Source organism: Arsenicicoccus dermatophilus, assembly GCF_022568795.1.
GTDB lineage: Bacteria > Actinomycetota > Actinomycetes > Actinomycetales > Dermatophilaceae > Arsenicicoccus > Arsenicicoccus dermatophilus.
In genome coordinates this window covers 1,130,810-1,188,480 of sequence record NZ_JAKZHU010000001.1, presented here as the reverse complement: position 1 = coordinate 1,188,480, position 57,671 = coordinate 1,130,810, and the positions used below count along the sequence as shown (strand labels likewise).

At 73.5% G+C, this 57,671-nt stretch carries 44 protein-coding genes, 1 tRNA gene and 1 pseudogene (2 of these 46 running past the window's edge); 31 read left to right on the top strand and 15 right to left on the bottom strand.

The window, feature by feature from the left end:
* Positions 1-3,272, top strand: partial view of an ATP-binding cassette domain-containing protein gene (locus tag MM438_RS05590; protein ID WP_241451532.1) — the 3' portion only. 337 nt of this gene lie to the left of the window's left edge; the window shows 3,272 of its 3,609 coding nt (coding positions 338-3,609); the start codon falls outside the window, past its left edge; it ends in the stop codon at positions 3,270-3,272.
* A gap of 19 nt (positions 3,273-3,291) precedes the next feature.
* On the opposite strand, the gene MM438_RS05585 is transcribed toward MM438_RS05590, so the two are convergent.
* The 5 genes from MM438_RS05585 to MM438_RS05565 are packed head-to-tail and all read right to left on the bottom strand — an operon-like array spanning position 3,292 to position 8,426.
* Entirely contained in the window at positions 3,292-3,720 is a 429-nt protein-coding gene (locus MM438_RS05585; RefSeq protein ID WP_241451531.1) for a DUF3037 domain-containing protein, read from the bottom strand.
* Entirely contained in the window at positions 3,717-4,568 is an 852-nt protein-coding gene (locus tag MM438_RS05580; protein ID WP_241451530.1) for a HipA family kinase, read from the bottom strand. The genes MM438_RS05585 and MM438_RS05580 overlap by 4 nt, the downstream gene beginning before the upstream one ends.
* A gap of 35 nt (positions 4,569-4,603) precedes the next feature.
* Positions 4,604-5,830 carry an acetate/propionate family kinase gene (locus MM438_RS05575; protein ID WP_241451529.1) on the bottom strand — a complete coding sequence of 409 codons (1,227 nt, stop codon included), beginning with the start codon at positions 5,828-5,830 and terminating at the stop codon, positions 4,604-4,606.
* 28 nt (positions 5,831-5,858) lie between these two features.
* Positions 5,859-7,958 (bottom strand): phosphate acetyltransferase, encoded by a 2,100-nt coding sequence (gene pta, locus MM438_RS05570; RefSeq protein WP_241451528.1) that lies wholly within the window; start codon positions 7,956-7,958, stop codon positions 5,859-5,861.
* A gap of 60 nt (positions 7,959-8,018) precedes the next feature.
* Positions 8,019-8,426 carry a pyridoxamine 5'-phosphate oxidase family protein gene (locus MM438_RS05565; protein WP_241451527.1) on the bottom strand — a complete coding sequence of 136 codons (408 nt, stop codon included), beginning with the start codon at positions 8,424-8,426 and terminating at the stop codon, positions 8,019-8,021.
* Positions 8,427-8,529: 103 nt separating this feature from the next.
* Here MM438_RS05565 and MM438_RS05560 point away from each other — a divergent pair, with 103 nt between their 5' ends.
* The 4 genes and pseudogenes from MM438_RS05560 to MM438_RS05545 all read left to right on the top strand — a co-directional run bounded on the left by MM438_RS05560 (position 8,530) and on the right by MM438_RS05545 (position 12,706).
* Entirely contained in the window at positions 8,530-8,853 is a 324-nt protein-coding gene (locus MM438_RS05560) for a hypothetical protein (RefSeq protein WP_241451526.1), read from the top strand.
* Positions 8,854-9,239: 386 nt separating this feature from the next.
* Positions 9,240-10,814 (top strand): DEAD/DEAH box helicase, encoded by a 1,575-nt coding sequence (locus MM438_RS05555; RefSeq protein ID WP_420914030.1) that lies wholly within the window; start codon positions 9,240-9,242, stop codon positions 10,812-10,814.
* A 280-nt stretch (positions 10,815-11,094) separates the two neighbouring features.
* Positions 11,095-11,179, top strand: a tRNA-Leu gene (locus MM438_RS05550).
* A 190-nt stretch (positions 11,180-11,369) separates the two neighbouring features.
* A pseudogene (locus tag MM438_RS05545) lies at positions 11,370-12,706 on the top strand (M20/M25/M40 family metallo-hydrolase).
* Between the two features lie 27 nt (positions 12,707-12,733).
* Here MM438_RS05545 and MM438_RS05540 read toward each other — a convergent pair.
* The gene (locus MM438_RS05540; RefSeq protein ID WP_241451524.1) at positions 12,734-12,919 is read right to left on the bottom strand and encodes a DUF5703 family protein; all 186 of its coding nucleotides are present in this window, start codon (positions 12,917-12,919) and stop codon (positions 12,734-12,736) included.
* 94 nt (positions 12,920-13,013) lie between these two features.
* Here MM438_RS05540 and MM438_RS05535 point away from each other — a divergent pair, with 94 nt between their 5' ends.
* Positions 13,014-13,352, top strand: a complete 339-nt coding sequence (locus tag MM438_RS05535; protein ID WP_241451523.1) for a hypothetical protein — start codon at positions 13,014-13,016, stop codon at positions 13,350-13,352.
* A 150-nt stretch (positions 13,353-13,502) separates the two neighbouring features.
* A complete protein-coding gene (locus tag MM438_RS05530) occupies positions 13,503-14,360 on the top strand; it encodes an undecaprenyl-diphosphate phosphatase (protein WP_241451522.1) in 858 nt (285 codons plus the stop codon).
* A 102-nt stretch (positions 14,361-14,462) separates the two neighbouring features.
* Here MM438_RS05530 and MM438_RS05525 read toward each other — a convergent pair whose 3' ends face one another.
* Positions 14,463-15,467 carry a magnesium and cobalt transport protein CorA gene (locus MM438_RS05525; RefSeq protein WP_241451521.1) on the bottom strand — a complete coding sequence of 335 codons (1,005 nt, stop codon included), beginning with the start codon at positions 15,465-15,467 and terminating at the stop codon, positions 14,463-14,465.
* A gap of 57 nt (positions 15,468-15,524) precedes the next feature.
* Between MM438_RS05525 and MM438_RS05520 the strand changes: the two genes are divergently transcribed.
* The 4 genes from MM438_RS05520 to mshC all read left to right on the top strand — a co-directional run bounded on the left by MM438_RS05520 (position 15,525) and on the right by mshC (position 19,170).
* On the top strand, positions 15,525-16,283 hold the full coding sequence (locus tag MM438_RS05520; protein ID WP_241451520.1) for an MSMEG_4193 family putative phosphomutase: 759 nt from the start codon (positions 15,525-15,527) through the stop codon (positions 16,281-16,283).
* Positions 16,284-16,293: 10 nt separating this feature from the next.
* Complete coding sequence (locus tag MM438_RS05515; protein WP_338155506.1) at positions 16,294-16,884, top strand: DUF3090 domain-containing protein; 591 nt, start codon at positions 16,294-16,296, stop codon at positions 16,882-16,884.
* 1 nt (position 16,885) lies between these two features.
* On the top strand, positions 16,886-17,839 hold the full coding sequence (locus tag MM438_RS05510; RefSeq protein ID WP_241451518.1) for an SCO1664 family protein: 954 nt from the start codon (positions 16,886-16,888) through the stop codon (positions 17,837-17,839).
* 74 nt (positions 17,840-17,913) lie between these two features.
* On the top strand, positions 17,914-19,170 hold the full coding sequence (mshC, locus tag MM438_RS05505; RefSeq protein WP_241451517.1) for a cysteine--1-D-myo-inosityl 2-amino-2-deoxy-alpha-D-glucopyranoside ligase: 1,257 nt from the start codon (positions 17,914-17,916) through the stop codon (positions 19,168-19,170).
* A 40-nt stretch (positions 19,171-19,210) separates the two neighbouring features.
* Here mshC and MM438_RS05500 read toward each other — a convergent pair whose 3' ends face one another.
* Entirely contained in the window at positions 19,211-20,056 is an 846-nt protein-coding gene (locus MM438_RS05500; RefSeq protein ID WP_241451516.1) for a PAC2 family protein, read from the bottom strand.
* 83 nt (positions 20,057-20,139) lie between these two features.
* On the opposite strand from MM438_RS05500, the gene metH reads away from it, so the two are divergent.
* The 3 genes from metH (at position 20,140) to MM438_RS16235 (ending at position 24,638) form a co-directional block, all read left to right on the top strand.
* The gene (metH, locus tag MM438_RS05495; RefSeq protein ID WP_241451515.1) at positions 20,140-23,718 is read left to right on the top strand and encodes a methionine synthase; all 3,579 of its coding nucleotides are present in this window, start codon (positions 20,140-20,142) and stop codon (positions 23,716-23,718) included.
* 1 nt (position 23,719) lies between these two features.
* Positions 23,720-24,400 carry an HAD family hydrolase gene (locus MM438_RS05490; RefSeq protein WP_241451514.1) on the top strand — a complete coding sequence of 227 codons (681 nt, stop codon included), beginning with the start codon at positions 23,720-23,722 and terminating at the stop codon, positions 24,398-24,400.
* Positions 24,401-24,512: 112 nt separating this feature from the next.
* Entirely contained in the window at positions 24,513-24,638 is a 126-nt protein-coding gene (locus MM438_RS16235; RefSeq protein ID WP_277627926.1) for a hypothetical protein, read from the top strand.
* 379 nt (positions 24,639-25,017) lie between these two features.
* On the opposite strand, the gene MM438_RS05485 is transcribed toward MM438_RS16235, so the two are convergent.
* A complete protein-coding gene (locus MM438_RS05485; protein WP_241451513.1) occupies positions 25,018-25,890 on the bottom strand; it encodes a RecB family exonuclease in 873 nt (290 codons plus the stop codon).
* A 58-nt stretch (positions 25,891-25,948) separates the two neighbouring features.
* On the opposite strand from MM438_RS05485, the gene MM438_RS05480 reads away from it, so the two are divergent.
* The 4 genes from MM438_RS05480 (at position 25,949) to arc (ending at position 32,142) form a co-directional block, all read left to right on the top strand.
* The gene (locus MM438_RS05480; protein WP_241451512.1) at positions 25,949-27,085 is read left to right on the top strand and encodes a M50 family metallopeptidase; all 1,137 of its coding nucleotides are present in this window, start codon (positions 25,949-25,951) and stop codon (positions 27,083-27,085) included.
* A 322-nt stretch (positions 27,086-27,407) separates the two neighbouring features.
* The gene (locus MM438_RS05475; RefSeq protein ID WP_241451511.1) at positions 27,408-29,288 is read left to right on the top strand and encodes a trypsin-like peptidase domain-containing protein; all 1,881 of its coding nucleotides are present in this window, start codon (positions 27,408-27,410) and stop codon (positions 29,286-29,288) included.
* A 93-nt stretch (positions 29,289-29,381) separates the two neighbouring features.
* Positions 29,382-30,521, top strand: a complete 1,140-nt coding sequence (locus tag MM438_RS05470; protein ID WP_241451510.1) for a tRNA (adenine-N1)-methyltransferase — start codon at positions 29,382-29,384, stop codon at positions 30,519-30,521.
* Positions 30,511-32,142 carry a proteasome ATPase gene (gene arc, locus MM438_RS05465; RefSeq protein ID WP_241451509.1) on the top strand — a complete coding sequence of 544 codons (1,632 nt, stop codon included), beginning with the start codon at positions 30,511-30,513 and terminating at the stop codon, positions 32,140-32,142. The genes MM438_RS05470 and arc overlap by 11 nt, the downstream gene beginning before the upstream one ends.
* Before the next feature lie 358 nt (positions 32,143-32,500).
* Here arc and MM438_RS05460 read toward each other — a convergent pair whose 3' ends face one another.
* Positions 32,501-32,878: a DUF3054 domain-containing protein gene (locus MM438_RS05460; RefSeq protein WP_241451508.1), complete on the bottom strand. Its 378-nt coding sequence runs from the start codon at positions 32,876-32,878 to the stop codon at positions 32,501-32,503.
* A 65-nt stretch (positions 32,879-32,943) separates the two neighbouring features.
* Positions 32,944-34,290: a M20/M25/M40 family metallo-hydrolase gene (locus MM438_RS05455; protein WP_241451507.1), complete on the bottom strand. Its 1,347-nt coding sequence runs from the start codon at positions 34,288-34,290 to the stop codon at positions 32,944-32,946.
* A 122-nt stretch (positions 34,291-34,412) separates the two neighbouring features.
* On the opposite strand from MM438_RS05455, the gene MM438_RS05450 reads away from it, so the two are divergent.
* Positions 34,413-34,946 (top strand): TetR/AcrR family transcriptional regulator, encoded by a 534-nt coding sequence (locus tag MM438_RS05450; RefSeq protein WP_241451506.1) that lies wholly within the window; start codon positions 34,413-34,415, stop codon positions 34,944-34,946.
* 11 nt (positions 34,947-34,957) lie between these two features.
* Here the strand turns inward: MM438_RS05450 and MM438_RS05445 are convergent, their stop codons facing one another.
* Entirely contained in the window at positions 34,958-36,499 is a 1,542-nt protein-coding gene (locus MM438_RS05445) for an alpha/beta hydrolase (RefSeq protein WP_241451505.1), read from the bottom strand.
* Between the two features lie 150 nt (positions 36,500-36,649).
* Here MM438_RS05445 and dop point away from each other — a divergent pair, with 150 nt between their 5' ends.
* The 6 genes from dop (at position 36,650) to MM438_RS05415 (ending at position 43,318) form a co-directional block, all read left to right on the top strand.
* The gene (gene dop, locus MM438_RS05440) at positions 36,650-38,179 is read left to right on the top strand and encodes a depupylase/deamidase Dop (protein WP_241451504.1); all 1,530 of its coding nucleotides are present in this window, start codon (positions 36,650-36,652) and stop codon (positions 38,177-38,179) included.
* Positions 38,180-38,257: 78 nt separating this feature from the next.
* A complete protein-coding gene (locus tag MM438_RS05435; protein ID WP_241451503.1) occupies positions 38,258-38,452 on the top strand; it encodes a ubiquitin-like protein Pup in 195 nt (64 codons plus the stop codon).
* Positions 38,453-38,574: 122 nt separating this feature from the next.
* The gene (locus MM438_RS16675; protein WP_241451502.1) at positions 38,575-40,362 is read left to right on the top strand and encodes a diadenylate cyclase; all 1,788 of its coding nucleotides are present in this window, start codon (positions 38,575-38,577) and stop codon (positions 40,360-40,362) included.
* A gap of 16 nt (positions 40,363-40,378) precedes the next feature.
* Positions 40,379-41,779, top strand: a complete 1,401-nt coding sequence (pafA, locus tag MM438_RS05425) for a Pup--protein ligase (RefSeq protein WP_241451501.1) — start codon at positions 40,379-40,381, stop codon at positions 41,777-41,779.
* Positions 41,780-41,823: 44 nt separating this feature from the next.
* The gene (locus MM438_RS05420; RefSeq protein ID WP_241451500.1) at positions 41,824-42,855 is read left to right on the top strand and encodes an FKBP-type peptidyl-prolyl cis-trans isomerase; all 1,032 of its coding nucleotides are present in this window, start codon (positions 41,824-41,826) and stop codon (positions 42,853-42,855) included.
* 76 nt (positions 42,856-42,931) lie between these two features.
* Entirely contained in the window at positions 42,932-43,318 is a 387-nt protein-coding gene (locus tag MM438_RS05415) for an FKBP-type peptidyl-prolyl cis-trans isomerase (protein ID WP_241451499.1), read from the top strand.
* A 79-nt stretch (positions 43,319-43,397) separates the two neighbouring features.
* Here the strand turns inward: MM438_RS05415 and MM438_RS05410 are convergent, their stop codons facing one another.
* Entirely contained in the window at positions 43,398-48,986 is a 5,589-nt protein-coding gene (locus MM438_RS05410) for an ATP-binding protein (protein WP_241451498.1), read from the bottom strand.
* A gap of 55 nt (positions 48,987-49,041) precedes the next feature.
* Positions 49,042-50,169 carry a DUF3866 family protein gene (locus tag MM438_RS05405; RefSeq protein WP_241451497.1) on the bottom strand — a complete coding sequence of 376 codons (1,128 nt, stop codon included), beginning with the start codon at positions 50,167-50,169 and terminating at the stop codon, positions 49,042-49,044.
* Between the two features lie 29 nt (positions 50,170-50,198).
* On the opposite strand from MM438_RS05405, the gene MM438_RS05400 reads away from it, so the two are divergent.
* The 5 genes from MM438_RS05400 to MM438_RS05380 all read left to right on the top strand — a co-directional run bounded on the left by MM438_RS05400 (position 50,199) and on the right by MM438_RS05380 (position 56,485).
* Positions 50,199-51,212 carry a helix-turn-helix transcriptional regulator gene (locus MM438_RS05400; protein ID WP_241451496.1) on the top strand — a complete coding sequence of 338 codons (1,014 nt, stop codon included), beginning with the start codon at positions 50,199-50,201 and terminating at the stop codon, positions 51,210-51,212.
* A complete protein-coding gene (locus MM438_RS05395) occupies positions 51,209-52,198 on the top strand; it encodes a helix-turn-helix transcriptional regulator (protein ID WP_241451495.1) in 990 nt (329 codons plus the stop codon). The genes MM438_RS05400 and MM438_RS05395 overlap by 4 nt, the downstream gene beginning before the upstream one ends.
* Positions 52,199-52,273: 75 nt before the next feature.
* Positions 52,274-52,663 (top strand): Sec-independent protein translocase subunit TatA, encoded by a 390-nt coding sequence (gene tatA, locus MM438_RS05390; protein ID WP_338155505.1) that lies wholly within the window; start codon positions 52,274-52,276, stop codon positions 52,661-52,663.
* 17 nt (positions 52,664-52,680) lie between these two features.
* Positions 52,681-53,568 (top strand): twin-arginine translocase subunit TatC, encoded by an 888-nt coding sequence (gene tatC / locus MM438_RS05385; protein ID WP_241451494.1) that lies wholly within the window; start codon positions 52,681-52,683, stop codon positions 53,566-53,568.
* A gap of 91 nt (positions 53,569-53,659) precedes the next feature.
* Positions 53,660-56,485, top strand: a complete 2,826-nt coding sequence (locus MM438_RS05380) for a DEAD/DEAH box helicase (RefSeq protein WP_241451493.1) — start codon at positions 53,660-53,662, stop codon at positions 56,483-56,485.
* 17 nt (positions 56,486-56,502) lie between these two features.
* Here the strand turns inward: MM438_RS05380 and MM438_RS05375 are convergent, their stop codons facing one another.
* A complete protein-coding gene (locus tag MM438_RS05375) occupies positions 56,503-57,435 on the bottom strand; it encodes a 5'-3' exonuclease (RefSeq protein ID WP_241451492.1) in 933 nt (310 codons plus the stop codon).
* Between the two features lie 34 nt (positions 57,436-57,469).
* On the opposite strand from MM438_RS05375, the gene MM438_RS05370 reads away from it, so the two are divergent.
* Positions 57,470-57,671, top strand: the beginning of a protein-coding gene (locus MM438_RS05370; RefSeq protein WP_241451491.1) for an Lrp/AsnC family transcriptional regulator. It continues 266 nt past the right edge of the window; only the first 202 of its 468 coding nucleotides appear in the window; it begins with the start codon at positions 57,470-57,472; its stop codon lies off the right edge, out of view.

The window sequence follows — 57,671 nt, the reverse complement described above, 5'->3', positions numbered from 1 at the left end:
AGATACTCGACCGGGTCGACGACGACACCCGCGAGGTCGGCTCCCTGGTGCGGCTGCAGGCGTGGACCATGATCCGCGCCCTGGTGTCGCTCCTGCCGATGCTGCTGGTCGCCGGCTTCACCTGGTGGCCGGCGGTGCTCATGTTCCCGGTGTTCGCCGGGGCCGCGGTGCTGTCGGTGCGCGGGCTGCTCGGCGAGATCGCCCGACGCAAGGTCGTCGAGGAGGCCGCCTGGACCGACCACGCCGCCATGCTCGAGGAGGGGATCGCCGGTCAGGACGACCTGCGGACCAGCCTGGGTCAGCCGTTCGCCGTCCGCCGCCTGGCCGGGCTCTCCGCCGAGGTGCACCGCAGGTTCCACGAGGTCCTCGTGCTGGAGCGGGCCGTCACCCTGCGCACCGGGGTCATCCTGCACACGCTGCTGGCCGCGGTGGCCGTGGCCGGCGTCCTGCTGGTGTCCGCCCACCGGCTGTCGATCGCCCAGCTGGTCACCCTGTTCATGATCACCGCGACCTTCGTGGGCTACATCGGGCGGGTCGCCGACCAGCTGCCCGACCTGCAGGCAGGCCTGGGCGCCGTGCTGCGGCTGCGCCAGATGATGGCGGTCGAGCCGGAGCCGGTCGGGGGCGGCAGCCTGCCCGAGGGCCCGGTGTCCCTGGAGTTCCGCCGTGCGAGCTTCGCGTATGCCGAGGGAGCGTTCGCCCTGCGAGACGTGGACCTGACGGTGCCCGCGGGGCAGACCCTGGCGCTGGTGGGCCGCACCGGCTCCGGCAAGTCGACCCTGGCCTCCCTGGTCTCCCGGGCCGCGGAGCCGCGCCCCGGGGAGGTCTTCCTCGGCGGCCTGGACCTGACCGGGCTCGACCTGCAGGGGCTGCGCCGCACCGTCGGGGTGGTCACCCAGCGCACCGAGATCCTCGCCGGATCGCTCGCCGACAACATCACCCTCTTCGCCGACGTCCCGCGGGACCGGGTCGAGGCCGTGATCACCGAGCTGGGGCTGGGCGACTGGGTCGCGGGCCTCGACCAGGGCATGGACACGCTGCTCGGCCCGGGTGGCACGGTGCTGTCGGCGGGGGAGGAGCAGCTGCTGGCCTTCGCGCGGCTGCTGCTGCGCGAGGTGCAGGTCGTGGTGCTCGACGAGGCCACGGCGAGGATGGACCCGCTCACCGAGGCGAGGGTGGTCGCCGCGTCCGAGCGCCTGCTGCAGGGCCGCACCGGCATCCTCATCGCGCATCGCCTGTCCACCATCGCCCGGGCCGACCTCGTGGCGGTGCTCGCCGACGGCCGGGTCGTGCAGGCGGGCGAGCGCGCGGTGCTCGCGGTCGAGCCGGGCCCCTTCCGCTCGCTGCTCGAGGCCGCCCACGAGACCGAGCAGGACGCCGAGGTGGGCGCGCTGCCGGAGGACGCGGCCTCGCCTGCGGGGCCGGCGCTCCGGGACGCGGCCGCTGCGGCGGGCGACGTGACGCCCGCGTGCGAGGTGGCGGCGACCACGACCGCCGGCGGCTCGGCCTCCGACGCCCCGACCTCGGGCGCCACCGCCCTCGGTGCTGTCCGGCGACGCGGTGAGCCCCCGCAGGCTCTCGACCCGGGCGACGGCCCCTCCCTGGCCAAGGGGATCCTCAGCGCGATCACGGTCCGCCCCGCCTGGGGTCTGCTCGCCGTGGGTCTGTTCCTGCTGCACTCGCTCGGCGGGGCGATGGGCGGGCTGACGGGCTTCGCGTGGGGGCGCACGGTGGAGGCTCTGCAGCGCGGGACCACCCCCTGGCCCTGGGTGGCGCTCGTGGTCGTCGTGGTCCTCCTCGGGCCGATGGCCTTGTCCGTGGCGGTGGGGCGCTATCCCCGCTGGTGGGTGGAGGTGCTGCTGCGGATCCGGATGGCCGTGCTCGTGGGGCAGACCGGTCAGCGGCGCCTGGTGCGGACCCCGGCCGGCGAGGTCGTGGCCCGGGCCATGGACTCCGATCGCTATGCGCGATATGCCGACCGCTGGGTGGACTTCGTCAACGGCCTGGTCATCTGCCTGGTCACGGCCGCGGCGGCGGGCACCTGGCTGGCCGGCCTGGTGCTGCTCGTGGTCATGGTGGCCTCGGCGACGGCTTCGGCCGCGGGCCGTTCGGTCGCGGGACGCTCGGCCGCCACGGCCTCGGCGACCCGCGCGAGCTTCGGCCGGGTCCTGGTCTCGGTCCTGGAGTGCGCCCGCACCGTCAAGCTCGCCGGCCGGATGGACGAGGTGCGCCGCCACCTGCAGCGGGTCGACGCGGGCCGCGTGGACGCCGCGGTGCGCGAGCACCGGGTCCAGGCGCTCCTCGAGGGGGTCCCGACGGTCATGGTGCAGGTCGGCGCCGTCGTCGCGTGGGTCGGCGTCCTCACCGGTCGGTGGGGCCTGGCCACGGCCCTGCTGGTCGTGAGCGCGGTCAACGGCTTCGACTGGTTCGGGCGGGTCGCGGGAGCCGTGGTGACCGAGGCGCCGGGCACCCGGGCCTGGCAGGTCGCCACCAGCCGGATGGCGGGCGGCACCGACCTGATGACCCTGCCGGAGGGCGTGGACCTCGTCGCGGGCGAGGCCCCCGAGCCGGAGCCGATGCCGCGGGTGCCCCTGGACGAGCTGCGCCTGCGGGACCTCTCGGCGGTCCACGAGGACGGCACCCTCGGCGTCGAGCACGTGGACCTCGACATACACCGTGGTGAGCTGGTCCTGCTCGTCGGTCAGGTCGGGGCGGGCAAGTCCAGCCTGCTCCGCGCGATGGCCGGCCTCACGCACCACCGCGGCTCGCTGACCTGGAACGGGCGTGAGGTCACCGACCCCGAGCTGTTCCTGCGGCCCGGTCAGGTGGCCTACGTGGGCCAGGTGCCGCGTGTCCTGTCGGGCACCTTCGACGACAACGTCCGGCTGGGCCACGACCGGGCCTTCGACAGCCCGGTCGACGTGGCGCGTCTCGAGCCGGACGTCGACCAGGCGGGCGGGCCCCACTCGCTCGTCGGCCACCGCGGGGTGCGGCTGTCCGGCGGTCAGGTCCAGCGGCTGGCGCTGGCCCGCGCCGTGGCGACGGACGCCGAGCTGCTGCTGGCCGACGACGTCTCCTCGGCCCTGGACGCCCGCACCGAGATCGAGCTGTGGCGGGCGCTGCGGGAACGCTCGATGACCGTGGTCGGGGCGACCTCCAAGCGGTCCGCCCTGGCCCAGGCCGACCGGGTGGTCGTCGTGGCGGACGGGCGCGTGGCCGCGGTCGGGCCGTGGGCGGACCTGGCCGACCGGTGGGGCCACCTCGCCGGCTGACCTACTGCCGGTAGGTTCGTCAGCGGACGAGGCGGTCCAGCAGGCGGGTCAGCTCGGCGGCGGGGTCGCGGGTGACGCCGCCGTGGGGGCGGGAGGTCTGGATCACCGTCGATCGCGGCGCCTCCAGCCACCCGAACCTGCGCCACGGCCGGGCGCCCTCGGCCAGCCCGGCGACCGCCTCGCCGCGGCATACCGCCTGCACCGTCGCGAGCGCCGAGCGCAGGACGTCCAGGTCCAGGTCGGGGGACAGGGCCCGCACCCGGGTCTCGTCCACGTGGGTGGCGGCGTCGAGGTAGCCGAGGTCCTGGCAGTGGAGCACGACCCCCACGTTGACGAACTCCTCACGGTCGACCCGCGGCACGCACCGCAGCACGAGCCACTGGTAGCCGAGCCACTCCGGGCGGACGCCGCGGGGGGTGATGTTGGTGCGGGGCCGGTGCTCGGTCATCGGGTCCACCGGCGGCGGGCCTCCAGCGAGCGGACCAGGTCGGCCGGCCCCTCGGTCTGCGGACCGCCGGGCGGGGCGGGCAGCCAGCTCCCGCGGGCGTCCAGGCGGGCCTGCAGCAGCCGGACGTATGACGCCCGCACCTCGTCCGGCGTGCGCAGCCCGGCCTGGTCGGCCACCACCGGCAACCAGGGGTCCGGCACGAGCCCGGCCGCGGCGGTGAGGATCTCGGGGGTGAGGCGCGCCGCGCACCAGGCGTCCGCCCGGGTCAGGTCACCCGCGGGCAGCCGCAGGATGTGACGGTCGGCGTCGTAGCCGAGCCGGGCGAACCGCTCGACGTCCACCCCGCGGGTCGCCCAGCCGTGGTGGACGTAGAGCGCGGCGCCGTGGTCGATCGCCCAGACCCGGCCGCCCCAGACGAGCAGGTTGGGGTTGCTCCAGGTCCGGTCCACGTCGACGGTCAGGGCGTCCAGCCACAGGATCCGGGCGGCGAGCTCGGGCGGGGGCGGCACGGACCCGTCATACCCGAAGGATCCGGGCAGGAAGTCCACGCCGAGGTTGAGCCCGGGGCTGGCGGTGAGCAGGTCCTGGACCTCCTCGTCCGCCTCGTAGCGCGCGATGGCCTCGGGCAGGTCGACGACGACGAGCCGGGGCGTGGGGATGTCGAGGACCTGGGCGAGGGCCGAGCAGATCACCTCGGCTGCGAGCACCCGCGGGCCCTGGCCGGCGCCGGTGAGCTTGACGACATAGGTGCCCTCGTCGTCGGCCTCCACGAGGCCGGGCAGCGAGCCGCCCTCGCGCAGGGGCAGGACGTAGCGCGTCGCTGTCACCCGCGCGAGGGCGGTCGGCATGCTCGTGGGCGGCTCTCGCCGGCTCGTCCGGGTCGTCAGCTCGTCGGGGCGTCGGCCGCGCGGACGCGCCCGGCGGCCTGGGCCACCTCGTAGGTCTGGCGGGCGATCTCGCCCTCCTCGTCGGTGGGGATGACGAAGACCCGCACCCGCGACTCGGGGGTGGCGATGTCGCGGGCCTCCTTGGAGCGCACGGAGTTCAGCTCGGGGTCGACGACGATGCCGAGGATCCCGAGGTCGTCCGTGGCCATCTGGCGGGTGAGCGCGGAGTTCTCGCCGATGCCGCCGGTGAAGACGACGGCGTCGAGGGTACCGAGGACCGCGGCGTAGGCACCGAGGTACTTCTTCAGGCGGTAGGCCATCACGGCCTGCGCGAGCTGCGCCGCCTCGTCGCCCGCCTCGCAGGCCTCCTCGACGTCGCGGCTGTCGCTGCGCCCGGCCAGGCCCTGCAGCCCGGACCTCTTGTAGAGCATCGTGTCGATGTCCTCGAAGCTCATCCCCGACTGGCGGTGGACGTGCATCGGGATGGCCGGGTCGATGTCACCGCTGCGGGTGCCCATGACCAGGCCCTCCAGCGGCGTGAGCCCCATGGACGTGTCCACCGAGACGCCACCGCGCACGGCTGTCGCGGACGCGCCGTTGCCCAGGTGCAGGACGATGACGTTGACGTCCTGCGGCTCCTTGCCCAGCAGCGCCGCGGCCTCGCGGGACACGTAGGCGTGCGAGGTGCCGTGGAAGCCGTACCGGCGCACGCCGTACTTCTCGCGCCACTCGGCGGGCACGGCGTAGGTGTAGGCGTGCTCGGGCATGGTCTGGTGGAAGGCCGTGTCGAAGACGCCGACCTGCGGCAGCTCGGGGAACATCTCCAGCGCCGCCCGCAGCATGACCAGGTTGGCGGGGTTGTGCAGCGGCGCGAGCGGGGTGAGCTCGTCGAGGGTCGCCAGCAGCTCGTCGGTGACGAGCACCGCGCCGGAGAACTTCTCGCCGCCGTGGACGACCCGGTGCCCGACGGCGACGAGGTCGCTGTCGGCCAGCCGGGGGCCCTCGGTGTCGAACAGGCCCACGACCGCGGCGATGGCGGCCTTGTGGTCCGGGCACTCGATGTCGCGGGAGACCTTGTCGCCCGCGGCCTTGTGGGTGATCTTGGCCGAGTCCAGGCCGATGGCCTCCACCAGTCCGACGGCGAGCACCTCGCGGGTGCCGACCTGGACGAGCTGGTACTTCAGGGACGAGGAGCCGGCGTTGAGGACGAGGACGGAGGGCATGGGCGCACCTTTCGTGGGCGGTGAGGTGTCAGGGCTGCTCGGGAGCCGGGGCCGCGGGCGCCGGCGCGAGCGTGGACTGGATCGCCGTGATGGCCACGGTGTTGACGATGTCGCGCAGCGTGGCGCCGCGGGACAGGTCGTTGACGGGCTTGCGCAGGCCCTGCAGCACCGGGCCGACGGCCACGGCCCCGGCGGTGCGCTGCACGGCCTTGTAGGTGTTGTTGCCGGTGTTGAGGTCCGGGAAGATCAGGACGGTGGCCTGGCCGGCCACGGGGGAGCCCGGGGCCTTCTTCTGTCCCACGGCCGGGTCCACGGCCGCGTCGAACTGGATCGGTCCCTCGACCGCGAGCTCGGGGGCCCGCCGACGCACGATCTCGGTGGCCTCGCGCACCTTGTCCACGTCGGCGCCCGACCCGGACGTGCCGGTGGAGTAGGACAGCATCGCCACGCGCGGCTCGATGCCGAAGGCCGCCGCCGTCTGCGCCGACGAGATCGCGATGTCCGCCAGCTGCTCGGCGTTCGGGTCGGGGTTGACCGCACAGTCGCCGTACACCGTGACGTGGTCGCGCAGGCACATCAGGAAGCTCGAGCTCACCACGGAGACACCGGGGTTGGTCTTGACGACCTCCAGCGCGGGCCGGATGGTGTGCGCCGTGGTGTTCACGGCGCCGGACACCATGCCGTCGGCCTCGTCGAGGAGCACCATCATCGTCCCGAAGTACGACGGGTCGACGACCACCTCGCGGGCGCGCTCCAGCGTCATCCCCTTGTGGGCCCGCAGCTCGGCATACCGCGCCGCGAAGCGCTCGACGTGCTCGGGGTCGCATGGGTCGATCATCTGGACTCCGGCCAGGTCGACGCCGATCTCGCGGGCCCGGGCCTCGAGCTCCTCGGCCGTGCCCAGCAGCGTGATGCGGCAGGTCCGGCGGCGCACCAGGATCTCCGCGGCGCGCAGGATGCGGTCGTCGGTGCCCTCGGGCAGGACGATGTGTCGGTCGGCGGCCTTGGCCTGCTCCAGCAGCCGGTGCTCGAACATCAGCGGCGTCATGATCGACGGGTGCGGCTCGGCGAGGTGCGCGAGCAGCGACTCGTCGTCGACGTGCTCGGCGAACAGGCTCACCGCCTCGTGGATCTTGCGGGTCGCGGTCGGCGTCATCCGCCCCCGCACCCCCGACAGCGCCATCACCGTGTCGTGGGTGCCCCCGCGCGTGGCGATGATCGGCAGCGTCGTGCCCAGGCCGTCGATCAGACGACGCACCTGGTCGGGCAGCTCGAAGCCGCCGTTGAGCATCACGCCGGCGATGCTCGGGAAGGTGCTCGACTGGTGGGCCAGCAGCACGGCCAGGACCACGTCGGCGCGGTCGCCCGGGGTCAGCACCAGCGACTCGTCCAGCAGCCGGTCCAGCACGTTGGGCATGGTCATCGCGGCGGTGACGAAGCTCAGCGCCTCGCGGTCCAGCAGCCCCTCGTCCCCGGAGACGAGCTCGCCGTCGGTGGCGCGCATCAGGTCGCGCACGGTCGGGGCCGACAGCACCCGGGAGGCCGGGACGACGTATGTCGGAAGCCCGTCCACGGTCGCCTCCACCGCGCGCCGCAGCTCGGCCACCCGCTCGGGGTCCGCGCGGTTGACGACGACCGCGATGGGGGTGGCGACGTTGCTGCGCAGCTCGCCGAGGCCGATCTCCACGGCCGTGGCCACGTCGACGCACTCGCGGCCCTGGGCACCGACCACGAGCAGGACCGGCGCTCCGAGGTTGGCGGCGACCCGCGCGTTGAAGGAGAACTCGGTGGGGCTGGCGACGTCGGTGAAGTCCGAGCCGAGGACCAGGACCACGTCGCAGCGGCGCTGCACCTCGTGGAAGCGCTCGACGATCCGCTCCAGGGAGCCGTCCACGTCGTGGTGGACGTCGTCGTAGGACACCCCTGTCGCCTCGGCGGGGGAGAGCTCCACGCTGGCCCGGGACAGGACCGTGGCGAGGACCGCGTCGTCCTGCGGGTCCCCCTCGGTGACCGGGCGATAGACCCCGACCCGCGCGTAGCGCTTGGTGAGGGACTCGAGCAGCCCGAGGGCCACGGCGGACTTGCCGCTGTGGCCCTCGGCGGACGCGACGTAGACACAGGTCTTCACGCGTCGAGGGTAGCCGGGGCCCGGCGACCTCCGGGGAGGGGGTCGACCTCCGGGAGGACCTCAGCGGGACAGGACGAACTCGCGCCCCGTCACCTCGTCGAGGTCGATCGTGACGAAGACCTCCTTGCGGGTGTCCACCCACGGGTGCAGGCCGAGGTCGTCGAGCGCGTCGGCCTCGTCGGCGTGGTGCACCATGTGGGCGTCACCCTTGCCGATGACGCTCCAGGCGTGGTCGCCGTCGATCTCGTCGATCTCCACCGCGACCCGGGACTGCACGACGAGGGAGGCGAGCTTGCCGCCCTCGGCGGTGCGCAGGACGAGCTGCCGGTCCCGGACGACGTAGTTGACGGGGGTGATCTGGACGTCTCCCATCGCGGCGGTGGCCAGGCGGGCGAAGGACGTCGACTCCAACCGCTCCCAGCACTCGTCCTCGGTCATCTGCTTCACGGGTTCGTTGACATCGCTCATGGGCCCATCCAACGCCCGGCCACGGCGGTTGTCGACACGGGGGTCGACCCGCCGAGCGAGGTCCGACGTCTCCCACGGCAGCCAAGTGGGTACGCAAAGTCACATGAGCCACGACTCGCAGCCCGGAGACGTTCCCTCCTACCCCCAGCGCCCCCAGGGCGGGCCCGAGCAGGGTTACCCGCAGGGCGGCTGCGGCCAGGACGCCCATCCCCAGGGCGGCCCCCGGCAGGGCTGGGGCGCCCCCGTGGGCGGCCCCCGCCCCGGCCCCAGCCTGTTCCCCTTCCCTTCCTGGACCACCCGCACCCGCGGCGGCTCCACGGTGACCGTCGGCGGCTGCTGCCTGCCGCTGCCCATCGGGTGCCTGGCCACGACCCTCGCCGTCGGGGCCCTCGCGGGCTCCCGCGTGGTGCGGCACCTGCGCGGCTGACGGCACATCCGGCGGTGGTATGGCGCCGGCACCGTCCCGCCACACCACCGCCGACGCGGCCCGGCCGGCCGACCCCTCGCCGCCCCCGTGCACGTCCCGCGCTCCCCGCCGAAGACCCTCACGTGGTGCGCCTCAGCACGGACCCTGCCTGCGCTCCCGCCCCGGGAAGCGCACGCCGCAGGCCCAGGTCCGCCGTCGTCGTGCACCCCGCGGCGCCCCCGATGACGTAGGGTGAGGGCAGCGGTCCGCCCAGTCTTGCCTCGGGCCGCAGGTGTCACGACCGGTGTCCGCTCCCGGTCTCGTCCCCCGACCCACGTCATGGGGACCAGGTGCGCCGCGGCGACCGCACCGGTCGCGCGTGCCCGGCGAGACGCATGTTCCGCCATATGGAGATCTGCTTGTCCACCAACGCTTTCGCACGCCTCGGCGTGCCCACCTCGCTCGCCGCCGTCCTGCAGGACCGGGGCATCAGCGAGCCCACCCCCATCCAGGCCGCCACGCTGCCCGACTCGCTCTCCGGCCGCGACGTCCTGGGCCGGGGCCGCACCGGCTCCGGCAAGACCTACGCCTTCCTCCTGCCGATCCTCACCCGCCTGTCGACCTCCGGCACCCGGCGCCGCCCCGGCGCCCCGCGCGCCCTGGTGCTGGCCCCGACCCGGGAGCTGGCCGCCCAGATCGAGACCGCCGCGGCGCCCCTGGCCGAGGCGCTGGACCTGCGCACCCTGACGGTCTTCGGCGGGGTCGGCCAGGGCCCGCAGGTGCAGGCGCTCAAGCGCGGCGTCGACCTGCTCATCGCCTGCCCGGGTCGCCTGCAGGACCTCGCCCAGCAGGGCCTGGTCGACCTCGACTCGGTCGAGATCACCGTCCTCGACGAGGCCGACCACATGGCCGACCTGGGCTTCCTGCCCACCGTCCGCCGCATCCTGGACCGGACCCCCGAGCGGGGTCAGCGGATGCTCTTCTCCGCCACCCTGGACGCCGGCGTCGACGTGATCGCCAAGCGCTACCTGCACGACCCGGTGACCCACCACGCCGACTCCGCGCAGTCGCCGGTGTCCGCGATGGACCACCACGTGCTGCACGTCACCGCCGACGACCACCTGCCCGTGCTGGTCGACCTGACCGGGCCGGGGCGCACGGTGGTCTTCACCCGCACGAAGTACCGCGCCAAGAAGCTCGCCAAGCAGCTCAACCGGTCCGGGGTCCCCGCCGTCGAGCTGCACGGCAACCTCGGTCAGGGCGCCCGCACCCGCAACCTCGACGCCTTCCACGACGGCACGGTCCAGACCCTGGTGGCGACGGACATCGCGGCGCGCGGCATCCACGTCGACGACGTCGCCCTGGTCATCCACGCCGACCCGCCGGTGGAGCACAAGGCCTACCTGCACCGTTCCGGCCGCACCGCCCGGGCCGGCTCCGCCGGCACGGTCGTGACGATGATGCTGGACGACCAGGTGCACGACGTCCGCGCCCTGACCAAGGCGGCCGGGATCCGTCCCACGACGACGCGGGTCCACCCCCAGCACGAGCTGCTGCGCGACCTGGTCCCGGGGGAGCGGTCCTTCGCCGCCCCCACCAACGCCGCCGTCGAGGCGCCCGAGCAGCGAGGCGGCTCCGGTCGCGGTCGCGGTGGTGCGGCCGGCCGCTCGAACGGCTCCCGCTCGACCGCAGGCCCCCGCGCCGGCGGCGGTCAGCGGACCGGCGCCGACTCCGGCGCCGGCTCCGGGCAGGGGCGCTCCGCCGGTGGCGGGCGACGGCGCGGTGAGCAGCAGCGCGGGGCCGGCGCGCCGAACGGCGGGGCCGGCCGGGCCGGCTCCGGTCGCGGCACGTCCGCGTCCCGCAGCACCACGACGCGCGGCGGCTCGACCCCGGTCCACACCACGTCCTCGGCCCAGCCGCGTCGCAGCGGTGGGGCGGCGGCCTTCTCCAGCGGCACCTCGGCCGGGCGCCGCTCCCGCTGAGCCCCGCTCACCAGGCACCTCACGAGGAGGGGTCCGCGACCGATGTCGCGGGCCCCTCCTCGGTGCGCATCCCGAGCCGGCGCACCACCCGGGCGTGGTCGGGGCGCCTGGGTGCGTCCGTCCGACCGCGGCGTCGCCGATGCGCGTCGGACTGCCGCCAGGGACGTCGGTCGGTGAGGGCGCCACGGCCCCCGGCCACGCCGGGCCGACGAATTCGGCAAAGCGGGGGAGGGCTGCTAGAGTTTCACGTCGTTGCCCGGTGATCCCGAGCACGCACCCTGTCCGGGTGGCGGAATGGCAGACGCGCTAGCTTGAGGTGCTAGTGTCCTTTATCGGACGTGGGGGTTCAAGTCCCCCCTCGGACACACGTCGCAGAGGCCCTGAGTCATCACTACTCGGGGCCTTTGTCGTGCCCCGGGGCAGGTCGGTCCCGGACCGGCGACGTCCCCCATGGCGTGCGGTGTCCCCCACCTGCGTCGCCGCCGACGGACCGAGGGACACGACGACGAGGTGCGCGCCCCGGCATACGGCCGCCTCCCTGGCTAGGGTCGAGCCATGACCGACCACAGTGCCCCCGCGATCGATCCCGTCGACGAGGTCGAGCAGATCTGCCGCGACCTGATCCGCATCGACTCCAGCAACTACGGCGACGGGTCGGGGCCGGGGAGCGGGAGGCCGCCGAGCACGTCATGGGGCTGCTGACCGAGGTGGGTCTGGATCCCTTCTACGCCGAGTCCGAGGACCGGCGCGGCAACGTCGTGGTCCGGCTCGAGGGCGCGGACCCGAACCGGCCGGCGCTGGTGGTGCACGGCCACACCGACGTGGTGCCTGCCGATGCCGCCGACTGGTCGGTGGATCCCTTCTCCGCGGAGGTGCGCGACGGCTGCATCTGGGGTCGCGGCGCGGTGGACATGAAGGACATGGACGCCATGATCCTGGCCACCCTGCGCCACCTGGCCCGGACCGGGACGACGCCGCCGCGGGACCTGGTGTTCGCGTTCTTCGCCGACGAGGAGGCGGGCGGCACCAAGGGCTCGCACTGGATGGTCGACCACCACCCGGAGCTCTTCGAGGGCGCGACCGAGGCGATCTCCGAGGTCGGCGGCTACTCGGTGACGATCCCCCGCAAGGACACCGGCGAGCAGGTCCGCGCCTACCTGCTGCAGACGGCCGAGAAGGGCATCGCCTGGCTTCGCCTGACCGCCCACGGCCGGGCCGGTCACGGGTCCGTCCCCAACGACGAGAACGCCGTCGTCCGCCTCGCCCGCGCCATCGAGCGGATCGACGCCCACACGTGGCCCCGCACCTACGTCGCGAGCGTCCGCGCGCTGCTGGACGGCCTCTCGGCGACCACGGGCACGGGCTACACCGACGAGGACGCCGCCGCCCTGCTCGAGCACATCGGCGGCGCCCGCGGCTTCGTGCTGGGCACGCTGCAGGACACGAGCAACTTCACGATGCTCGACAGCGGCTACAAGCACAACGTCATCCCGCAGACCGCCTCGGCCTGCCTGGACTGCCGCTTCCTGCCCGGCCACGAGGAGGAGCTCATGGCGACGATCCGCGCGCTGGCGGGCGAGCACGTCGAGGTGAGCGTCCACCACCGGGACGTGGCGCTGGAGGCGCCCTTCGAGGGGCGGCTGGTCGACCGGATGCGCGACGCCCTGCAGGCCGAGGACCCGGGCTCGCTGCTGCTGCCGTACTGCCTGTCCGGCGGCACGGACAACAAGGCGCTGTCGCTGCTCGGGATCACGGGCTACGGCTTCGCGCCGCTGCGGCTGCCCGCGGAGCTGGACTTCGTGGGGATGTTCCACGGGATCGACGAGCGGATCCCGGTGGACTCGCTGCACTTCGGCACGCGGGTGCTGCAGCGGCTGCTCGCGACCTGCTGAGGCCCACCGGGCGGGATCCCCGGCAGGTCAGGCGGTGCGCTCCACCCGGACCACCCGGCGGCGCACCTCGGCCCGCCGCGCGCCGCCCCAGTAGATCGCCATCAGGGTCAGCTCCCAGTGGCCGTACTCGGCCGCGTCGGCGAGCGCCTTGCGGATGTCGCCGCGGGACGCGTCGCGGGCGAAGGTCAAGGTGCGGTACTCGTACTCGGCCATGGGGACTCCTCCGTGCGCGGGGTCGGGCCCACCCTGCCCGACAATCGGGGATCACCATGGCCAGTGTCCGCGCAGACGCGGTAACGTCTGTGTCATGAGCACCGACCCGCGCGCCGCCCTGGCCACCTTCATCGCCGCGATCGAGCGTCACTTCGAGGCTGCTGCCTCGCGCCGCGGTGATGACGACCCAGCCGTCGTCAGCGCCTACCAGGAGCTGGCCGACGCGTTCGAGGTCTACGACGAGGCCATCGACGATGCCTTCGGCGAGGTGACCCCCTCGGGATCTACACCGAGGACGAGGACGACGACGACTACGACGACGAGGACGGCCGTTACGTCGGGCTCGACGACGAGGAGTACGACGAGGACGACGACGAGGACGACGCGCCTCGTCGGTGACGGCGCCGCTCCGGGCCGCCGCCGACGGCACTGACGCCGAGGCGGGGCCGAGCACACGACGCGCACCAGGAGGCCGGGTCCCAGGACGGGACCCGGCCTCCTGGGGGTTCAGCACGGGCACAGAGCGCATGCAGCACAATGGGGCACGGCCAACCCCCGCCGTCCCCCCACGAAAGCGATCCTCGTGTCTTCCCTGAGCTATCTCGACTCGATCATCCTCGGCATCGTCGAGGGAGTCACCGAGTACCTCCCGGTCTCCTCGACGGGTCACCTGACCATCGCCGAGAAGCTGCTGGGCCTGCAGGTCAACGATCCGGCGATCACGTCCTTCACGGCGGTGATCCAGCTCGGGGCGATCCTCGCGACCCTGATCTACTTCTGGGGCAAGATCAAGGGGATGTTCCTCGCCTGGGTCGGCGGGCTCAGGGACGCCTCGAAGCGGGACCGCGAGGAGTACTCCCTGGCCTGGGCGGTCATCGTGGGGTCGATCCCCGTGGTCGTGGCGGCGCTGGCGTTCAAGTCGCTGATCAAGGGCCCGCTGCGCTCCCTGTGGGTGGTCGGCGCGGCGCTGATCCTGTGGTCCGTGGTCATCTGGGCGGCGGAGCGCTACTACGCGCGGCTGCACGCGGGGGCCCGCCACCGTCCGGAGCGCCCTGCGGTGACCGTCAAGGACGGCCTGTTCATCGGCCTGATGCAGTGCTGCTCGCTGGTGCCCGGCGTGTCCCGGTCCGGCTCGACCATCGCGGCCGGTCTGTTCCGGGGCCTGGACCGGGTGACCGCCACCGAGCTGTCCTTCTTCATGGCGATCCCGGCCCTGGTGGGCGCCGGGCTCTACGAGATGAAGGACGTGGACACCTCGGTCGTGGGGGTGGGCCAGCTGGTGGTCGGCACCTTCGTGTCCTTCGTGGTCGCCTACGCCTCGATCGCGTGGTTGCTGCGCTTCGTCCGCAACAACTCGCTGTCCTTCTTCATCGGGTGGCGCGTCCTGGTCGGCGCGGCGGTGCTGGTCGCCCTGGGCACCGGGATGATGTCCGCCACCTGATCCTGCGGCGGGTCCGCGACGACCGTCCCGTATGCCGCAGAGCCGGCACCTTCTGCGCGAAGGTGCCGGCTCTGCGGCATATGGGAGAGTGCCGACGCCCGCTCAGAGCCAGCCGGAGCGCTTGAACAGGCGGTAGAGGTAGCCGCTGCCGCCAGCCATCAGGGCGAGGGCGTACCAGTAGCCCCAGTAGACCTCGGTGCCGCCGACGGTGACGCTGGCCTCCAGCTCGGGCATGAACCGGAAGTTCTGGCCGTAGATGCCCGCGATCATGGTGGGCCACACGCCCATCGCCGCCCACGCGGAGATCTTGCGCATGTCCTCGTTCTGCCGGACGCCGATCTGGGCGAGGTGGGCGTTGAGCACGTCGGTGAGCAGCCGGTCGTAGGACTCGACGTGGTCGTTGACGCGCAGCAGGTGGTCCAGGACGTCGCCGAAGAAGGGACGGGCGGGCTTGTGCACCACCGGCACCGAGCGGTCCTTGGCCAGGCGGCGCACCGGCTCGGCGAGCGGCACCGACGCGCGCTTGAACTCCAACACCTCACGCTTGAGCTCGTAGATCTCCGAGGCGAAGTCGCCCTGGGCGCCGCCGAAGACGTTGCGCTCGATGCGGTCCAGGTCCTCCTGCAGCTCGGTGTCGATGAGCACGTAGTTGTCCACGATCGAGTCCAGGACGCTGTAGATCACCGCGGCGGGGCCGTGGACGAGCTGCTCGGGGGCGAGCTCCAGGCGGGCGCGGACGCCGGCCAGGGGATTGGCCTCGCCGTTGCGGACGGTGAGGACGAAACGGTCGCCGGCGAAGAGCATGACCTCGCCGGTCTCCACGTCGCTGGTGCGCTCAACGTAGCGCAGCGTCTTGACCACCATGAACAGCGTGTCGTCGTAGATGTCGAGCTTGGCCCGCTGCTCGCCGGTCAGCGCGTCCTCCACGGCGAGGGGGTGCAGTCCCAGCTCCTCGTTGACCAGCGCGAACTCCTCGTCGGTCGGGTCCTTGAGCCCGATCCACAGGAAGCCGTCGTCCTGGCGGTCGCGCAGCGCCGACAGCTCCTCGGAGAGGTCGCCGCACGGCTGGCGGCGGCCTTGGCGATACAGGGCCTGGTCGACGATCACAAGCCCCGAGGGTACGCGTCAGGGGCCTGCGGGGTGACCTCGTGGCACAGTGGTGAGGTGCCCACGCTCCTGCTCGTCCGTCACGGACGCACCGCCGCCAACGCCTCCGGGACCCTCGCGGGCTGGACCCCCGGGGTCGGTCTCGACGAGGTCGGCGTCGCCCAGGCGCGTGCCCTGGGCGAGCGCCTCGCCGGGCTGCCGGTGGCCCTCGTCGCGGTGAGCCCGCTGCAGCGCTGCCAGGAGACCGCTGACGAGCTGTCCGCCGCGGCCGGGTGGTCCGGGGTGCGACGGGTGACCACCGACGACCTCGGCGAGTGCCGGTATGGCGCCTGGACGGGCCGCCCGCTGGCCGAGCTGGCGGGGGAGGAGCTGTGGCGGACCGTGCAGGACCATCCCTCGCGGGCGCGGTTCCCGCAGGACGAGCGTGGCGCGGGCGGGGAGGACGCCGTGGCCGGTGCGCCCTTCCCCGCCGAGTCGATCGCGGACATGGCGCACCGCGTCGTCGCCGCCGTGCGCGACCTGGACCGGCTCGTCGGGTCCGAGCACGGCCCCGAGGCCCTGTGGGTCGCGGTGAGCCACGGCGACCCGATCAAGGCGGTCCTCGCCGACGCGGCCGGCACCCACCTGGACCACTTCCAGCGGATCGTGGCCGGCCCGGCCTCGGTGTCTGTGCTGCGCTACACCGCGACCCGGCCGTTCCTGGTGCGGGTCAACGACACCGGCGCGGACCTGGCCTCGCTGGCACCGGCGGCCGGGGGCTCGCGCGAGACCGACGCACCGTCCGGTGACGCCGTCGTCGGCGGCGGGACGGCCTAGGGTCATGAGCATGGTCACGCCGCAGCACGTCTTCGACCCGCCGGAGCGCTTCGTCGCCGGGACCGTCGGACCCCCCGGTCAACGCACCTTCTTCCTGCAGGCCGCCGGCCGCGGTCGGCTCACGAGCATGTCCCTGGAGAAGCAGCAGGTGCAGGTCCTCGCCGACCGGTGCAACGACCTGATCGACATGTATGCCCCCATCGAGGGATCGGAGGCCGCGGCGAGCCTGCTGCAGGACAACGACCCGCTCGGGACGCCCATCGAGGACGAGTTCCGGATCCAGAGCCTGGGTCTGGCCTACGAGCCGGTGCGCGGGGTCGTGGTGATCGACTGCGCCGACGGCGACCTGGACGTGGACGGCGACGACCCGCTGGAGGAGGCCGCCCGCGACGACGCCCGCGCCGCGACGGGCCTGACCGAGCAGCAGGCCACGCCCCCCACCACGGTGGTGCGGGTCGTGCTCTCCCCGGCCCAGGCGCGGGCCTTCGCCCGGCGGTCGCTGGCGCTGGTCGCGGCCGGGCGGGCACCCTGCCCCTTCTGCGGCGAGCCGCTGGACCCCGAGGGCCACATCTGCCCGCGCGCCAACGGCTACCGACGCTGACGTGACCGATCCGCACGAGCAGGAGCGGCCGGGGCGGGAGTCGCTCGCCGAGGAGAGCCCGGAGGGTGAGCTGGCCGCGGTCCAGGCCGTGCTCGCCCGCCCCAACCCGCTCGTCGACCCCACCGACCGCGACGCCGTCGCCGCGATCCTCGACCGCCTGGCCCGCGACGAGCTCACCCTCGTGGGGCAGATGCTCGAGGCGTCCAACGGTGTCTTCCTGGGGCTGCTGGGCGACCCCGACGGCGAGGACGCCTGGCGGGTGGTCTACAAGCCCACCCGCGGGGAGCGGCCGCTGCGGGACTTCCCGCCGGCCACGCTCGCCCAGCGCGAGGTCGCGGCGTTCGTCGTGTCCCACGAGGGCGGGTGGCACGTGGTGCCGCCCACCGTGCTGCGCGAGGGCCCCCTCGGCCCGGGCTCGGTGCAGCTGTGGGTGGACCACGACGAGGACGCCCCCACCCTCGTGGACGTGGTGGTCCCCGAGCAGGTGCCCGAGGGCTGGCTGCCGGTCTTCGCGGGCGAGACGCCCGAGGGCGAGGACGTGGTGGTCGTGCACGCGGGCGACGAGGTCGCCCGGCGCTTCTCGGCATACGACTGCGTGGTCAACAACGCCGACCGCAAGGGATCCCACGTCCTGGTCGACCCCGCCGGTCGGGCGTGGGGCATCGACCACGGGCTGACGCTGCACGACGAGGCCAAGCTGCGCACCGTCCTGTGGGGCTGGGTCGGGGACCCGCTGCCCCACGCCGAGCTGGAGCGGCTGTCGCTGCTGGCGTCCCTGCTCGACGACCCCGCGTCGGCGCTGCTGGCGGGGCAGGGGCCGCAGCGCGGGCTGGTGGAGCTGCTCAGCGGCCGGGAGGTTGACGCCTTGCGCGCGCGGGTGGCGGGGCTGCTGGCCACGGGCACCTACCCGCAGCCCGCGCCCGGGCACTACCCGATCCCCTGGCCGCCGCTGTGAGCCCGGGGCCCGTCGACCCGCGCGACGACGCACCGTGACCGACCGGTGTCGCCGGTGACGGCTAGGCTGCGCGCGTGAAGTCCTGGCCCGCCCCCGCCGTCCCCACCGTCCCCGGCACCCCGCTGCCCGTCCGGATCCACGACACCGCCCGAGGCGAGGTCGTGGCGCTGACGCCCGGCCCGACCGCACGGATCTACTGCTGCGGGATCACGCCGTACGACGCGACCCACATGGGGCACGCGGCCACCTACGTCACCTTCGACCTGCTCGGCCGCGCGCTGCGACAGGCCGGGCACGAGGTCGCCTACACCCAGAACATCACCGACGTCGACGACCCCCTGCTCGAGCGGGCGGCACGCGACGGCGTCGACTGGACCGCCCTGGCCACCAAGGAGATCCAGCTCTTCCGCGACGACATGACCGCGCTGCGGGTGCTCCCGCCCACCGACTACGTCGGGGTGGTCGAGTCCGTGGACCGGGTCGCCGACCAGGTCCAGCAGCTGGTCCGCGCCGGCGCGGCGTACCCCGTCGAGATCACCGGCCCCGACGCAGGGCTCGTCGCCGACGGCGCCCGGGACTACTACCTGGACCTGTCCCGCCAGGCGAGCTTCGGAGAGGTCTCCGGCTGGACCCGCGAGCAGATGCTCGAGGTCTTCGCCGACCGCGGCGGCGACCCGGACCGCCCCGGCAAGCGCGACGCCCTCGACCCGCTCCTGTGGCGCGCCGAGCGACGCGGCGAGCCCGCCTGGCAGGGCGGCGAGCTCGGGTGCGGCCGACCCGGCTGGCACATCGAGTGCACCACCATCGCGCTGGGCACCCTGGGCATGGGCTTCGACGTGCAGGGCGGCGGCACCGACCTGGTCTTCCCGCACCACGAGATGTCGGCCGTCCAGGCCGTGGGGCTGACCGGGGAGCCGGCGTTCGCGAGCGCCTACCTGCACCAGGCCATGGTGGGCCTGGACGGGGAGAAGATGAGCAAGTCCAAGGGCAACCTGGTGCTCGTCTCCCGGCTGCGCGAGCAGGGCGTCGACCCGATGGCCGTGCGGCTGGTGCTCCTCGACCAGCACTACCGCACCGAGTGGTCCTGGACCGACGCGCTGCTCGCGCGGGCCCAGGAGCGGCTGACCCGCTGGCGCGCAGGCGTCGCCCGGGAGACCACCCCGCCCGCGGACGAGGTGGTCGGGCAGGTCCGCGCCGCGCTGTGCCAGGACCTGGACACCCCGGCCGCGCTGGCCGCCGTCGACGCCTGGTGCGCGGCCGCGGGGGCGCACGCCGGCCAGGGCGAGACGGTGGGCGACGCGCTCGACGCCCTCCTCGGCATACGGCTCTGATCGTCGCCCCCGGCCGCGAGGGCAGGGCGCCGACGCGGGCTCAGTCGGTGTCGCCGCGCCGCCGCAGGAACTTCTCGAACTCGCGGGCGATCGCCTCGCCCGACGCCTCGGGCAGCTCGGCGGTGTCCTGCGCGGACTCCAGGGAGGCGACGTACTCCGCCACGTCGGGATCACCCGCAGCCAGCTCGTCCACGCCGCGCTGCCAGGCCGCGGCATCCTCGACGAACTCGCCCCGGGGGATGGTGATGTCGAGCAGCTCCTCCAGCCGGTCCAGCAGCGCCAGCGAGGCCTTGGGGGAGGGCACCGACCCGGCGTAGTGCGGGATGCCGGCCCAGGCGCTCACCGCAGGCAGCCCGACCTGCTCGGCCGCCAGGTTGATCACCCCCGTGATCCCCGTCGGTCCCTCGTAGCTCGAGGCCGACAGGTCGAAGCGGTGCGTCATCTCCTGGGACTCGCTGGTCACGTCGGTCTGGATCGGCCGGGTGTGCGGCACCGGCGCGAGGTAGGACCCCAGCGTGATGAGCAGCTCCACGCCGGCCTGCTCGGCCAGGTCGAGCAGCTGCTCGGTGAAGCCCCGCCACCGCACCGACGGCTCGATCCCCTCGACGACGAGCACGTCCCGGTCCTCCCCGGTCAAGGACGCGTGCAGGATCCGGGTGGTCGGCCAGGTGACCATGCGCTCGCCCGCCTCATGGACGATCCGCGGCCGGGTGACCTGGAAGTCGTAGAACTCCTCGGGGTCGATCGCGGCGACGGGCTGCGCGCCCCAGACCTCGATCAGGTGGGCGATCACGGCGCTGGCCGCCTCGCCGGCGTCGTTCCACCCCTCGAAGGCCGCGATCATCACCGGTCGCTGGAGCTCGGGCAGGTCGTCGAGCTGGATCACGGCGGACTCCTGGACAGATCGGGGACGAGAGCCCGTCCAGCCTAGACTTGCGCACCGCCCCCGACGACAAAGGCAGGACTCACGTGAGCGCACGCTCGGACCTCTTCCGCACCCTGTGGACCCGTCAGGTGCTCGTCGCCGACGGTGCCATGGGCACGATGCTCCAAGCGGCCGATCCGTCGCTGGAGGACTTCCAGGGCTACGAGGGGTGCAACGAGATCCTCAACGTCACCCGCCCCGAGGTGGTGCGGTCGGTCCACGAGGCCTACCTGGAGGCCGGGTCGGACTGCGTGGAGACCAACACCTTCGGCGCCAACTGGGCCAACCTGGGCGAGTACGACATCGTCGAGCGGGTCTACGAGCTGGCCCGGGCGGGGGCGCAGATCGCCCGGGAGGCGGCCGAGGAGTGGACGGCGCGGACCCCGGACCGGCCGCGGTTCGTCATCGGGTCGATGGGGCCGGGCACCAAGCTGCCGAGCCTGGGGCACGTGGCCTACGCGACCCTGCGCGACGCCTACCAGGAGTGCGCGCGGGGGCTGGTCGACGGCGGCGCCGACGTGCTGCTCGTGGAGACCGTGCAGGACCTGCTGCAGGCCAAGGCCGCGGTCGTGGGGGCCCGGCGCGCCCTGGCGGCGGCAGGGGAGACTCTGCCCGTCCTGGTGTCGGTCACCGTGGAGACCACCGGCACCATGCTGCTCGGCTCGGAGATCGGCGCCGCGCTGGTGGCGCTCGAGGCGCTGGGCATCGACGGGATCGGGCTGAACTGCGCCACCGGTCCGGCCGAGATGAGCGAGCACCTGCGGGTGCTGGCGCAGCAGTCGCGGATCCCGATCACGGTGATGCCCAACGCCGGGCTGCCGCAGCTCGGCAAGGACGGCGCGGTCTATCCCCTCGGCCCGGACGAGCTGGCCGCCGCTCACCGCGGCTTCGTCGGGACGTATGGCGTCAACCTCGTCGGCGGCTGCTGCGGGACCACCCCCGAGCACCTGCGCGCCATCGCGGCCGCCGTGGGCGGTGCCCCGGTCACCGCGCGCACCCCGCGGCCCGAGCCGGGCGTCGCCTCGCTCTACGCCCCCGTGCCCTTCCGCCAGGACACGTCCTTCCTGTCCATCGGGGAGCGCACCAACGCCAACGGCTCCAAGGCCTTCCGCGAGGCGATGCTCGCCGAGCGGTGGGACGACTGCGTGGAGATCGCCCGCGAGCAGACGCGCGACGGCGCGCACCTGCTGGACGTCTGCGTGGACTACGTCGGGCGCGACGGCGCCGCCGACATGGCCGAGGTGGTCTCCCGGCTGGCCACCGCGTCCACGCTGCCGCTCGTCCTGGACTCCACCGAGCCCGCCGTGGTCGAGGCCGGGCTGGAGCGCCTCGGCGGCCGCGCGGTCATCAACTCGGTCAACTTCGAGGACGGCGACGGCCCCGGCTCCCGCTGGGACCGGATGACCCGCCTGGCCCGCGAGCACGGCGCCGCCGTGGTCGCCCTGACCATCGACGAGCAGGGCCAGGCCCGCACCCGCGAGCACAAGGTCGCGGTCGGCAGCCGCCTGATCGACACGCTCACCCGCGACCATGGCATGCACGTCGAGGACATCGTCGTGGACTGCCTGACCTTCCCCGTCGCCACCGGGCAGGAGGAGACCCGCCGCGACGCCGTCGAGACGATCGAGGCGATCCGGGAGCTGACCACCCGCTATCCCGGCGTGCAGACCACCCTCGGTGTGTCCAACGTGTCCTTCGGGCTCAAGCCCGCCGCCCGCGTGGTCCTCAACTCGGTCTTCCTCGACGAGTGCGTCAAGGCCGGCCTCACCTCCGCCATCGTCAACTCCGCCAAGATCCTGCCCATCTCCCGGATCCCCGCCGAGCAGCTCCAGGTCGCCCTGGACCTGGTCCACGACCGCCGCGAGTGGGCGGGGGAGCCCGGCGCCTCCGAGTGCACCTACGACCCGCTCGCCCGGATGCTCGAGCTCTTCGAGGGCGTCGACTCCACCTCCCTGAAGGCCGAGCGAGCCTCCGCGCTCGCCTCGTTGCCGCTGGAGCAGCGCCTCGCCCAGCGCATCGTCGACGGCGAGCGCAACGGGCTCGAGGACGACCTGGACCAGGCCCTCGCCGCCGGGCACGCCCCCCTCGCCGTCATCAACGACATGCTCCTGGAGGGGATGAAGACCGTCGGCGAGCTCTTCGGCTCCGGCAGGATGCAGCTGCCCTTCGTGCTGCAGTCCGCCGAGACCATGAAGACCGCCGTCGCCCACCTCGAGCCGCACATCGAGGCCGCGGCCGGCGGCGCGAAGCGGGAGGCCAAGGCCCGGGTCCTGCTCGCCACCGTCAAGGGCGACGTCCACGACATCGGCAAGAACCTCGTCGACATCATCCTGTCCAACAACGGCTACGACGTCGTCAACATCGGGATCAAGATCCCCGTCAACGAGATCATCGAGCAGGCCGAGCACCACCAGGTCGACGCCATCGGGATGAGCGGGCTGCTCGTGAAGTCGACCGTGATCATGCGCGACAACCTCCTGGAGCTCAACGACCGCGGCCTGGCCGAGCGCTACCCCGTCCTGCTCGGCGGCGCCGCCCTCACCCGCGCTTACGTCGAGCAGGACCTCGCCGAGATGTATGCCGGACAGGTGCGGTACGCCCGGGACGCCTTCGAGGGACTGCGCCTCATGGACGCCGTCGCCCGGGCCAAGGCCGACCCCGCCGTGGCGCTGGCCGACGCGCTGCCCCCGCTGCGTCCCCGCCGCGTAGCGGCGCGGCATACCGACGACGACGCCGAGGGCACCACCGAGGTCGACACCCGCCGCTCCGACGCCGTCGCCGCCGACGTCCCCGTGCCCACGCCGCCCTTCTGGGGCACCCGCGTCGTCAAGGGCGTCCCGCTCGCCCAGATCGCGGGCTACCTCGACGAGCGGGCGACCTTCCTCGGCCAGTGGGGCCTGAAGCCCTCGCGCGGCGAGGACGGGGCGTCCTACGACGAGCTCGTCGCCACCGAGGGCCGACCCCGGCTGCGGATGTGGCTCGACCGGATCAAGACCGACGACCTGCTGCAACCGGCCGTCGTCTACGGCTACTTCCCCTGCTGGTCCGAGGGCAACGACCTGGTCGTCCTCGACCACACCACCGGCCCCGACGGCACCATCGCCCTCGGCGAGGAGATCGCCCGGTTCACCTTCCCGCGCCAGGGACGCGACAAGCGGCTGTGCCTCGCGGACTACTGGCGCCCGCGCGAGCAGGTCCAGGCCGACGGGCGACCCGACGTCATCACCTTCCAGCTGGTGACGATGGGCGACCGGGTGTCGCAGGCCACCGCCGAGCTGTTCGCGCAGGACGCCTACCGCGACTACCTCGAGCTGCACGGACTGTCCGTGCAGCTGACCGAGGCCCTCGCCGAGCTGTGGCACGCCCGGGTCCGCGCCGAGCTCGGCATCGACGGCGCCGACGCCACCGACGTCGAGGACATCCTCAAGCAGCGGTATGTCGGCGAGCGCTACTCCTTCGGCTACCCGGCCTGCCCCGACCTGGAGGACCGCGCCACCCTGGTCCGGCTCCTGCAGCCCGAGCGGATCGGCGTCACCCTCTCCGAGGAGCTCCAGCTGCACCCCGAGCAGTCCACCGACGCGCTCGTCGCCCACCACCCCGACGCCACCTACTTCAAGGCCTGACATGACCGACCGCGACCACGCCGCCGCCCGGCGGGACCTGCCCGCCGCCGTGCTCTTCGACATGGACGGCACCCTCGTCGACTCCGAGCCCTACTGGATCATCGAGGAGACCGCCCTCGTCGAGTCCTACGGCGGCACCTGGGACGACGACCTCGCCCACCAGCTCGTCGGTCAGGCCCTCACCTGGTCCGCCGACTTCATCCGCGCCCACAGCCCCGTCACCATGGCGCGCGACGAGATCGTCCAGCACCTCATGGGCGGGGTCATCCGCCGGTTCCGCGAGCACGTGCCCTGGCGGCCCGGCGCCCAGGAGCTGCTCCTGCAGACCCGCGAGCTCGGCGTGCCGCGGGCACTCGTGACCATGTCCTACGAGGCCTTCGCCGCCGAGCTCGTCGCCGCGCTGCCCGAGGGGACCTTCGACGTGGTCGTCACCGGCGACATGGTCGTCGAGGGCAAGCCGCACCCCGAGGCCTACCTCACCGCCGCCGAGCACCTGGGCGTCGATCCGGCGCAGTGCCTGGCGATCGAGGACTCCAACACCGGCATCGCCTCCGCGCTCGCGGCGGGCGTGCCGACCATCGGGATCCCGCACATCGTGCCGATCCCCGAGCAGGAGGGCCTGCGCCTCGTGCCCACCATGCAGGGGCAGTCGGTCGCGGCGCTCTGGCAGCTCTTCCGCTGACGTCCCGGGTCGTGGAGCGCGACCCTGCGGGGGTCGCTCCAGCGCCTCCAGCCACCTCACGGGGACGGGTGAGTGGGCGGTGATGCCGGCCGCGGGCGAGGAGAGCGTCCCCGTGGAGCTCGGCCAGGGCGAGGCACTCGACGTGCCTCCATACGGGCTGGGTCAACGCATGGGTCGTCTCCAGGGCGGGGTGCTGCAGCACGCGGTCACCCAGCAGCCGGATGCCCAGCTGCGGTAGCCGGTCGACCCGCATGCTGGCCTCGGTGAGAGGGCCGGCTCGCCGACGGTTCGCCTCGTGCGACGGTTCGTTCGGGGCCGGCCTGGTCCCGTGGCACGTTCGAAGAGACCCCAAAACGTACTCTTCGGGGCCGGCCTGGCCCCGAAGAGGCGCGGCGGGACGCCGAACGAGGGCGCCCCCGGGCCCCACGAGGCCGTGGGCCACGAGCGCGGGGACGTCCCCTCAGACGCACCCGGCAGGCCCGGCCGCGTCTGCAGGACCACCGCCACCCGACGACGCCCTCCGTCCGCAGGCCCGGCAGGGCACCAGAGCGTCCGTGCCTCCGCGAGCCGCGGCTCCGCCCCGCGCCCCGGGCCGGAGCCGAGCCCTCGCTGCGCGGTCACTCCTCCAGGGGGTCGTCCTCGTCGGCCACGTCCCGGGCGACCGGGGCCGAGGCGGACGGGTTCAGAGCACGCTCCACGGCCCCCTCGGGCACCGGCGGGGGAGTGCCGCCCCAGGCGGGGCAGATCGCCTGGTGGGCGCACCAGTCGCACAGCCGCGACCGGTTGGGCCGCCAGTCGCCGGTCTCGGCCGCCCGCACGATGGCCTCCCACAGCGCCTTGAGCTTGCGCTCGGTCGCACGCAGGTCGGCCTCGTCGGGCTGGTACCGCAAGATCGTCCCATCCCCGAGGTAGACCAGCTGCAGCAGCGCGGGCACCACGCCCCGGGTGCGCCACAGCACCAGGGCGTAGAACTTCATCTGGAACAACGCCTTGCCCTCGAACAGCTCCGAGGGGCTCTTGCCCGTCTTGTAGTCCACGACCCGCACCATCCCGTTGGGCGCCACGTCGAGCCGGTCGACGTAGCCCCGCAGCAGCAGCCCGTCGGCGTCGCACTCGACGTACAGCTCACGCTCGGCCGGCTCCAGGTCGCTCGGGTCCTCCAGCGTGAACCACCGCTCCACCAGGCGGGTCGCGTCGGCCAGCCAGCGGGTCAGCTCCACCGCCTCCGCACCGTCGCCCACCAGCTCGGCCAGCTCGGGTCGCTCCGCGAGCAGCGCCTCCCACTGCGGCGCCACCAGTGTCGCGGCGTGCTCCAGGGTGCGCTCGGGCGCCGGCACGTCGAAGACCCGCTCCAGCACCGCGTGCACCAACGTCCCGCGTGCCGCCGCGGCCGACGGCGGCTCGGGCAACCGGTCGATCACCCGGAAGCGATAGAGCAGCGGGCACTGCATGAAGTCCGAGGCGCGGCTGGGGGACAGGGCGGCAACCATGGGACGGACCCTACGACCTCCCCCCGACAGACCCCCTGCGCGCCGTAGGCTCGCCACCATGTCTCACCTCGCCGGTCACCCGCCGCACGACGACGCCGACGACGGTTCCGCGCCAGGCTGGCGTCTGGGCTCCCTGCGCGGCACCCCGATCTACCTCGGGCGCAGCTGGCCGATCCTGGCGATCTTCGTCCTCGCCACCTGGGGCCCGCGCTACCCCGAGCTGGGCGCCGGGTCCTACCTGCTCGCGCTCGCCTACGCCCTGATGCTCCTCGTGTCCGTCCTGGCGCACGAGGCCGGACACGCCCTCACCGCCCAGGCCTTCGGCCACCGGGTCCACGCCATCGTCGCGGACCTCATGGGCGGCCACACGACCTACCAGGCCGAGGCCAACACCCCTGCCCGCAGCGCCCTCGTCGCCCTCGCCGGTCCGTTCGCCAACCTGCTCCTCGCCGTCGTCGCCTGGTGGCTCATGGGGGTGCTCGACCCCGGCGTCCTGCGGCTCCTGGTCGGCTCGGTGTTCTACGCCAACGCCTTCGTGGCGATCTTCAACCTCCTGCCCGGCCTCCCGCTCGACGGCGGTTTCGTGCTCGACGCGCTCGTATGGCGGATCACCGGCAACCGCACCACCGGGCTGCGGGTCGCCGGCTGGTGCGGGCGGGTCCTGGCAGTGGCGTCGCTGGCGTGGTTCCTCGTCGTACCGCTGCTGGACGGACAGGACCTGGACCTCGTGGGCGTGCTGTGGAGCGCCCTGCTCGGGGGCTTCCTGTGGCAGGGCGCGAGCTCGGCGATCCATGCTGCCGGGGTCCGCGGCCTGGTGGACCGGGTGAGCCTGGACGCGCTCGCCCACCCCGCGGCCCTGCTGCCCGCGGACGCACCCGTGTCGGAGGCGATCGCCGCCTTCGCGCAGGGAGCCCAAGCCGTGGCGCTCCACGACGCCACGGGAACCCCCGTCGCCGTCGTGGACCCGCGCACGCTGCCCGGCGTCCCCCCGGACCGGCACGCCGTCACCCCACTCACCGCCGTGGCCGCCATTCAGCCGTCGGGCTGGGTGATGGAGCACCGCCCGGGCGTGGGCGCCACCGAGGTGCTCGAACAGATGGCGCGCACGGGCGCGGCGGTGGTGCTGCTGCGCGGCCCAGGAGGGCGGCTGGCCCTGCTGGACGCTCACGAGATCGAGCAGGCAGCCACCGCCTGATCCGGGGCGCGCGGCACCTGGCGACGGGAGCGTCCCCCTCCGGGGCTCCCTGGGTGCCACCTGAGGTCGAGCCAGGACAGCTGCTCGTCCCGGGCACGGATCTCGGCAGGTCACGGAGGCGCAGGGTGATCAAGATTCAGGCGAAGAGGCGCCGAAGCACCAGTACCGTGACCTCACCTGATACCTGTCCGTCACGGATCGTGCCGCTTTCTCCGCACACGGGCTAATGCCCGTTGTCCAGCCACGATTGCGCTCCTAGGGTGACAGCGGGTCCGTCCACCCCGCGGGTCCACTCACCAGCCTGGCTCAAGGAGACTCCACCATGCGACGCATCCCCCCGCGCGTCCCCACCCTCGGCGCTGCTACGGCGCTCGCCTTCGGCCTCGGGATGCCCCTGGCCGCCGCCGTCCCGGCCGGACCGGTCGAGGGCCTCACGCCCACCGTGGCGACCACCGCCCAGGAGGTCAGCTACGACGCGCTCGTCGACATCGGTGGTTGCTCGGGCTCCATCGTCCGGTTCCCCGGCACCCCCGACACGGCGCAGGCGCTCGTCCTGACCAACGGTCACTGCACCCCCTCCGAGGCCGGCGGTGACCCGAGCCCCGGCTCGGCCCACGTCGACAAGGCTGTCAAGGTCGACGCCACCGTGCTGGCCGGCCCCCAGGCCACCGAGAAGGGGACCCTGACGCTCGACCGGCTGGTCTACTCGACCACCACGACCACCGACGTCGCCCTGCTGCGGGCCACGAAGACCTATGCCCAGATCAAGAGCGACTACGGCGTCGCCGCTCTCGCCGTCCGCCCGGCCAAGATCACCGACGGCACCGACGTCGTCGTCCCCTCCGGGTACTGGAAGCACAGCTTCGGCTGCAAGGTCGAGGGCTTCGTCCCTGGGATGGAGGAGGGCCGCTGGCGCTGGACCGACTCGATCCGCCTGGGCACCTCCTGCCAGGGCTACCACGGCATGTCGGGCAGCCCGCTGGTGGACGCCACCAAGGGTGACGTGGTCGGCGTGTTCAACACCGGCAACGACGACGGTCAGATGTGCACGCTCAACAATCCCTGCGAGGTCGACGCCTCCGGCACCAAGACCGTCGACAAGGGCCGTACCTACGCCCAGCAGGTCGCTCCGCTCGCGGCGTGCGTGGCAGCCACCGGCGCACTCGACCTGAGCGCCCCTGGCTGTGCACTGCCCGGCTCCAAGAACGCCCCTACCCCGGCCCCCACCACGGCGCCGACCACGGCGCCCACGACGGCCCCCACCACGGCGCCGACCACGGCCCCCACCACGGCGCCCACGACGGCCCCGACCTCCGCGCCCACCGCACGCCCGACGGCCCACCCGACCTGGGCCCCGCCCACCCCGACCGCACGACCCACCCGGCCCCGGCCCACGACGGCCCCCACCACCGCGCCCACCGCACGCCCGACGACCCACCCGACCTGGGCCCCGCCCACCCCGACCGCACGACCCACCCGGCCTGCGCCGACCACGGCTCCCACCGCCGCCCCGGTCACCCTGTCCGGCACCAAGAGCCTCGAGGTGCTGAGCAGCCGGGCCGCGACCCCGACCGACCAGGGGATCATCAACGGCCGCGCCGCCACCGCCACCAAGGGCACCCTGGCGATCGAGTACAAGGGCGGTCTGGTCTGCACCGGCTCCCTCATCTCCACCGAGTGGGCGCTGACCGCGGCGCACTGCACGAGCTTCTCCACCGACCTGAGGATGTACAACGTCAAGATCGGCGCGCTCAACGCGAAGACCCCGGGCTACCGGGTCCCGATCGTGGCCGCCCCCGCCAAGAACGACATGGTGCTGTTCAAGCTCGCCTGGAAGCCTTTCATCCAGGAGACGCCCATCCCGCTGGTGGACAAGGACCCGGCCATCGGTGACCCTGCCCTGGTCCGCGGCTTCGGCTACACCACCGACGACGCCAACCGGCAGAAGAACTCCATCCTCAACGAGGGTGATCTGGTCGTCTCCGGGCTCTCCGGCAACGACTACCGGGGCGGACCGGCCGTCACGACCAAGGCCGGCCCCGGCGGAGCCATGTGGCGTCCCGGCGACTCCGGCGCTCCCGTGACCGACAAGGAGGGGCGCCAGATCGGCGTCGTCTCCACCGTCGAGCCGAAGCTCAACATCGGCTACGCCGGCAGCGTCGCGCGCAACCGCGACTGGATCCGTCAGAACGCCGGCCTGTGACCTGACCGGTCCCGGCCCCCGACGTCGGCCCCGGCAGGTGGTCCTCAGACACCCCGCCGGGGCTGACGTCTGCGTCACTAGACTGGCCCCACCATGACCGAGCACCCCACCGCCATACCCGCCCCCGCGCCCCCTGCCGTCGACGCCCCCGAGGTCACCGGCGCCGCCGGCCGACGCGGCCCCTTCCGGACGGGCGAGCGGGTCCAGCTCACCGACGCCCGCGGCCGCAGGCACACCATCACCCTCGAGGAGGGCGCGGCCTTCGACACCCACCGCGGCCGCATCTGGCACGACGGGCTGATCGGGCTGCCCGACGGGTCGACCGTCAAGAACACCGTGGGCGAGGAGTTCCTGGCGCTGCGGCCACTGCTGTCGGACTACGTCATGTCGATGCCGCGCGGCGCCGCCGTCGTCTATCCCAAGGACGCCGGGCAGATCGTGCAGTATGCCGACATCTTCCCCGGCGCCACCGTCGTCGAGGCCGGCGTCGGCTCCGGGGCGCTGTCGATGTCCCTGCTGCGCGCCGTCGGGGAGCACGGCCGGCTGCACTCCTTCGAGCGACGGCCGGACTTCGCGGAGATCGCCCGGGGCAACGCCCGGCAGTTCTTCGGCGGCGACCACCCGGCATGGACCGTCACCGTCGGCGACCTGGTCGACATGCTCCCGCAGACCTGCGCGGCCGGGACCGTGGACCGCGTGGTCCTGGACATGCTCGCCCCTTGGGAGTGCCTGGAGGCCGTCGCCGACGCGCTCGCCCCGGGCGGGCTGCTGATCTGCTACGTCGCCACCGCCACCCAGCTGTCGCGCGTCGCCGAGGGCTGCAAGGAGCACGGCGGCTTCACCGAGCCGCACGCCTGGGAGACGATCGAGCGGGACTGGCACCTCGAGGGACTCGCCGTCCGCCCGGTGCATCGGATGCACGGGCACACCGGCTTCCTGATCACCACGCGCCGACTCGCGCCCGGCATCACCGCGCCGCTGCGCAAGCGGCGCCCGGCCAAGGGCCCGGAGGACCCCGACGAGCAGCCCTTCGGCGTCGAGCGGGACCACGAGTGGACCCCCGAGGAGGTCGGCGAGCGGGTCGTCAGCGACAAGCGGCTGCGACGGGTCCGGCGCTCGGTCACCGGCGAGGCACCGCCGCCGGACATGGCCCCGAAGCCGCGCGACGAGCACGGCCGCGTCATACCCGACCCGCAGGACGACCAGGGGCGGGAGCCGCGCGATGAGCTATGACCCGACCGGCGAGCAGCACGCCGCCCGCATCCGGGAGCTGACCACCCAGCTGTCGGCCCTGCGGACCGCCAACGGCGCGCTCGGCCAGGCCAACGACCGGCTCACCGCCACCCTCAAGGCGGCTCGCGACCAGATCACCGGGCTGCGCGAGGAGATCGACCGGATCGCGGCTCCGCCGTCGACGTACGGCGTGGTGCTGCGCACCCATCCCGACGACCGCAGCGTGGACCTGCAGACCGGCGGCCGCAAGATGCGGGTCGCGGTCTCCGGCGAGCTGCCCTTCGCCGCGCTGGCACCGGGCCGCGAGGTGCGGCTCAACGAGGCGCTGGTCGTCGTGGGACTCGCGGACTACGAGGACGCCGGCGAGGTGGTCCTGGTCAAGGAGCGGCTCGGCGAGCACCGGGTCGTGGTGCTGCTGCGCAACGACGAGGAGCGGGTGGCCCGGGTCGCCGGGTCCCTCGCCGAGGTCCGGCTGCGGCCGGGCGACGCCGTCCTGCTCGACGGCCGCAGCGGGTTCGTCACCGAGGTGGTCCCGCACGCCGAGGTCTCCGAGCTGCTGCTGGAGGAGGTCCCCGACATCTCCTACGCCGACATCGGCGGACTGGAGCCGCAGATCCAGCAGATCCGCGACGCCGTCGAGATGCCCTTCCTGCACCCCGAGCTCTATCGCGAGCACCAGCTCAAGCCGCCGAAGGGCGTGCTGCTCTACGGCCCGCCCGGATGCGGCAAGACGCTCATCGCCAAGGCCGTCGCGGCCTCCCTGGCCCGCCAGGTGGCCGCCCGCGACGGCGCAGCCCCGGGGGAGCGAGACGGGGAGACCCCCAAGAGCTACTTCCTCAACATCAAGGGCCCCGAGCTGCTCAACAAGTATGTCGGCGAGACCGAGCGGCACATCCGGCTGATCTTCGAGCGGGCCCGGGAGAAGGCCGGCGAGGGGACTCCGGTGGTGGTGTTCTTCGACGAGATGGACTCGCTCTTCCGCACCCGCGGGTCGGGCGTCTCCTCCGACGTGGAGACCACCATCGTGCCGCAGCTGCTCGCCGAGATCGACGGCGTGGAGCGGCTCGACAACGTCGTCGTGATCGGCGCCTCCAACCGCGAGGACATGATCGACCCCGCGATCCTGCGTCCTGGGCGCCTGGACGTGAAGATCAAGATCGAGCGGCCCGACGAGCGCGGTGCCCGCGAGATCCTGGCGAAGTACCTCACCACCGACGTGCCCCTGCACGCCGACGAGCTCGCCGAGCACGACGGGGACCCCGCCGAGACCGTGGCCGACCTGATCGACGCCGTGCTGGAGCGGATGTTCGCCCGGACCGAGGCCAACCGCTATCTCGAGGCGACCTACGTCTCGGGGACGCGCGAGGTGCTGTACTTCAGCGACTTCGTCAGCGGTGCCATCATCCAGAACGTCGTGGCCCGCGCCAAGACCGCGGCCATCAAGGCGCTGCTGGCCACCGGGGAGCGGGGGCTGCGCCTGGAGCATCTCCTGGCGGCGTACGACGACGAGCTGCGCGAGAACGAGGACCTGCCCAACACCACGAATCCCGACGACTGGGCCCGCATCTCGGGTCGACGCGGGGAGCGGATCGCCGAGCTGCGCAGCCTGGTCCGCAGCTGAGGAGCCCGGCCGGAAGGAAGCCTTGGCCGGCGGGCTGCGGGTCAGGTCCCTGGCACGGGCCGCCGCGCTCGTGACCGCCACGCGACGGGTCTCCGGCGATCGCACCTGCCACCCGGCGAAGGTGGGGGCCGCCTGGCCCGGACCGCTGCCCGCGGGCCACCCGCTCGCGTCCGGACTGCCGACGGTCCTGGTGCTGGGCGCGGCGCAGGTGGCTGGTGCACGAGGCCCCCAGCAGGACGAGCGCGGCCGCCGTGGTCAGCACCGTGCCGGCAGCGTGGCGTCGCATGTGTCCCCCGGCCCCCGAGGCCGATCGGAGGCTACGGCCCGAGGGGCGAGAATCTCGACGTGCCAAGCGGATTCAGTGGTGCGGGTGGGGCGGGACCGGCGGGTGGTGGTGGCTGCGCTGGGCGATGAGGCGGGGCAGCAGCAGGAAGATCGCGAGGACGGTGAATGCGACCAGGACGAAGGCGAATGCCGTCCCGGCCCCGGTGAGCACGCGCAGCAGCATCCCCACGACGACCGTGGTCAGCCAGATCGGCAGGCCGCCGCGCAGCGAGGTCGCGGGCAGCCGGGAGGCCAGGACCCCGGCCCAGCCCACGAGCACCCCCACCAGGAAGGGCCAGGCCGTCGTGAGCAGACCGGCGAGGGAGACCGCCTCGGCGTGCGAGCGACGCCCCAGCGCCGAGAAGACCACGACGAGGACCAGGTCGAGCAGCAGGAACAGGGGCAGACGCATGCCCCCGACCTTAACGGGCCGGGGGCATGCGTCGGGTGTATGCCGACAGGCGGGTCGACCACGCCTCAGGCGCGGTTGCCCATCTCGGTCAGGAATCGGATCTGGGTGAGCATGATGCGCTCGATCTCGGCGGGGTCGACGGACTCGTCGGGGCCGTGGATCTTGGCCTTCTCCTCGTCCTCGGGGCCCCACAGGATGGCCTCGGAGCCGGGGGAGGCGTGCAGCAGCTCGGTGACCAGCGGGATGGACCCGCCGGAACCGACCTGGGCGGAGGCGGTGCCGTAGACCTCCTCGAGGGCCTTGAGCGCGGTGGCCGTGATCGGGCCCGAGGAGTCGCCCTGGAAGGGCGAACCCATCTTGTCGTCGCTGAACTCCAGGGTGGCGCCGTAGGGCGCGTGCTTGCGCAGGTGCTCCTTGACGACGTCGAGCTCGTGCTGCATGTCGGCGCCGGGGGCGATGCGCACGGAGATGCGGGCGCGCACGGAGGGGACGAGGGCGTTGGAGCACTGGTCGACCGGGACCATGTCCAGGCCGATGACGGTGGCGGAGGGACGCGACCACAGGCGGGAGGCGACCGGCCCGGTGCCCTGCAGGCCGATGCCCTCCTTGACGCCGGCGGAGGCGGCGAGGTCGGCCTCGGACACCTCGGCGCCCTGCCACTCGAAGGAGTGCAGGCCCTCGATGATCGTGTTGCCGTCCGTGTCGTGCATCGTCGACAGCAGCTGGATCATGCCGACCAGGGCATCGGGGGCAGCGCCGCCGAACAGGCCGGAGTGGACGGCGTTGTCGAGCGTGGTGAGGGTGACGGTGGTGGCGACGTCGCCGCGCAGGCCCGTGGTGATGGAGGGCACGCCGACCTTGGCGGGGCCGGAGTCGCAGATGATGAAGGCGTCGCTCCTGACCATCTCGGGGTTGGCGGCGACCCACTCCTCGATGTGGCTCGCGGTCTCCTCCTCACCCTCGATGAGCAGGCGCACGGTCACGGGGGGCTTGCCGGCGAAGGCGCCCATGGTGCCCAGGACGGCGATGACGCCGGCCTTGCAGTCGGCGGTGCCGCGGCCGTAGATGCGGCCGTCGTCCTTGCGCGTCGCGACCCAGGGGTCGGTGTGCCACTCCTGGGACTCCGGGCAGGGCTGGACGTCGTAGTGGGCGTACATCGTCACGGTCGGGGAGCCCTCGGGGCCGGGCACGACCGCGTGGATCGCGGGGTAGCCGCCGGGGATGTCGAGCAGCTCGACCTCCGGCACGCCGTTGCGCCGGAACATCTCCAGCAGGTCCTGGGCGATGGCGTCCATAGGCTCCCGCGGGTAGCCGGGGAAGGCGATGGACGGGTGGGAGACGAGGGTGGCGTGGTCCTCGAGCAGGCGGGGCATGGCCTCGCGGGCGTAGTCGCGGGCGGCGGTGAGATCCATCGGGGTTCCTCCAAGGGTGTGGATGGAGCCACGATAGCCACCGGCCCGCCGCCCGGCCCGACCGGGGATCGCGCTGCGTGGGACGGATCGTCGGCCTGCCGCGGACCTGCGATGATCCGGGCATGAGCGACAGCCACCAGCAGATCATCAGGGCCGCGCGGAGGCTGTTCGCCGAGCGCGGGTACCACTCCGTGTCGGTCCGCGACGTCGCCGCCGAGGCCGGGGTCTCCGCGGCGCTGGTGATGAAGCTCGTCGGCTCCAAGGCCGAGCTGTTCACCTCCTCGGTGACCTTCGCGGCCGAGGAGGTGGACCTGTCCCACCCGCTGCCCGAGCTCGGCCGCGAGCTGGTGCGCGACGTCCTGCGCTGCCGCACCGGACCCCAGCCGCTCGCCCGCGCCGTGGTGCTCGCCCTGCCGGCGCCCGACCCGGACGAGGTGCGCCGCCGGTTCCACGAGGCCTATGCCGTCCCTCTGGCCGCCCGCCTCGGAGGCGACGAGCGCGCCACCCAGGTCGCCGAGATGGTGGTCGCCGCACTGGTCGGGCTGGCCGTGGGCACGCGGGTGCTCCGGCTGCTGCCGGACGAGGCCGCCGACGAGGAGGTCGTGGCGACCTACGGCGCCGCCCTGCAGACCCTCATCGACGGCGCGGGAGCCTGACCGCAGGCAGGTCAGGAGCAGCGCAGGTCGCGGCCCGGGTCGGTGCCCTGGGTGAGGTAGGCGTCCACGGCCTGGTCCACGCACGCGGACCCGCGGTGGTAACCCGTGTGGCCGTCGCCGTCGCGGGTGATCAGCCGCCCGCTGTCGAGCTGGCGGGCGAGGGACACGGCCTGCTCGTAGGGCGTTGCCGGGTCCCGCGTGGTGCCGACCACCACGATCGGCGCGGCGCCGGCGGCCTTGACGGGGTGGGCGAGCGAGGGGCGCCGCACCGGCCAGGCACCGCACACGTAGCCTCCCCACGCCATCGCGCGCCCCATGACCGGCCACTGCCGGGCGAACGTCTCGGCCAGGTCGCGGTAGTGCCGCGGGTCCGGGGTGGTGGGGTGGTCCAGGCAGTCGACGGCGGGGATCACCTGGTAGAGGTTCGAGGAGTAGGTGCCGTCCATGTCGCGGCCGACGGCCATGGTGGCGAGCAGCATGAGGCTGCCGCCCCGGCCCTGCAGCGCCTCGGTGAGGCCCGCCCGCAGCTGCGGCCAGGAGCCCTGGTCGTAGAGCTGGGTCGAGATCGCGAGTCGCAGCCAGGTGTCGGTCAACCCGCCTGCGGGGGTCACCCCCTGGCTGTCGATCGGGCGCGCCGCGCCCTCGGTGAGCAGCGCCTCCAGCCGGGACCGGGCCTGGGGCGCGGTGGTGCCGAGGGGGCATCCGCCGTCCTTGACCCAGGCCGCGAGGAAGGAGTTCAGCGCCCGCTCGAAGCCCGCCGCCTGGCCGGCGGCGCGCTGCTCGGAGCCGAGCGCCGGGTCCATCGCCCCGTCCAGGACCATCCGCCCCACGTGCTGGGGGAACAGGTCGGCGTAGGTCGCGCCCAGGAGCGTGCCGTACGACGCGCCGAAGTAGTCCAGCCGCTCCTCGCCGAGCGCCGCCCGCAGGATGTCCAGGTCGCGGGCGACGTCCGTCGTCGACATGTGGGGCACCAGCCGCGGGTCGGCGTGCAGGCAGGCTGCGGCGAAGGACCGCTGACCCGCCGTGAACTCCTGCTCCTGCTCGGCCGTCCCCGGGGTGCGCAGGCCCATCCAGGAGTCCATGCCCGCGTCGTCGAGGCACCGCAGCGGCGTGGACCCGCCGACACCGCGCGGGTCCAGCCCGACCACGTCGTAGGCCGCCCGGACCGACTCGCCGAAGTAGCTGCCGGACTCCCGGGCGAAGGCCACACCGGACAGGCCGGGTCCACCCGGGTCGACGACCAGGGAGCCCCGTCGCCGGGCCGGGTCGGTGGCGGGCACCTTGAGCAGCGCCAGACGGGTGGTCGGTCCCTGCGGCCGGGCGTGGTCCAGCGGCACGGTGAGGGTGGCGCACCGGCCGCCCTCGCAGGGCTTCCAGTCCAGGTGCTGCCGCCGGAAGCGGTCCGGCGACGACTGGGACGGCTTCGGCCTCGGGGTGGGAGCGGGCACCGGGGTCGGGGCGCCGGCGGCGGTCGCCGCCGGCGCGACCGGGCCGAGGGCGAGGGCGAGGGCGAGCGCCGAGACGGCGGTGAGGAGGTGCGAGCGGCGAGGCACGAGCGAGCCTTTCGGCGAGGGCCGGGGGAGCGGGGCTCATGCTGCCACCTCGCCGGGGGTGCCCGTGAGCGCACCCCCGCCGCAGCCGCGCACCGGCATACGCAGGCAGACCGCACCCGGTCCCCAGGTGCAGCGTCTAGGGTGGCGCCCATGAGCGTCCGCCGAGTCATGGGAATCGAGACGGAGTACGGCATCTCCGTGCCGGGGGAGCCGCACGCCAACCCGGTCGTGCTGTCCGGCCTGATCGTCAACGCCTACGCCACCAGGCCCGAGATCACGGTGTCGCGGACCCGCTGGGACTACGAGGCCGAGCAGCCGCTGCACGACCAGTTCGGGCAGGAGACCCCCCGGGCCTGGGCCGATCCCTCGCAGCTCACCGACGAGGACGACGAGATCGCCGCCAACGTCGTGCTGACCAACGGCGCCCGGCTGTACGTCGACCACGCCCACCCCGAGTACTCCTCGCCGGAGGTCACCAATCCCCACGCCGCGGTCGTCTGGGACCGAGCGGGGGAGCAGATCATGGCCGAGGCCGTGAACCGGCAGGCCTACTGGTCCGGCCGGCAGATCAACCTCTACAAGAACAACACCGACGGCAAGGGCAACTCCTACGGCACCCACGAGAACTATCTCGTGGAGCGGGCCGTTCCCTTCACCGAGCTTGCGCAGCACATCCTGCCGTTCTTCGTCGCCCGTCAGGTGCTGTGCGGCGCCGGGCGGGTGGGCATCGGGCCCGAGTCCCAGCAGGCGGGCTTCCAGATCAGCCAGCGCGCGGACTTCTTCGAGCGAGCGATGGGGCTGGAGACGACGGTCCGCCGCGGCATCGTCAACACCAGGGACGAGCCGCACGCCGACCCGACCCGCTGGCGCCGGCTGCACGTGATCATCGGCGACGCCAACCAGGCCGAGACCGCCACCCTGCTCAAGATGGGCACCACCAGCCTGGTGCTGTCGCTGATCGAGCAGCGGGACGTCACCCGCAACCTGTCCCTGGCCGACCCGGTGGCGGCGCTGCAGCAGATCTCGCGCGATCCCTCCCTGCGCACCACGGTGGAGCTGTACGACGGGAGGCGGATGACCGCGCTGGACATCCTGTGGGCCTACTACGAGATGGTCGACGACCAGCTGTCCCGGGTCTACGGCTCGGAGCTGGACCAGGACACCAACGAGATCATGCACCGCTGGGACCACCTGATGGTGATGCTCGGCACCGAGCCCGAGCAGGCGGCCTCGCAGGTCGACTGGGTGGCCAAGCTCGCGCTGCTGGAGCAGTACCGCTCCCGCGACGGCCTCGCCTGGGACGACGCCAAGCTGCGCGCCATGGACATCCAGTGGAGCGACGTCCGCCCCGACAAGGGCCTGCACCACAAGCTGGAGGACGCCGGGCACATCGACCGGATCGAGCCGCCGCAGCTCGTCGACGCCGCCACCACGATGCCCCCGGAGGACACCCGCGGGTGGCTGCGCGGCACGATGGTGCGCCGCTTCCCGCACCAGGTGATGGCCGCCTCGTGGGACTCGATCGTGGTGCGCACCCACCCCGAGGCGCCCGCCCGCCGGATCAACCTGCCCGATCCCTGGCAGTTCACCCGGGAGCAGCTGCAGTCCGTGGTCGACGGCTGCCTCACGGCGGGCGAGCTCGCGGACCGCATCGAGCAGGGCCTGCCGAGCACCGACTGACCCCCGGATCGACCTGCACCACCGGACCGACCCAGCCGCGCGGGACGTCATAGCCCCGCACCCACCCGAGGAGAGACCATGCCCCAGGAGCAGATCCAGCCGCAGAGCCGCGAGCCGGGCCCCGCCGACCTGCCGGCGCCGGTGCCGACCACCGCCCTCACCACCCACGTCGACGACGCCGGTCTCGACTCGATCCTCGACGAGATCGACTCGGTGCTGGAGTCGAACGCCGAGGAGTTCGTCCAGGGCTTCGTCCAGAAGGGCGGCGAGTAAGCACTCGCCACAGGGTGCCAGCAACGTCGCCCGTCCGGCTGACCCGAACCAGAACCCTGCGTAACCAGGCGGAGACGGACATATCCTTCCGCGGTAGCCCCGCGCACCCCAGGAAGGCCTCCGTGACCGTCACCCCTGCCCAGCATCACCTGATGTGGGACTTCCAGGAGCAGTTCCGGCTCTCCCTCGACCGGGCGACGGACCGGGCCACCGACCAGATCGGGGCCATCGTCTCCTCCGACGCCCTCCTCGTGGGCTTCCTGGCCGACGGGGTGCACACGCCCGGCTCGCCCGACGTGGTCATCGCCCCCGCCGACCGCGGGTTCAGCGAGCAGGACCTGGAGGGGATCCGCCCGGACGCGCTACGCCGGTTCGAGGCACACCCGGCCCACGACGAGAGCTACGAGTCGCCCGAGGTGGAGCAGGCCCGGCTCGAGCACTTCGCGGACCTCACCCGGTGCGAGGCGATCTCCGCGGCTTTGGACAGCGCCAAGGCAGGCCGGGGCCGGACCTTCTTCATCGGCACCTCCGCGCGGGTCGGCGACTACCACGTCCACCCCGCGATCAGCGTCGACAGCAGCGCCTACGCCGAGCTCAACGCGCTGCCCTACGACGAGATCGACGGCGTCCCGCTGACGACCTCGCTCACCCACGGGATCATCGTCGAGCTGCTGCGCATCGCCACCCACGCGCTCCTCGCGGCCCGGCCGCCGCGCTCGATCAGCCCGATCGACGACGACGTGCCCAACGACGCCATCCGCCGCTCGGCCAACCACCTGGTCTACTCCGCCGCCCTCATCGCGGGGGAGCGGCTGGGCCAGGGCCTCTTCGACGCCTTCGAGGGGCTGTCCTCCACGCCGTACGAAGGACGCGTCGGGGCAGGCACCGTCGTCATGGCCCGGGAGGGGCACCCGCGGATCGCGGTCGCGGTGCAGCTGCGCTCGGCGGTCTCCGTGCGCGAGCGCCGCCAGTTCCGCAAGCTGCTGGAGATGACCCGGCCCGGCCTGCACCTGCTCATCGACGGCCAGCGGATCTACGGCCTCGGCTCGGTCGAGCCGCTGGCGCACGACGAGCCGGACGACTCGGACAACGACATCTTCCGGTTCACGCTCCTGGAGCAGGGATCCTGGCAGATGGCCTACAACCGCAACCCCCTGCTGCGGGTCTCCAGCGGGCACCCGCAGCTGCCGCGACCGCGCATGTCCACCAGCCTGTTCATCGACGCCATGCGGCGGGTCTTCGACGACGTCACCGACCACGACATCCGCGGGATCTGGATGCTCGCGCAGAGCGCCGCCCAGCAGGCCCGGGGTGCCCTGCTCGTGGTCACCACGGCCGCCGCGGCCGAGGCCCGCCGGCTCGCCCCGCAGGCGCTGTCGATCCGCCCGCAGGCGCTCAGCCCCGACGTCCTGGACGCGGTCACCCGCATCGACGGGGCCGTCCTGCTCACCCCGGACGGGGTGTGCCACGCCGTCGGCGTCATCCTCGACGGGGTGGCGACGGGCGCAGGCGACCCGAGCCGGGGATCGCGCTACAACTCCGCGGTGCGTTACACCGAGGCGTCGAGCGCGCCCTGCCTGACGATCATCGTGTCCGAGGACGGGATGATCGACGTCTATCCCGAGCTCGCACCCCGGGTGCGCCCGGAGGACGTCGAGCAGGCGCTGGCCGACCTGGAGGCCGCCGGGTCGATGGAGCTTGACGAGGCCCGCGAGGTCGACTTCGAGGCCTTCTACGCCATGCACAAGCGGCTGCGGCGCTTCGCGTTCTACCTCTCCGAGAGCCAGTGCGACCGGGCCAACGCCATCTGCGCCACCGTGGAGGACCTGCGCTGGGTCCGCACCCGCACCCGGGTGCGGACCGTCCCCTTCCGCCCCGACCCCCGCATGAACGCCTCCTTCTTCGCCTAGCGCCTAGGGTGGGTCCATGGACCGACGGATCTTCGGGATCGAGACCGAGCTCGGCGTCACCGCCACCTCCGAGGGGCAGCGGCGCCTGACGCCCGACGAGGTGACGCGCTACATGTTCCGCTCGGTCGTCGCCTGGGGCAGGTCCTCGAACGCTTTCCTCACCAACGGTTCTCGGCTCTACCTCGACGTCGGCTCCCACCCCGAGTACGCCACCGCCGAGTGCGACCGCCTCGTCGACCTGATCGCCCAGGACAAGGCGGGGGAGCGGATCGTCCAGGGGCTCGCCGACGACGCCCAGGCCCGGATGGTCGAGGAGGGGGTCGAGGGCGAGGTCTACGTCTTCAAGAACAACGTCGACTCCTCGGGAACGACCTACGGCTGCCACGAGAACCTCCTCGTCTCCCGCGCCACCGACCTGACCCGGGTGACCGACACCCTGGTGCCCTTCCTCGTCAGCCGCCAGATCACCTGCGGCGCAGGCAAGCTCGTCGTCGACCCCCAGGGCCGCCCCACCTATGCCGTCAGCCAGCGCGCCGACCACATGTGGGACGCCTACGCCAGCGCCACCACGCGCTCCCGCCCGATCATCAACTCCCGCGACGAGCCCCACGCCGACGCCGAGCGCTTCCGGCGGCTGCACGTCATCGTCGGTGACTCCACCCTCTCCGAGACCACCACCCTGCTCAAGGTCGGTTCCGTGGACCTGGTCCTGCGCATGGTCGAGGCCGGGGTGGCCCTGCCCGACCTGACCCTGGCGAGCACCAGCGCCGCCATACGCACCATGAGCACGGACACCACCGGCCGGGCCGAGGTGCCCCTCGCGAACGGGGGAGCGACCAGCGCACTCGCCATGCAGACGGTCCACTACGAGGCGGCCCGGGACTTCGTGGCCGACGGCGGGTCGGACGACCCGGTCCACGAGCGCGTCCTCGACCTGTGGGGGCGGGTGCTGACCGCGATCGAGAGCGAGCGTCTGGACGACGTGGCCACCGAGATCGACTGGGTGATCAAGCGTCGCCTGATCGAGCGGTATGCCGTCCGCAACGGCCTCGGCCTGGAGCACCCGCGGCTGCGTCAGCTCGACCTGGCCTACCACGACCTCCACCCGACCCGAGGACTGTTCAACCTGCTGCAGGCCAAGGGTCTGGCCGCCCGGGTCGTCACCGACGAGCAGGTCGAGCGGGCGGTGTCGACGCCGCCGCAGACGACGCGGGCGCGGCTGCGTGGCGCCTTCGTCGCGGCGGCCCGGGAGGCCCGGCGCGACTACAGCGTCGACTGGGTCCATCTCAAGCTCAACGACGGCAACCAGCGCACCCTGCTGTGCAAGGACCCGCTGACCTACGAGGACCCCCGCGTCGACCGCATGATCGAGCAGATCACGGGCGCCACCCAGCCCGCCGACAGCAGCACGACGTAGGCTTCCCCCAGCCTCACGCACCCATCGAGCGAAGGATCCAACTCTTGCGCCTGCGCACCAGCACCGCCTTGGCCCTCCTGGCCGTCCCGACGATCGCCCTGAGCGCCTGCGGGAGCAACGACGCCAAGACGACGGCCACCACCTCGGCGGCGACGACCGCGACGAGCGGCAGCGCCTCGGGCACCGCCGCCCCGGCGGCCGCGACGTCGACCCCGATCACCGCCGCCACCAAGGGCACCGTCGCCGGCGTCACGGTCGCCGGCACGCCGGACAAGCCGGCCCTCACGATCGCCAAGCCTCCGGTGGCCGTCAAGGAGACGACCGTGCAGACCCTCACCGAGGGCACCGGCGCCGTCGTCAAGCCCGGTGACGTGGCGACCATCAACGTCGTCCTCGCGTCGGGCAAGACCGGCAAGACCCTTGACGACACCTTCGCCAAGGGCAAGCCCGAGGAGCTGGCCATGCGCGGCACGCTGCCCGGCCTGGCCCGCGGCATCGTCGGTCAGAAGGCCGGCTCGCGGGTCCTGGTCGCCGTCGCCCCCGCCGAGGGCGCCGGGCTCATCGCCTCCCGCAACCCGCAGAGCGGGCTCAGCGCCGACGAGACCATGGTCGCCCTCGTCGACATCAAGCAGGTCGGCATGTCCGGCACCCCCTGCAAGGTCGTCACCAGCAAGGACGGTCTGCCCGAGGTCACCGCCCCCGCCGACAAGGCCGCCACCATCAAGCCCACCGGCAAGCCCGCCCCCGCCCAGTCGACGATGTTCGTCCTCAAGGAGGGCACCGGCGCCGTCGTCGAGGCCGGGCAGACGCTGTCCGCGAAGTACACCGGTCTGCTGTGGGCCGACGGCAAGAAGTTCGACTCGAGCTTCGACCGCGGCGCGGCCCCGACCGACTTCCCCATCGGCGTCAAGCAGGTCATCCCGGCCTGGGACAAGTGCCTCACCGGCAGCAAGATCGGCAGCCAGGTCATGATCGTCGCTCCGGCGGCCGAGGCCTACGGCGCCAAGGGCATGCCGCCGGCCATCCCGCCGAACGCGCCGCTCGTCTTCGTCGTGGACGTCGCCGGCGCCAAGTGACCTCCGGCGGCGCCTCGGTCGGTGACCGGGGCGCCGCCCCTACCCGTCGTACGTCCCTCAGACCTCAGGAGCAGCCATGCCTTTCGACCCCAGCACCACCAAGCCCGAGATCGACTTCCCGGGTGACCAGCCGCCCGCCGACCTGGTCGTCGAGGACATCTGGGTGGGCGACGGCGCCGAGGCCACGGCCGGCACGATCGTCAGCACCCACTACGTCGGCGTCGCCCACTCCACCGGCGAGGAGTTCGACTCCTCCTGGAACCGCGGCGCCCCGCTGGACTTCCAGGTCGGCGTCGGCCAGGTCATCCAGGGCTGGGACCAGGGCCTGCTCGGCATGTGTGAGGGCGGACGCCGCAAGCTCACCATCCCGGCGCACCTTGCCTACGGCGACCGCGGGGCGGGCGGCGTCATCGAGCCCGGCGAGGCGCTGATCTTCGTCGTGGACCTGGTCGCCGTGCGCTGACGTCCGACCGACGACGCACGAGGGCCCCGGGAGCGAACTCCCGGGGCCCTCGTGCGTCCGGCGGTCGGCCGGGGAGCGGTCAGGCGGGCGGCTGCACCAGACCCAGGCCGGAGCGCAGGCTGCGCACGATCGCCGGTCGCAGGTCACGGGCCTGGATCACCTCGTCCACGGAGCCGACCTGCACCGCGCGGCGGATGTCGTGCACCCGGTCGAACTCGGTGGCCACCTCCGCGAGCTTCTCGGCACGCACCTCCCGGCGGGTCTCGGTGAGGCGGGCGGCCAGCTCGGCACGCTCGGCCCCGGACGCGGCGGCGACCTGCTCCTCCAACCCGACCACCTGCGGGTCGGCGGCGGCGCGGGCGTCCACGTCGCGGGGGAACACCACGGCCGCGGCCGGGGCGCCGCCGATGACCGAGGCGTAGGAGCCCTCGACGGCGAGCACGGTCATCCGCGGGTTGAGCGCCTTGGAGAACACCACGAAGGCCCCGCCGTGGTAGCGCGAGATCACCACGAAGACGATGGGCCCGTCGAAGTTGACGATGGCCCGGCCGATCTCGGCGCCGTACTCCAGCTGCAGGTTGCGCATCGACTCCGGGGAGCCGTCGAAGCCGGACAGGTTGGCGAGCACTACGACCGGCCGGTTGCCGCTGGCGGCGTTGATGGCGCGGGCGACCTTCTTGGACGAGCGGGGGAAGAGCGTACCCGCGGTGTAGGCGTCCGGCCCGTCGGTGGGCGGGAAACCACGCCGCGCGACCTGCTGGGACTCGATGCCCACCAGCGTCACCGGCAGCCCGCCGAGGTGGGCGTCCCAGACCACGGCGGTCTCCGCGTCCGCCATACCGGCCCAGCGCTCCAGGGTCGGGTGGTCCTGGTCGGCGACCGCGGCCATGACGGAGCGGATGGCGAAGGCCTTCTTGCGGTCGGGATTGGTGTCGGCGCCGAAGATCTCGCCGACCGTCGCGAAGCCCGAGATCGCCGGGTCGTGGGGGAAGGCGCTGACGTCGCGGTCCACCGGGTCGGCGGTGGTCGCAGCCCGGGGCCCCCGCTCGCCGGGGGCGACGTAGGCGTGGTCGTAGTGCGTCATCAGGATCCGCAGGGCGCCCGCGAGGTCGGGCGCCCAGTACTGCGCCTGGCCGTTGGGGCCCATGATCCGGTCGTAGCCGCCGATGCCGAAGTTGTCCTCGGCCGAGACGCCGCCGGAGAAGTCCAGCGACTGCTTGCCGGTGAGCACCATGGCGCTGTCCGGGGTCATCACCAGGATGCCCTTGGTGTGCATGAGCATGGTGGACTCGGCGTTCCAGTAGGGCTGGGCGCCGACGTTGATGCCCGCCACGACGACGTTGATCTCGCCGCCGGCCTGGGTGAAGTGCACGATCCGCCGCAGCGCGCGCGCGACCCAGTCGAGGTTCTCGGTGCCGGAGTCCATGGAGATCCGGGCCCCCGCGGACACCGAGAACCACTCCACGGGCACGCCGAGCTCCTCGGCGAGGTCGATGGCGGCGATGACGCGGGCGCACTCGGGCTCCCCGAGCGCCCCGAGCGCCCGCAGCGGGTCGCCGCACAGCAGCACCCGCTGCACGCCCTGGGGGTGCCGCTCGGTGGGGGTGGAGATGACGCCGACGATCATGCCCGCGCGGTTGCGGCCGTAGGGCCGGTCCACGGGCACGAGCCGGCCGCTCTCGTCCAGGTCGTGCTCGATCGCCGTGCCCCCGCGCCCGGCGATGAGGTCGACGAGCTCGTAGGGATAGACCATCCCGCGGCGCCGCGCCCGCTGGACCTTGAGGGCGTAGTCGTCGAGCGGGTGCAGCGGCTCGCGCGGCGGCTCCTCCAGCGCGGTGACGACACCGGCCCCCGGCTGGTGGTAGAACCGCGCGGCCACGGGGATCTCGGTGCCGTCGCCGACGACGACGGTGCCGTCGAGCAGGACCTCCTCGACGCCGGCGCCCGCGGTCATCGGGGCGATCGTGTCCTTGAGCCCGGTGAGCTCGGTGAGGTCGGCGTCCACCGGCTGCCAGACGTGCAGCCACACCTGGTTGCTGTCCAGGTGCCGGGCGCCCGCCCCGGCCGCGGCGCGGGCCCGGCGGATCGCCTCCAGGCAGTCGGCCAGGGAGCGCTCGACCTCGGGCAGGCCGGCCACCCGGCCCTGGTCGTCGCGGGCGATGGTCAGGTGCCGCACCTGGGCCAGCGCGACGAGTCGCACGTCGGTGTCGTTGTCGGGGGCGGCGCAGCGATAGAGCAGCACGTCCTCGGGCGCGTCGAGCCGGGTGACGTCGTACTCGCGCAGCCGCCACAGGTGCAGCCGTCGCCCGACCATCGGGTGGACGCCGTGCACCAGGGTGTCCTTGGCCGGCGAGCCGTCCTCGCCGGGACGGGCGGTGAGGTAGCGCACCGGCTGGTCCGGCGCCGCGAGACCCACCGTGAGCCGCCGGACCCCGCAGGCGACCGGCAGCTCGGCGAGCCGGCTCACCAGGTCGTCGGCGGCGACCGCGTGCGGGTCTGCGCACGCGAGGTAGAGGTCGACGACGGCCTCCCGGCCCGCGGGAGCCTGGGCGACCTGGGCGGCGAGCGCCCGGGCGAGGGCCGAGCCGGGGGTGAGGTCGGTGAGCCGGCCGGCGGCCGAGACCAGGTATGTCGGCCGTCCGCCGACCTCGCAGGTCCCCGTCACCAGGGCGACCGTCGGGTCGGCGACGCTCGGTCCGCTCGTGACGTCGGCGAGGTCCTGGCCGCGGTAGTGGCGGCGGAGCAGGACCTCGAGCATGGCTTCGGGATGCGGCGTGGACCCGGTGGACTCGGTGAACTCGGTGAACTCGGTGAACTCGGTGGAGCGGGCGAGCCGGGCGCCGAGCAGCTGGCCGATCTGCTCGGGCACGGCCACCAGGGTGTCCAGGAGGTCCTCGCGGTCCTGGTCGGTGCCGTCGGTGAGGGCGTCGGCGGGGTGGGCGGCGTCGAGCCGGTCCAGGACGCCGGTCACGTGGTCGAGCAGCTCGGCGCGGCGGGCAGCGGCCCGCGGCTGCTCGAACCACCGGTAGCGCACGCTGCGGGCGAGCTCGCCCACGACGGGGTGGCGCAGCTGGGTGGCGCGGACCAGGTGGTCGAGCGCCTCCCGGGCCCGGGCGTCGACCGGGGGCGCGGGCGCAGGCTCGGTGCTCCACCGCTGGAGCAGGGCGGTGACCGCGGCGACGTCGGGGGCCGAGCGCTGCTGGGCGGTGACGATCCGGAAGACCGCCTGCTCCAGCTCGGGGGTGCGCTCCAGCTCGGTGACCCCGTAGCGGGCGAGCACGGCGGCGAGGCGGGTGCGGAAGGTCTCGGGGAGCTCGGCGCGGTCGGCGTCCAGGCTCTGCAGGTAGGTGTGCAGGTGCTCGCGCGGGCTGTGGACGCGGTTCTCCAGGTGCAGCTCCTCGCCGGCCGGCCGGTTGCGGGACAGCTCGGCCAGGTCGGCGAAGGCCTCGAGCAGCTCGAGCTCCGCGGCGACCGGGGCCTCGCCGGCGGCGAACCGGTCCCGCTCGGCGAGGTAGGCCGTCAGCGCGCGGCGCTCGTCCTGCGGGTCGGCGTCGTAGCCCAGGACCAGGCCCAGCAGGTCCGCGCGACGACGGGCCGCCGGATCGGCATACGGCTGCTCGCCCGGCAGGTCCAGGTCGACGTCCGCGGTCGGCTCGGCCGTCGCGGCCGCCTCCTCCTCGATCGGCTCCAGGCGCACCAGGGGCGTGCCGGTCTCGACCTGGCTGCCGGTGGCGACGAGCACCTCGCGCACCCGCGCGGCGAAGGGCGCCGGGAGGACGGTCTCCATCTTCATGGACTCCAGCACCAGCACGGGGGCGCCGGCGGCGACCTCGGCCCCCGCGACCACCGGGGTGGCGACGACCAGGGCCGGGGTGGGGGAGCGCAGCACGCCGCCCTCGTCGAGGGAGATCCGGTGGGTGACCCCGTCGACCTCGACCAGCTGCACCGGCCCGTGGGTGGCGACGACGAGGCGGTGCCGGCGGCCGCCGAGGGTGAGCCGGGCCTTGTGCTCGTCCAGGTGCTCCAGGTCCGCCTCGACGGTGTGCTCGCCGGCCGGGGAGTCGATGACCACGCGATAGCGGTGGGGGCCGGTGCGGGCGACCTGCAGGCCGTATGTCGTCCCGCGCAGGCTCGTCTCGATCCGGCGGCTCGGCTCGTGCTGCAGCTGGGGGCGTCCACCACGGGCGGTCTCGAGCAGCCGGGCGCGGGCGATGGCCTCGTCCGCCTCGTAGGCCCGGATCCCGGCCGCCACGAGCGCGGCGCCGCTGTGCCGGTGGTCGACGAGGCGACCCTGGGCGCGGACCCGGTCGATCCAGCCGGTGTCGGCGCTGCCGTCGACGACCTCGGGCTGGTCGAGCAGGTCGAGCACGAAGGACTTGTTGGTGGCGCCGCCCTCGATGACGACGGTGGTCTCCTGGAGGGCGCGCCGCAGCCGGGCCAGCGCCTCGGCGCGGTCGCGCCCGCTCGCGACGACCTTGGCGATCATCGAGTCGAAGTCGGCGGGGATGGTGTCGCCCTCGGCCACGCCCGTGTCGACGCGGACGCCGGGGCCGGCGGGCAGCTCGAGCAGGGCGATCCGGCCGGGGGAGGGGGCGAAGTCGCGATCCGGGTCCTCGGCGTTGAGCCGCGCCTCGATCGCGTGCCCGGTCTCGGTGGGGCGCACCGGCGACAGCTCGTCCAGCCGCCCGCCTGCCGCGACGTGCAGCTGCAGCCGGACCAGGTCGGTGCCGGTGGTGACCTCGGTGATCGAGTGCTCCACCTGCAGGCGGGTGTTGACCTCCAGGAAGGCGAAGAAGCGCTCGGTGGGGTGGTAGAGGAACTCGACCGTGCCCGCGCCGCAGTAGTCCACGGCGAGCGCGAGCCGCTCGGCGCTGGCCTTGAGCTCGGCGACCTGCTCGGGGGCGAGGACGGGGGAGGCGGACTCCTCGACGACCTTCTGGTTGCGGCGCTGCACCGAGCAGTCGCGGACGCCGAGCGCCCAGGCGGTGCCATGCGCGTCGGCGATGACCTGCACCTCGACGTGGCGGGCGCCGGTGACCAGCCGCTCCAGGAAGACGGTGCCGTTGCCGAAGGCCCGGGTGGCCTCGTCGCGGGTCAGCTGGTAGGCCGCCGCGAGCTCCTCGGGGCCCGCGACCGTGCGGATGCCGCGCCCGCCGCCGCCCGCGGTGGCCTTGAGCATGAGCGGGTAGCCGATCCGCCCGGCCTGGGCCAGCGCGTCCTCGACCGTGTCGACGCCGCCGCGGCTCCAGTCGGCGGCGGGCACGCCGACCTCCTCGGCGATGAGCTTGGAGCCGATCTTGTCCCCGAGCCGGCGCATGGCCTGCGGGCTCGGGCCGACGAAGGTCACCCCGAGCCGGCCGCACAGCTCGGCGAAGGCCGGGTCCTCGGCCACGAACCCCCAGCCCACCCACACCGCGTCGGCCTCGGTCTCGCGCAGGGCCTGCTCCAGCACGGCGTGGTCGAGGTAGGGCCGTGCCGCGGCCGGGCCCAGGTCGTAGGCCTCGTCGGCTTCCCGCACGAACATGGCGCGGCGCTCTCCGGAGGTGTGCAGCGCGATGGTCCGGACCCGCGGCTCGCCTGCGGCCGACGACGCGTTCAGGTCGCGGACGGCATGGATGAGTCGCATGGCGGCCTCACCCCGGTTGACGATCGCGATGCGGGTGAACATCCGGGCGGCTCCTCGGTCTCGGTGTGGCCTGGGCCACGTGACCCGAGGAGGCTAGTCACCCGGTCGGGTTACTCGCGCGTTCGCTCAGGGTGGCCGCGTGCCGTCCGGCCACCGCCGCCGCGACGAAGGCCGCGCGGTCCTCCCGCAGCCCCCGGCCCATGGTCCGCAGCGGCACCGGGCAGGTGGCCAGCGCCTCGTCCAGGCCGTCCACGGGGACCTCGTGCAGGGTGAGCCGGCCGCCGGAGCCGACGCACAGCTCCTGCGCCTGACAGCGCACCTGGCGGGCGACCGCGGAGTCCTCGACCGGCACCGGCACGTCGGCGGGGGCCATCGCGACCCGGCCGTAGGCCGTGAGCGAGTGGTGGCTCACCCCCTGGTGCCGCTCCCGGGCGTCGCCCTCGGACACCCGCAGCGACGCCACGGCCCGCCCGCCGAGCACGTGGGCGGCGTTGACCGCCTCGCCGGCGCTCACCCCCGAGAAGCCCCACCGGGTGCCGGTGCCGAGGTTGCCCGGGCCCTGGGCGACGACCGCGACGTCGGCGTGCTCGACCAGGCGCGCCGCGAGCAGCCCGGTGTGCACGGTGACCGCCTCGTGGTCCCCGCCGTACGCCTGGCCGGTCGTCAGGCACGCGGTCAGCCACCCGGCCTCGCGCAGCCCCGCGACGGTGCGGCTGAAGGTCGCAGGCAGCGCGCCGCCGTCGGTCATGACATAGGCCACCCGCGCCCCCGGGCGGGTGGCCCGGATGCCGGCGACGACGGCGGGCAGCGCCGAGTGCAGGTCGGCGACGACCACCGGCATGCCGTCCACGGAGTCGGCCTCGGCGAGCAGCGCGTGGTGCGGGCTCTCCTGCTCGTCCACCCCGAGGAGCATGGTCTGGGTGGGGGTGTAGCGGGCCTTGACCACGTGGCCCGGGCCCGCGGGCGGGTCCGGCGGCAGGCGGTCCGGTATGCCGACGACCAGCGCCATCCCACCCGTCCCCAGGCCACGCTGCAGCGCCGAGACGTTGAGCAGCACCCGGTCCCCGGGCTCGGCGCGACCCACCACCGAGGAGTAACCCAGAGCAACGACCTGACACGCTGAGGCGTCATAACCCGTGTCGTCGAACACAGTTACGGCATACTCGACGGCGCCGGGCCACTCGGCCCGGACGGCGTCGACGACAGCGGTGCGCCAGCGGATCACGCGACCACCGTAGCCCGAAGGGAGCCCTCGTGGCCCAGGCCCGGACCCCCGTCAGCTCGGCCAAGACCGAGCGCCTGCTCAACCTCGTCATCTGCCTGCTCTACACCCGCCGCCCGCTGCCCAAGTCCAAGATCCGCGAGGCGGTCCCGCAGTACGGCGAGGCGGCCACGGACGAGGCCTTCGACCGGATGTTCGAGCGGGACAAGGACGAGCTGCGCGCCCTGGGGATCCCGCTGGTCACCGAGCAGATCGACTCCTTCTTCGAGGACGAGGAGGGCTACCGGATCGACGACCGCGAGTACGCCCTGCCCGAGCTGAGCCTGGAGGCCGACGAGCTCGCGATCCTCGGCCTGGCCGCCCGCACCTGGGCCCAGGCCTCCCTCGCGGGACCGGCTGCGCAGGCCCTGCGCAAGCTCGCCGCCGCCGGGGTCGAGCGCGACGACGCCAGCATCATCGGCCTGGAGCCGCGGGTGCGGACCGCCGAGCCGGCCTTCGCCCGGGCCAAGGACGCGGTGCTGCAGCGTCGCCCGGTGCGGTTCGCCTATCGCACCGGACGCACCGGCGAGGTCGCCACCCGGCACGTCCAGCCCTGGGCCATCGCCGCCTGGCACGGCCGGTGGTACCTCACCGGCTGGGACCTGGACCGGCAGGCCCCACGCGTCTTCCGGCTCGGCCGGGTCGAGGGCGCCATCGCCTGGGCGGGCCGTCCGGGGAGCTACGACGTGCCGGACGACCACGACGCGGTCGCCGTGATCTCCGCCCAGTCCGCCGACGCCGCCCCCACCACCGGGGTGGTCCGGGTGCGCACCGGCTCCGGGCACGCGCTGCGCCGACGAGCCGCGTCCGTGCAGACCGGCGCCGACGGGTGGGACGAGCTGGTCCTGTCCGTCGGCGACGTCGCCCGCCTCGCCGACGAGCTGGCCGGGCACGGCGCGTCGGTGGTGGCGGTGAGCCCGCCCGAGCTGCGGGCCGCCGTGGTCGAGCGCCTGCAGGGAGCCCTGGCCGCCGCGGCGGGCGGCGGTGCCGGGCAGGAGGACGCATGAACGTCGACATGAACGAGCCGGCCACCGCCCGCCTCGACCGGCTGCTCACCATGGTGCCCTGGCTGCTGCGTCACCAGGGAGTCGAGATCGACGTCGCCGCACGGGAGTTCGGCGTCTCCCGGGACCAGCTCGAGGCCGACCTCGCCCTGCTCTTCCTGTGCGGGACGCCCGGCGGCTACCACGACGACCTCATCGACGCGCAGTGGGAGGACGGGCACGTCTACCTGTCCAACGCCGACACCATCGCCCGGCCGCTGCGGCTCGGGGTCGACGAGGCGCTGTCCCTGATGGTCGGGCTGCGCGCTCTCGCCGCCGTGCCCGGGCTGGGGGAGCGCGACGCCGTCGAGCGGGCGCTGGCCAAGCTGGAGGCCGCGACCTCGGCCACCTCCCGGATGGCCGGTGCCGCCAACGTCACCGTGGACATCGGCCTGGAGTCGGTGGACCGGGCGGTCGCCGAGGAGCACCTCGTCGCGCTGCGGCAGGCCCTCGCCGACCACCGCCGGGTCCACCTGTCCTACGTCGTGCCCAGCCGGGACGAGACCACCGAGCGGGACGTCGACCCGATGCGCCTGGTCAACGTGGACGGCCCGTGGTACCTCGAGGCCTGGTGCCACCGCGCCCGGGACGTGCGGCTCTTCCGCGTCGACCGGGTCGCCGGGCTCGAGGTGCTCGACGTCGACGGCACGCCGCCGGAGTCGGCGCGCCCGCGGGACCTGGACGCCGGGATCTTCCGGCCCGACGAGGACGACCTGCGGGTGGTCCTCGCCCTGGCCCCCGAGGCCCGGTGGGTCCACGACTACTACCCCTGCGAGGACGTCGCGGAGACCCCGGACGGCGGCCTCGAGGTGACCATGGCGACGGGCGACACCGCCTGGCTGCGGCGGCTGCTGCTGCGGCTCGGCGGCTCGGCGCAGGTCCGGTCCCCGCGGACCCTGCGCGCCGAGGTGGCGGCCGAGGCCCGCGCGGCGCTGGCGCACTACGCCTGAGCGGTGCCGAGGCGTCATACGGCGGTCACCGGGAGTTCACGGTGACCGGTCGTCGCGAGGGTTGACACCCGTAGGATGACGCTCGCAGATCCACCCCACATCGACCGGAAGGCACGACTCATGGGCATCCGTGGCCTGTTCGAGGGCTGGCACCTCGTCATCCTCATCATCGTCATCCTGCTGGTCTTCGGCGCGAACCGGCTCCCCGACGCCGCGCGCAGCCTGGGCCGGTCCCTGCGGATCTTCAAGACCGAGGTCGACGAGATGCACAAGGACGGCACGTCCGAGGCCGCCCGCACCACCGTCGACGGGGACGTGGTGACCGAGCGCACCACGACCACCACCCGCACCGAGACCGCGGCCCCCGCGGCCGGCGCGAGCAAGGCGACCGGCGACGACGACTACGTCGTGATCGACGGCGTGCGTTACCGCCGCGAGGGCGGCGACACCGCCCCCCGCGCCTGATCCAGGCCGCACCCGTCATGACGGAGTCCGCCTCCGACATCCGCTCCGTGCGTCGCACGGTCCCCGGTGCCCGTCCTGGTCCCCGGCTGCCCCGGCGCCGACCGCGCGACCCCCAGGGCCGGATGTCGCTCGGCGACCACCTGCGCGAGTTCCGCAACCGCGTGATCGTCGCCGCCGTCGCCATCTGCCTGGCCTCGGTCGTCGGCTGGATCTACTACGACCAGCTCGTGCTCCGGCTGACCGAGCCGCTGCGGCTGTCCGCGGCCGCGCGCCACGCCAACGTGATCCTGTCCTTCCAGGACGTCACCGGAGCCTTCTCGCTCAAGCTCAAGGTCGCCTTCTTCGTCGGCATCATCCTGGCCAGCCCGGTGTGGCTGTGGCAGATCTGGGCCTTCATCGTGCCCGGGCTGCACAAGCGCGAGCGCAACACCGCCCTGGCCTTCATCCTGGCCGCGGTGCCGCTGTTCCTCCTCGGGTGCTGGGGGGCGCTCTACGCGCTGCCCAAGGCGATCGAGGTGCTGCTGGAGTTCACGCCCATGGGGGCGTCCAACATCCTGCCCGCGGACTACTACCTGACGTGGGTCACCCGCTTCATCCTCAGCTTCGGGCTGGCCTTCCTGCTGCCCGTGCTCCTCGTCGCGCTCAACGTCATCCACGTCCTGCCCGCCTCGCTGATGCTCAAGGGCTGGCGGATCGCGGTGGTGCTCATCTTCACCTTCGCCGCGATGATGACGCCGACGCCGGACCCGTGGACGATGTTCGCCCTGGCGCTGCCGCTGGTCGGCCTCTACTTCGGGGCCTATGCCGTGGCCCGGGTGATCGACGCCCGCCGGGCCCGTCGCCGCCCGAGCTATGGCCACCTCGCCGACGACGAGGCCTCCGACATCCGGGCCACCGACGTCTGACGTCGCGGGCGGGTGGCCCGGGGCCGGCCCCGCGAGGGCCGACCCCGGCTCCTGCCGGGGGTATGTCGGTCCGCTCGCGTAGCCTGCAGGCATGTCCCGCCATCCCCACCTGGACGACTTCTGCTCCGGCTTCGCGTTCCCGCTCGACGACTTCCAGCTGGAGGCCTGCGCCGCCGTGGAGGACGGGCACGGGGTGCTGGTCGCCGCTCCCACCGGGGCCGGCAAGACGATCGTGGGCGAGTTCGGTGTCCACCTGGCCCTCGCGACGGGTCGCAAGGCCTTCTACACCACACCCATCAAGGCGCTGTCCAACCAGAAGTTCCACGACCTCGTCGCCCGGCACGGCGCCGACCAGGTCGGGCTGCTCACCGGCGACTCCTCGGTCAACGGCGAGGCCCCCGTGGTGGTGATGACCACCGAGGTCCTGCGCAACATGCTGTATGCCGGGAGCTCCTCCCTGCACGACCTCGGCGTCGTCGTCATGGACGAGGTGCACTACCTCGCCGACCGCTTCCGGGGCGCCGTGTGGGAGGAGGTCATCATCCACCTGCCCGAGTCGGTGCAGGTCATCTCCCTGTCGGCGACCGTGAGCAATGCCGAGGAGTTCGGCGCCTGGCTCGGCGAGGTGCGCGGCGACACCGCGGTGGTGGTGTCCGAGCACCGGCCGGTGCCGCTGTGGCAGCACATGATGGTGGGCCGCGAGCTCTTCGACCTCTTCGTCGACACGGGCGGCTCGGTCGTCGGCAAGGAGCGCGACTCGCACCACCGGATCACCGCCGAGATGGCCAAGGTCAACCCCGACCTGGTCCAGCGGCTGCAGTCGCTGGAGCGCGGCGCCTGGGGAGCGGGGCGCGGACCCCGGTCGACCAGCCGCGCCAACGACCCGTGGGGATCCCGGGGCCGCGGGCGCGGGGCCGGCACGGCACCGCGCGGCGGTTCGCCGTACGCCGAGGGCGGAGCGCGGGGGAGCCGGCCCGGGGGAGCGGCCTCGCGGGCGGAGGTCGTCGCGCGGCTGGAGCGCGACGGGTTGCTGCCCGCGATCACCTTCATCTTCAGCCGGGCCGGGTGCGAGGCCGCGGTGGCCCAGCTGCTGGCCCAGGACCTGCGGCTGGTGCCCGCCGACGAGGGCGCCCGGATCCGCCGGCTCGTCGAGGAGCGGGTGGCCGGCGTCGGGGACGGCGACCTGGGGGTGCTCGGCTACCACGACTTCGTCGAGGCACTGTCGCGGGGCTACGCCGCGCACCACGCGGGGATGCTGCCGACCTTCCGGGAGATCGTCGAGGAGCTGTTCACCGCCGGGCGCATCCGGGCGGTCTTCGCCACCGAGACGCTGGCGCTCGGGATCAACATGCCCGCCCGCACGGTGGTGCTCGAGAAGCTCGTGAAGTTCAACGGCGACGCCCACGTCGAGCTGTCCCCGGCGGAGTACACCCAGCTCACCGGCCGCGCCGGGCGGCGGGGCATCGACGTCGAGGGCCACGCGGTCGTGGTGTGGTCCCGCGGCGTCGACCCGCTTGCCGTCGGCGGTCTGGCCTCCACCCGAACCTATCCGCTGAACTCCTCCTTCCGCCCGACCTACAACATGGCCGTCAACCTGGTCCGGCGGGTGGGTCGTCAGGACGCGCGGGAGATCCTGGAGACCTCCTTCGCGCAGTTCCAGGCCGACCGGGCGGTGGTGGGGCTGGCCTCCCAGGTGCGCCGCAACGACGAGGCGCTGGAGGGCTATCGCGAGGCGATGACCTGCCACCTGGGCGACTTCGCGGAGTACTCCGGCTTCCGCGAGCAGATCCGGCACCTGGAGAAGTCCCTCGCCAAGGAGCGGTCGTCCTCGAGGCGGGCGGCGATCGAGCAGTCGCTGGCGGACCTGCGCGAGGGCGACGTCTTCGCGATGCGGGACGGACGGCACACCGGTATGGCGATCGTGGTCAACGCCAACACCGCCGCCCGGGGCAACCCGCCCACCCCGCTCGTCATCAACCCCGACGGGCGGGCGCGCCGGCTCACGGTGCACGACGTCGACCAGCCGATCGAGCCGACGACCAACATCCCGCTCCCGCGCAACTTCAACGCCCGCAACACCAAGATGCGCAAGGACATCGCCTCGACGGTCCGGGCCAAGGTGCCCTACGAGGCGCGGCGCAAGGGCAAGGGACGCACCGGCGCGGACGGCGGCGCGGGGGAGCAGGCGATCGAGTCGCTGCGCCGTCGGATGAAGGCCCACCCCTGCCACCAGTGCCCCGACCGCGAGGACCACGCCCGCTGGGCCGAGCGCTACCACCGCCTGGACCGGGAGACCGCCGGGCTGCGCCGCCGGGTCTCCGGGCGCACCAACTCCGTGGCCAAGCAGTTCGACCGGATCTGCGACCTGCTAGCCGAGACCGGCTACCTCGACGCGCGCGGCGAGACGGTGACGCCGAGCGGGGCGATGCTGCGCCGGCTCTACTCCGAGAAGGACCTGCTCGCCGCGGAGTGCCTCGCCCACGGCGTCTGGCAGCGGCTCGACGTGCCCTCCCTCGCGGCGGTGGTGTCGGCGCTGATCTTCGAGCCGCGGCAGAGTGAGGCCGACGGCGGCGCCCCGCGGGTGCCCAACCAGGACGTCTCGGACGCCTACCACGAGATGGTGCGGCTGTGGTCGGTGATCAGCGACCGTGAGGCCCAGCACCAGCTGCCCGAGACCGGGGCCCCCGACGGCGGCATGATGTGGCCGGTGCACCGCTGGGCGGCCGGGCAGACCCTCGAGGTGTGCCTGCGCGACAGCGACATGGCTGCCGGCGACTTCGTCCGCCGCTGCAAGCAGATCGTGGACCTGCTCGGTCAGATCGCGACGTGCGCGCCGCAGCCCGCGCTGGCGGCCACGGCCCGGCAGGCGATCGACGCCGTGATGCGCGGGGTGGTAGCGGCCGACCGCCTGGACTGACGTGCGGCCCGGCCGCGTCAGTCCAGGCCCAGGGCCACCACGACGCGACCCAGGCTGGTGCCGGCGCCGAACTCGTGGGCCACCTGCGACAGCAGCCGGGCGTCGGCCACCTCCCCGGGCAGCGCGAGGGAGTCGAGGGTGACGCCGGGCAGCGGCGCGTCGGTCGCCACCTGCACCACCCGCGGCGCCCGGTCCAGGTAGTCCGCCGCCGCCTCGAGGCGGGCCCGGCGGGCTCCCTTGAGGGCGGGGTCGCCCTCGTCGACGGCGGCCCGCAGGGTGCGCAGGTCGCCATACGCCCCGATGAGCGCGGCCGCGGTCTTCTCCCCGATGCCCGGCACCCCCGGGAGCCCGTCGGAGGTGTCGCCGCGCAGCACCGCCAGGTCGGCGTAGGCCGGGCCGGAGGGGATGGCGTACTTCGCCTGCAGGTACGCCTCGTCCACGACGTCGGCGTCGCGGACACCACCGCGAGCGGTGTAGAGCACACGCACCTGACGGTGGTCGTCGACGACCTGGAAGAGGTCGCGGTCACCCGTCACCACGTCGACGGGCAGCTGCCCGGCGTGCCGGTGCACCAGCGTCCCGATGACGTCGTCGGCCTCGTAGCCCGCCGCGCCGACCCGGGCGATGCCGAGCGCCGCGAGCGCGTCCACGATCGCGGGCACCTGGGGCACGAGGTCCGGCGGGGTGTCCTCGGCACCGGTCGAGCCGACCGCCAGGCGGTGGCTCTTGTAGGACGCGATCGCCTCGACCCGGAAGGCCGGGCGCCAGTCCTCGTCCCAGCAGGCCGCCAGGTGGGTGGGCCGGTGCGCGGTCACCAGCGAGGCGACCATGTCCAGGAAGCCGCGCAGCGCGTTGGCAGGCGGGGCGTCCGGGGTCTTGCGACGGTCGGGCACGCCGTAGAACGCGCGGTAGTACAACGAGGCGGCGTCCAGGAGCATCAGGCGCGACATGAGGCCAGGGTAGGGCGCAGCGCCGATATCCTGGGTGGATGAGTCCGTCGACCAGCAGATCATCGATCACCTGACCCGCGACGGACGTATGTCGTACACCGACCTGGGGCGCGCCACGGGGCTGTCCACGTCGGCGATCCACCAGCGGGTGCGCCGCCTGGAGGAGCGCAAGGTCATCACCGGCTACCACGCCAGCATCGACCAGCAGCAGGCCGGGCTCCCGCTGGCCGCGTTCA

What these genes read in the sequence shown, in the direction of transcription:
- MM438_RS05585 (WP_241451531.1), bottom strand. Translation starts at nt 3,720, where the DNA reads ATGACCGAGCACCGGCCCCGCACCAACATCACCCCCCGCGGCGTCCGC.
- MM438_RS05580 (WP_241451530.1), bottom strand. Translation starts at nt 4,568, where the DNA reads ATGCCGACCGCCCTCGCGCGGGTGACAGCGACGCGCTACGTCCTGCCC.
- MM438_RS05575 (WP_241451529.1), bottom strand. Translation starts at nt 5,830, where the DNA reads ATGCCCTCCGTCCTCGTCCTCAACGCCGGCTCCTCGTCCCTGAAGTAC.
- MM438_RS05565 (WP_241451527.1), bottom strand. Translation starts at nt 8,426, where the DNA reads ATGAGCGATGTCAACGAACCCGTGAAGCAGATGACCGAGGACGAGTGC.
- MM438_RS05560 (WP_241451526.1), top strand. Translation starts at nt 8,530, where the DNA reads ATGAGCCACGACTCGCAGCCCGGAGACGTTCCCTCCTACCCCCAGCGC.
- MM438_RS05555 (WP_420914030.1), top strand. Translation starts at nt 9,240, where the DNA reads ATGGAGATCTGCTTGTCCACCAACGCTTTCGCACGCCTCGGCGTGCCC.
- MM438_RS05540 (WP_241451524.1), bottom strand. Translation starts at nt 12,919, where the DNA reads ATGGCCGAGTACGAGTACCGCACCTTGACCTTCGCCCGCGACGCGTCC.
- MM438_RS05535 (WP_241451523.1), top strand. Translation starts at nt 13,014, where the DNA reads ATGAGCACCGACCCGCGCGCCGCCCTGGCCACCTTCATCGCCGCGATC.
- MM438_RS05515 (WP_338155506.1), top strand. Translation starts at nt 16,294, where the DNA reads ATGGTCACGCCGCAGCACGTCTTCGACCCGCCGGAGCGCTTCGTCGCC.
- MM438_RS05490 (WP_241451514.1), top strand. Translation starts at nt 23,720, where the DNA reads ATGACCGACCGCGACCACGCCGCCGCCCGGCGGGACCTGCCCGCCGCC.
- MM438_RS05485 (WP_241451513.1), bottom strand. Translation starts at nt 25,890, where the DNA reads ATGGTTGCCGCCCTGTCCCCCAGCCGCGCCTCGGACTTCATGCAGTGC.
- MM438_RS05480 (WP_241451512.1), top strand. Translation starts at nt 25,949, where the DNA reads ATGTCTCACCTCGCCGGTCACCCGCCGCACGACGACGCCGACGACGGT.
- MM438_RS05475 (WP_241451511.1), top strand. Translation starts at nt 27,408, where the DNA reads ATGCGACGCATCCCCCCGCGCGTCCCCACCCTCGGCGCTGCTACGGCG.
- MM438_RS05470 (WP_241451510.1), top strand. Translation starts at nt 29,382, where the DNA reads ATGACCGAGCACCCCACCGCCATACCCGCCCCCGCGCCCCCTGCCGTC.
- arc (WP_241451509.1), top strand. Translation starts at nt 30,511, where the DNA reads ATGAGCTATGACCCGACCGGCGAGCAGCACGCCGCCCGCATCCGGGAG.
- MM438_RS05460 (WP_241451508.1), bottom strand. Translation starts at nt 32,878, where the DNA reads ATGCGTCTGCCCCTGTTCCTGCTGCTCGACCTGGTCCTCGTCGTGGTC.
- MM438_RS05455 (WP_241451507.1), bottom strand. Translation starts at nt 34,290, where the DNA reads ATGGATCTCACCGCCGCCCGCGACTACGCCCGCGAGGCCATGCCCCGC.
- MM438_RS05450 (WP_241451506.1), top strand. Translation starts at nt 34,413, where the DNA reads ATGAGCGACAGCCACCAGCAGATCATCAGGGCCGCGCGGAGGCTGTTC.
- dop (WP_241451504.1), top strand. Translation starts at nt 36,650, where the DNA reads ATGAGCGTCCGCCGAGTCATGGGAATCGAGACGGAGTACGGCATCTCC.
- MM438_RS05435 (WP_241451503.1), top strand. Translation starts at nt 38,258, where the DNA reads ATGCCCCAGGAGCAGATCCAGCCGCAGAGCCGCGAGCCGGGCCCCGCC.
- pafA (WP_241451501.1), top strand. Translation starts at nt 40,379, where the DNA reads ATGGACCGACGGATCTTCGGGATCGAGACCGAGCTCGGCGTCACCGCC.
- MM438_RS05415 (WP_241451499.1), top strand. Translation starts at nt 42,932, where the DNA reads ATGCCTTTCGACCCCAGCACCACCAAGCCCGAGATCGACTTCCCGGGT.
- MM438_RS05410 (WP_241451498.1), bottom strand. Translation starts at nt 48,986, where the DNA reads ATGTTCACCCGCATCGCGATCGTCAACCGGGGTGAGGCCGCCATGCGA.
- MM438_RS05395 (WP_241451495.1), top strand. Translation starts at nt 51,209, where the DNA reads ATGAACGTCGACATGAACGAGCCGGCCACCGCCCGCCTCGACCGGCTG.
- tatA (WP_338155505.1), top strand. Translation starts at nt 52,274, where the DNA reads ATGACGCTCGCAGATCCACCCCACATCGACCGGAAGGCACGACTCATG.
- tatC (WP_241451494.1), top strand. Translation starts at nt 52,681, where the DNA reads ATGACGGAGTCCGCCTCCGACATCCGCTCCGTGCGTCGCACGGTCCCC.
- MM438_RS05380 (WP_241451493.1), top strand. Translation starts at nt 53,660, where the DNA reads ATGTCCCGCCATCCCCACCTGGACGACTTCTGCTCCGGCTTCGCGTTC.
- MM438_RS05375 (WP_241451492.1), bottom strand. Translation starts at nt 57,435, where the DNA reads ATGTCGCGCCTGATGCTCCTGGACGCCGCCTCGTTGTACTACCGCGCG.